The 57671-nt window shown below is 43.3% G+C and carries 42 protein-coding genes and 1 riboswitch (2 of these 43 running past the window's edge); of the genes, 23 read left to right on the top strand and 19 right to left on the bottom strand.

The genetic code is table 11. From position 1 onward, the window contains the following. Positions 1 to 1632 carry the 3' portion of an excinuclease ABC subunit UvrA gene (uvrA, locus tag MHH49_RS30030; protein ID WP_076274980.1) on the top strand. The gene continues 873 nt to the left of window position 1, outside the view, so 1632 of the gene's 2505 nt are visible here — the last part of the coding sequence; the start codon falls outside the window, past its left edge; its stop codon occupies positions 1630 to 1632. A 1063-nt stretch (positions 1633 to 2695) separates the two neighbouring features. Here the strand turns inward: uvrA and MHH49_RS30025 are convergent. The 6 genes from MHH49_RS30025 to MHH49_RS30000 all read right to left on the bottom strand — a co-directional run bounded on the left by MHH49_RS30025 (position 2696) and on the right by MHH49_RS30000 (position 9300). Continuing rightward, on the bottom strand, positions 2696 to 3265 hold the full coding sequence (locus tag MHH49_RS30025) for a YdeI/OmpD-associated family protein (RefSeq protein WP_341138741.1): 570 nt from the start codon (positions 3263 to 3265) through the stop codon (positions 2696 to 2698). 56 nt (positions 3266 to 3321) lie between these two features. After that, the gene (locus MHH49_RS30020) at positions 3322 to 3837 is read right to left on the bottom strand and encodes a DinB family protein (protein WP_326046779.1); all 516 of its coding nucleotides are present in this window, start codon (positions 3835 to 3837) and stop codon (positions 3322 to 3324) included. Positions 3838 to 3919: 82 nt separating this feature from the next. Continuing rightward, complete coding sequence (locus tag MHH49_RS30015) at positions 3920 to 4831, bottom strand: helix-turn-helix transcriptional regulator (RefSeq protein WP_341138740.1); 912 nt, start codon at positions 4829 to 4831, stop codon at positions 3920 to 3922. Between the two features lie 153 nt (positions 4832 to 4984). After that, a complete protein-coding gene (locus tag MHH49_RS30010) occupies positions 4985 to 6145 on the bottom strand; it encodes a KamA family radical SAM protein (protein ID WP_445667561.1) in 1161 nt (386 codons plus the stop codon). Positions 6146 to 6277: 132 nt separating this feature from the next. Beyond that, positions 6278 to 6421: riboswitch (cyclic di-AMP (ydaO/yuaA leader) on the bottom strand. Positions 6422 to 6476: 55 nt separating this feature from the next. Beyond that, positions 6477 to 8135 carry an AraC family transcriptional regulator gene (locus MHH49_RS30005; protein ID WP_341138738.1) on the bottom strand — a complete coding sequence of 553 codons (1659 nt, stop codon included), beginning with the start codon at positions 8133 to 8135 and terminating at the stop codon, positions 6477 to 6479. A gap of 139 nt (positions 8136 to 8274) precedes the next feature. Further along, a complete protein-coding gene (locus tag MHH49_RS30000; RefSeq protein ID WP_341138737.1) occupies positions 8275 to 9300 on the bottom strand; it encodes an ABC transporter substrate-binding protein in 1026 nt (341 codons plus the stop codon). A gap of 526 nt (positions 9301 to 9826) precedes the next feature. Between MHH49_RS30000 and MHH49_RS29995 the strand changes: the two genes are divergently transcribed. Both MHH49_RS29995 and MHH49_RS29990 read left to right on the top strand, forming a co-directional pair. Next, entirely contained in the window at positions 9827 to 10489 is a 663-nt protein-coding gene (locus MHH49_RS29995; RefSeq protein ID WP_036689719.1) for an HAD family hydrolase, read from the top strand. A gap of 42 nt (positions 10490 to 10531) precedes the next feature. After that, on the top strand, positions 10532 to 11737 hold the full coding sequence (locus tag MHH49_RS29990; RefSeq protein ID WP_341138736.1) for a mannitol-1-phosphate 5-dehydrogenase: 1206 nt from the start codon (positions 10532 to 10534) through the stop codon (positions 11735 to 11737). Between the two features lie 93 nt (positions 11738 to 11830). Here the strand turns inward: MHH49_RS29990 and MHH49_RS29985 are convergent, their stop codons facing one another. Continuing rightward, complete coding sequence (locus tag MHH49_RS29985; RefSeq protein WP_076105373.1) at positions 11831 to 13291, bottom strand: alpha-L-fucosidase; 1461 nt, start codon at positions 13289 to 13291, stop codon at positions 11831 to 11833. Positions 13292 to 13411: 120 nt separating this feature from the next. Between MHH49_RS29985 and MHH49_RS29980 the strand changes: the two genes are divergently transcribed. Then, a complete protein-coding gene (locus MHH49_RS29980) occupies positions 13412 to 14242 on the top strand; it encodes an AraC family transcriptional regulator (RefSeq protein WP_038569983.1) in 831 nt (276 codons plus the stop codon). 66 nt (positions 14243 to 14308) lie between these two features. Here the strand turns inward: MHH49_RS29980 and MHH49_RS29975 are convergent, their stop codons facing one another. Continuing rightward, positions 14309 to 17419 (bottom strand): glycoside hydrolase family 2 TIM barrel-domain containing protein, encoded by a 3111-nt coding sequence (locus MHH49_RS29975; RefSeq protein ID WP_076100779.1) that lies wholly within the window; start codon positions 17417 to 17419, stop codon positions 14309 to 14311. A 121-nt stretch (positions 17420 to 17540) separates the two neighbouring features. Between MHH49_RS29975 and MHH49_RS29970 the strand changes: the two genes are divergently transcribed. Both MHH49_RS29970 and MHH49_RS29965 read left to right on the top strand, forming a co-directional pair. Further along, a complete protein-coding gene (locus MHH49_RS29970; RefSeq protein ID WP_036689725.1) occupies positions 17541 to 18365 on the top strand; it encodes an AraC family transcriptional regulator in 825 nt (274 codons plus the stop codon). A gap of 167 nt (positions 18366 to 18532) precedes the next feature. Next, positions 18533 to 19438, top strand: a complete 906-nt coding sequence (locus tag MHH49_RS29965) for a hypothetical protein (protein ID WP_076130585.1) — start codon at positions 18533 to 18535, stop codon at positions 19436 to 19438. Positions 19439 to 19485: 47 nt separating this feature from the next. Here the strand turns inward: MHH49_RS29965 and MHH49_RS29960 are convergent, their stop codons facing one another. Then, positions 19486 to 20355 carry an AraC family transcriptional regulator gene (locus MHH49_RS29960; protein WP_341138735.1) on the bottom strand — a complete coding sequence of 290 codons (870 nt, stop codon included), beginning with the start codon at positions 20353 to 20355 and terminating at the stop codon, positions 19486 to 19488. 136 nt (positions 20356 to 20491) lie between these two features. Here MHH49_RS29960 and MHH49_RS29955 point away from each other — a divergent pair, with 136 nt between their 5' ends. Then, complete coding sequence (locus tag MHH49_RS29955) at positions 20492 to 23158, top strand: family 78 glycoside hydrolase catalytic domain (protein WP_340034320.1); 2667 nt, start codon at positions 20492 to 20494, stop codon at positions 23156 to 23158. Between the two features lie 170 nt (positions 23159 to 23328). Then, the gene (locus MHH49_RS29950; protein WP_341138734.1) at positions 23329 to 25710 is read left to right on the top strand and encodes an alpha-L-arabinofuranosidase C-terminal domain-containing protein; all 2382 of its coding nucleotides are present in this window, start codon (positions 23329 to 23331) and stop codon (positions 25708 to 25710) included. A 72-nt stretch (positions 25711 to 25782) separates the two neighbouring features. On the opposite strand, the gene arfA is transcribed toward MHH49_RS29950, so the two are convergent. Beyond that, entirely contained in the window at positions 25783 to 27288 is a 1506-nt protein-coding gene (gene arfA, locus MHH49_RS29945) for an arabinosylfuranosidase ArfA (RefSeq protein ID WP_339173253.1), read from the bottom strand. Between the two features lie 150 nt (positions 27289 to 27438). On the opposite strand from arfA, the gene MHH49_RS29940 reads away from it, so the two are divergent. From MHH49_RS29940 to MHH49_RS29915, 6 genes are all read left to right on the top strand, one after another. Next, complete coding sequence (locus tag MHH49_RS29940) at positions 27439 to 28341, top strand: ArsR/SmtB family transcription factor (RefSeq protein WP_248547998.1); 903 nt, start codon at positions 27439 to 27441, stop codon at positions 28339 to 28341. 171 nt (positions 28342 to 28512) lie between these two features. Further along, entirely contained in the window at positions 28513 to 29520 is a 1008-nt protein-coding gene (locus MHH49_RS29935; RefSeq protein WP_036689737.1) for a LacI family DNA-binding transcriptional regulator, read from the top strand. 179 nt (positions 29521 to 29699) lie between these two features. Next, positions 29700 to 30641, top strand: a complete 942-nt coding sequence (locus MHH49_RS29930) for an ABC transporter permease (protein ID WP_036689816.1) — start codon at positions 29700 to 29702, stop codon at positions 30639 to 30641. A gap of 14 nt (positions 30642 to 30655) precedes the next feature. Further along, a complete protein-coding gene (locus tag MHH49_RS29925; RefSeq protein WP_036689738.1) occupies positions 30656 to 31543 on the top strand; it encodes a carbohydrate ABC transporter permease in 888 nt (295 codons plus the stop codon). A 55-nt stretch (positions 31544 to 31598) separates the two neighbouring features. Beyond that, positions 31599 to 33236: a sugar ABC transporter substrate-binding protein gene (locus MHH49_RS29920; protein WP_038569996.1), complete on the top strand. Its 1638-nt coding sequence runs from the start codon at positions 31599 to 31601 to the stop codon at positions 33234 to 33236. A gap of 63 nt (positions 33237 to 33299) precedes the next feature. Continuing rightward, a complete protein-coding gene (locus MHH49_RS29915) occupies positions 33300 to 34643 on the top strand; it encodes a glycoside hydrolase family 30 protein (protein ID WP_341138733.1) in 1344 nt (447 codons plus the stop codon). Positions 34644 to 34843: 200 nt separating this feature from the next. Here the strand turns inward: MHH49_RS29915 and thiD are convergent, their stop codons facing one another. Further along, positions 34844 to 35656, bottom strand: a complete 813-nt coding sequence (gene thiD / locus MHH49_RS29910; RefSeq protein ID WP_036689743.1) for a bifunctional hydroxymethylpyrimidine kinase/phosphomethylpyrimidine kinase — start codon at positions 35654 to 35656, stop codon at positions 34844 to 34846. Between the two features lie 131 nt (positions 35657 to 35787). Further along, positions 35788 to 36669, bottom strand: a complete 882-nt coding sequence (locus tag MHH49_RS29905) for a DUF4850 domain-containing protein (protein WP_341138732.1) — start codon at positions 36667 to 36669, stop codon at positions 35788 to 35790. Between the two features lie 181 nt (positions 36670 to 36850). On the opposite strand from MHH49_RS29905, the gene MHH49_RS29900 reads away from it, so the two are divergent. Beyond that, positions 36851 to 37945 (top strand): glycosyltransferase, encoded by a 1095-nt coding sequence (locus MHH49_RS29900; protein ID WP_341138731.1) that lies wholly within the window; start codon positions 36851 to 36853, stop codon positions 37943 to 37945. A gap of 565 nt (positions 37946 to 38510) precedes the next feature. On the opposite strand, the gene MHH49_RS29895 is transcribed toward MHH49_RS29900, so the two are convergent. Both MHH49_RS29895 and MHH49_RS29890 read right to left on the bottom strand, forming a co-directional pair. After that, a complete protein-coding gene (locus MHH49_RS29895; protein WP_036689748.1) occupies positions 38511 to 40121 on the bottom strand; it encodes a response regulator transcription factor in 1611 nt (536 codons plus the stop codon). A 14-nt stretch (positions 40122 to 40135) separates the two neighbouring features. Then, complete coding sequence (locus MHH49_RS29890) at positions 40136 to 41860, bottom strand: cache domain-containing sensor histidine kinase (protein ID WP_076273065.1); 1725 nt, start codon at positions 41858 to 41860, stop codon at positions 40136 to 40138. A gap of 256 nt (positions 41861 to 42116) precedes the next feature. Between MHH49_RS29890 and MHH49_RS29885 the strand changes: the two genes are divergently transcribed. From MHH49_RS29885 to MHH49_RS29865, 5 genes are all read left to right on the top strand, one after another. Next, positions 42117 to 43721 carry an extracellular solute-binding protein gene (locus MHH49_RS29885; protein ID WP_076105382.1) on the top strand — a complete coding sequence of 535 codons (1605 nt, stop codon included), beginning with the start codon at positions 42117 to 42119 and terminating at the stop codon, positions 43719 to 43721. Between the two features lie 82 nt (positions 43722 to 43803). After that, the gene (locus MHH49_RS29880) at positions 43804 to 44727 is read left to right on the top strand and encodes an ABC transporter permease (RefSeq protein WP_036689753.1); all 924 of its coding nucleotides are present in this window, start codon (positions 43804 to 43806) and stop codon (positions 44725 to 44727) included. 17 nt (positions 44728 to 44744) lie between these two features. Further along, on the top strand, positions 44745 to 45668 hold the full coding sequence (locus tag MHH49_RS29875; RefSeq protein ID WP_051491641.1) for a carbohydrate ABC transporter permease: 924 nt from the start codon (positions 44745 to 44747) through the stop codon (positions 45666 to 45668). Positions 45669 to 45713: 45 nt separating this feature from the next. After that, the gene (locus MHH49_RS29870; RefSeq protein WP_076100764.1) at positions 45714 to 47318 is read left to right on the top strand and encodes an extracellular solute-binding protein; all 1605 of its coding nucleotides are present in this window, start codon (positions 45714 to 45716) and stop codon (positions 47316 to 47318) included. 22 nt (positions 47319 to 47340) lie between these two features. After that, positions 47341 to 49758, top strand: a complete 2418-nt coding sequence (locus MHH49_RS29865) for a glycoside hydrolase family 31 protein (protein WP_341138730.1) — start codon at positions 47341 to 47343, stop codon at positions 49756 to 49758. A gap of 88 nt (positions 49759 to 49846) precedes the next feature. Here the strand turns inward: MHH49_RS29865 and MHH49_RS29860 are convergent, their stop codons facing one another. Beyond that, entirely contained in the window at positions 49847 to 51190 is a 1344-nt protein-coding gene (locus tag MHH49_RS29860) for a glycoside hydrolase family 30 protein (protein WP_176462586.1), read from the bottom strand. Between the two features lie 133 nt (positions 51191 to 51323). Here MHH49_RS29860 and MHH49_RS29855 point away from each other — a divergent pair, with 133 nt between their 5' ends. Beyond that, a complete protein-coding gene (locus MHH49_RS29855) occupies positions 51324 to 52118 on the top strand; it encodes an AraC family transcriptional regulator (RefSeq protein WP_036689756.1) in 795 nt (264 codons plus the stop codon). A gap of 72 nt (positions 52119 to 52190) precedes the next feature. On the opposite strand, the gene MHH49_RS29850 is transcribed toward MHH49_RS29855, so the two are convergent. Both MHH49_RS29850 and MHH49_RS29845 read right to left on the bottom strand, forming a co-directional pair. Beyond that, the gene (locus tag MHH49_RS29850; protein WP_036689758.1) at positions 52191 to 53159 is read right to left on the bottom strand and encodes a glycoside hydrolase family 43 protein; all 969 of its coding nucleotides are present in this window, start codon (positions 53157 to 53159) and stop codon (positions 52191 to 52193) included. A 157-nt stretch (positions 53160 to 53316) separates the two neighbouring features. Further along, positions 53317 to 54345: a glycosyltransferase family 4 protein gene (locus MHH49_RS29845; RefSeq protein ID WP_036689759.1), complete on the bottom strand. Its 1029-nt coding sequence runs from the start codon at positions 54343 to 54345 to the stop codon at positions 53317 to 53319. 142 nt (positions 54346 to 54487) lie between these two features. Here MHH49_RS29845 and MHH49_RS29840 point away from each other — a divergent pair, with 142 nt between their 5' ends. Further along, the gene (locus tag MHH49_RS29840; protein ID WP_076100761.1) at positions 54488 to 54997 is read left to right on the top strand and encodes a DinB family protein; all 510 of its coding nucleotides are present in this window, start codon (positions 54488 to 54490) and stop codon (positions 54995 to 54997) included. A gap of 62 nt (positions 54998 to 55059) precedes the next feature. Here the strand turns inward: MHH49_RS29840 and MHH49_RS29835 are convergent, their stop codons facing one another. Continuing rightward, on the bottom strand, positions 55060 to 55818 hold the full coding sequence (locus tag MHH49_RS29835; RefSeq protein ID WP_326046807.1) for a sugar phosphate isomerase/epimerase family protein: 759 nt from the start codon (positions 55816 to 55818) through the stop codon (positions 55060 to 55062). Between the two features lie 137 nt (positions 55819 to 55955). Beyond that, positions 55956 to 56864 carry an alpha/beta fold hydrolase gene (locus MHH49_RS29830; RefSeq protein ID WP_076100760.1) on the bottom strand — a complete coding sequence of 303 codons (909 nt, stop codon included), beginning with the start codon at positions 56862 to 56864 and terminating at the stop codon, positions 55956 to 55958. 495 nt (positions 56865 to 57359) lie between these two features. Between MHH49_RS29830 and MHH49_RS29825 the strand changes: the two genes are divergently transcribed. After that, a protein-coding gene (locus MHH49_RS29825; protein WP_341138729.1) for a GNAT family N-acetyltransferase crosses the window boundary here: on the top strand, positions 57360 to 57671 show its 5' portion. Its footprint extends 189 nt past the window's final position; only the first 312 of its 501 coding nucleotides appear in the window; its start codon is at positions 57360 to 57362; the stop codon falls past the right edge of the window.

Raw genomic sequence — 57671 nt, 5'->3', positions numbered from 1 at the left:
GACGGCGGATTTTTTCATGAGCAGCAATGCCCGGAATGTCTTGGCGCTCGTTTAAAAAACGGAGTTCGTCTCGTACGGGTAGCTGGCGTATCGATTACGGAGGTATCGGATTGGTCATTAAGCGATGTTTACGAGTGGACGAAAGGCTTAGAGGCGGCTTTGCCCGCCGAGGGACTTCATCTGCTTGAACCCATCCTTCACGATATGCCTACCCGACTAAAAAGGATTATCGATGTTGGTCTAGGTTATCTTTCTATGAACCGTCAGACGGTCTCCTTATCTGGTGGAGAGGCACAGCGGCTGCGCCTTGCCTCATTGCTGGGGTCAGGTCTGACTGGAGTGTTATACATTCTAGATGAACCGACGACCGGGCTTCATCCGCGGGATACTGTTGGCCTCATTCGTGTGCTTCAGGAGTTACGCGATTTGGGGAATACGGTGCTCGTTATCGAGCATGATATTGAGATGATGCGCGCTGCCGATCATATTATTGATATGGGTCCGGGTGCTGGTCTGGACGGCGGGCAAGTTGTTGGCGAGGGCAGCATTGAGGACTTGATGGCAAGCGAGACTTCCGTTACGGGAGCCTATCTTAGAGAAGAGCGTCATAAGACTGCTGCATATGTTCGCCGGAAAGGTGACGGAAAACAGATCACCATCCGACAGGCTCAATACCGGAATATTGATATCCCGGAGGTTTCATTTCCTCTAGGTTGTCTAGTTTCTGTAACTGGGGTTTCGGGTTCAGGCAAGTCGACGCTAGTCTTTGATATTCTTGCGCAAGGTAGTGCGAAAGAACATGAGCAAACAGGCCGTGCGGAGATTGCAGGCTTAGATCAGGTTGGAAATATAGTGATTTTTGACCAATCGCCCATGGGTAGGATGTTACGTTCTAATGTAGCGACATATACAGATGTTTTCACACATCTGCGCCAGCTGTTTGCTGCATTGCCGGAGGCGAAAAAAAGAAAACTGACCTCCAAGCATTTTTCCTTTAACACACCGGGTGGACGCTGCGAAACCTGTCAGGGTCTTGGGGTGCTGACTGTAGACATGAATTTCTTACCCGATTTGGAGGTTAAATGCCACGTTTGCAAGGGGAGAAGATTTACGGATGAGGTTCTCCAGGTGAAATATGATGGATATTCCATCTCGGATCTGCTGGACATGTCCGTGCAGGAAAGCTTACCAATTCTTAAGTCGGAAGCCAAAATGGCGGGGATAATCGAGACGTTGTGTGAGGTGGGTCTCGGTTACCTTAAATGGGGACAATCTGTCAAAACCTTATCCGGTGGTGAAGGGCAACGGATTAGACTGGCTAAAGAGTTGAGCAAACCTTCCAAAAACCATACGCTCTATCTGCTCGACGAACCAACAACAGGCCTTCATCCGTCAGACATCAGGCAGCTCCATACCTTATTGAGCAAATTGGTTGATACGGGAAATACGGTCGTGGTTGTGGAGCACAGCTTAGAGTTGATTCGGGAGTCCGACTGGGTGATTGACATTGGCCCTGAAGGTGGCGTTGTGGGCGGTAAGCTTGTAGCTGAAGGTACACCGGAGCAGGTTGCTGAAGTGCGGGAATCCTACACAGGGATGTTCCTGAAACGGATTCTGGCTGAGGGGCTATAATCAAAAAAAGGAGGTGTCCAAAAGCCATGAAAATGGCTAGGACACCTCCTTTTTTGAACTTAAACCAACCACTGCTCTCAACTCTAAACTTCGTCTGAACGTTTGAACCGATCCCATTCACGCGTACTTAACACTTTCGGAATAACAGATGATCATGAGTCGATGGTGTTTGATCCGCAGATGATTAGGATACGGTAGCATTAGACAGCGAAAGACTATGCTTCGGCGTATCGGACTCAGCGGACCTTAAATGCAGGAAAATCCGCCATTTGGAGTATTATCGGACCGCATAGCTCCTATTGGCGAAAAAAACGCCTTATAAGAGCCAGTTTCTAAGAAATAGCTGCACTGGAGTCCGATGGATTGCTGAAAAGGCGATAAATTAGTAAATAGCATCATTGGAGTCCGAAAGCCTCAGCAGGAGATCATGGTGTCAGCAGCAGTAGCAGTAGCAATAGCAATAGCAATAGCAGTTGACCCAGCGAATGACTATGCTTCGGCGGTATCGGACTCAGTAGACCTTAAATGCAGGAAAATCCGCCATTTGGAGTATTATCGGACCGCATAGCCCCTATTGGCGAAAAAAACGCCTTATAAGAGCCAGTTTCTAAGGAATAGCTGCGCTGGAGTCCGATGAGTTGCTGAAAAGGCGATAAATTAGTAAATAGCGTCATTGGGGTCCGAAAGCCTCAGCAGGAGATCATGGTATCAGTAGCAGTAGCAGTAGCAATAGCAGTTGACCCAGCGAATGACCATGCTTCGGCGGTGTCGGACTCAGCAGACCAGTGAATGACCATGCTTCGGCGGTGTCGGACTCAGGAGTCCAGCAAATGATCATTCTTCGGCGTATCGGACTCAGCGGACCTTAAATGCAGGAAAATCCGTCATTTGGAGTATTATCGGACCGCATAGCCCCTATTGGCGAAAAAAAACGCCTTATAAGAGCCTGTTTCTAAGGAATAGCTGCGCTGGAGTCCGATGGATTGCTGAAGAGGCGATAAATTAGTAAATAGCGTCATTGGAGTCCGAAAGCCTCAGCAGGAGATCATGCATCTAGCGCAGCTTAATAATCGAGCAGACGTCCGTTATCATGCCATTGCCCGTACATTTTATTTTCTTTAGTGTTTGTTATGAATTTGTCTAATTTACTCTTAAATAAATCTGGCTGATGTTTATTGCTTTGGATCGTGTCGATCCGAACTCTTTTATAAAGGGGGGGAAAGGCCCGGAAATTCTCATATACTTGCCTGTCCTCTTTTAGCCTTTGCTCTATAATCTTATCTACTATAAAAGAATCAGGGTTCATATCAGGAAGTATCCGTTTTCCTTCAGCACTCATTAACCCCAGCTTTTCGAGGCGGCGGACCCGTTCTTTGTTCAATTCAGTCCAAGAGCTTTTTTTACTTCGGGGAGAGAGTCTTTGCGCCAGCTCTGTTTCCGAAATTTTCTTTTTCACTCCATCGATCCATCCAAAACACAAACATTCCTCAACTACGTCCAAATATAGCAACGTTTCTGGGTTTGGCTTCATACTAACGAGTACCCAACAAGATTTTTCAGTCTTACAATTCTCCTGCAGCCAAACTCTTAAATCTTCTCTCGTTTTTACTGTAATTAGATTTTCAATCTCCATAATTAAAATACAATTTCCTTTCTAGGTATGGAGTGGGGCAGATTGCCCATTAGTGTTTAAATAGCTTCCGCTGTTACCTGATACCAAAAAAGAGAATAGTCATTCATGGTGGAAGCGTGGCCTAACTGCCGTAACATAGTAGATATATTACCTCTATGATAAGTCCCGTGATTGACGACTTGCAACACAATTTCTGATAGGCGTGTTTGGCGGATTCCGGCGAATGGATTGTCAAGCAGAATGGTTTGCTCCAAATCGGATTGGTTGTGTAACCATTCTTTGTATTGTTCTGATAGCTGGGCAAAGATATTTACGTATTCATCCACAGAATCTAGAATGCTCAAATTTAGCGGGATACTTTGTTGAAAAGCCTCAGGCATGGCAGTGCCCGTTAAAACAAGATACCAGATCGTATCAACCGCATAGATATGGCTAAGGGCATGAGCGATGGTGGGAAATGAGCTGTTCACTTCTTGACTTAGCACAGAAGCCGGGAGTTCCTTGATTCTCCCCAGGATAGTTTGGTTTGCCCATGTGTGGTATTTAAACATTTCTACTGGATAATTTGTCATTCGTATTGTCTCCTTTTGAATTGTCATGGATTTGTTTTTGTTACTGTTGTTAATATAAAAGAAGAAGTATGACATCAGACTGTCATACTTCTTCATAAAGTTTGAGTGTGTTTTGAAGCTGCTCTTTTAAAATACCTCGCAATGCAGGGGGTTCGAGGACTTCGGCCCCGCTGCCGAAACTCAGCAGAATGGACCAAAGCCAACGAGCTTCCAATGGCTTATACACAGGAATTCGCATCGTCATGCTTTTATCGGAATGAAATTCCTTATCGACTTGGTGAAACTGATCCAACGCTTCTGCCAAAGCCTCAGGTCCCACCCGTATCACTACTTCCTCGACCTGATCTACCCTGTTTGAACAGCCAGCCTCTTTGGGTACTTCATGTTGTGATTGAAAGGTATCCTGCGTCAGGAACAAATTCAGCATCCGGGAAAGACGAAACTCCCGATAATCCTGCCGTGCCCGGCAATAACCATAGATGTACCAGTTGCTATATTTAAAATGAAGCTTTACTGGTTCCATTTCACGGGTTGTACGTTCATTTTTTACACTGATGTAATCAAAACGGACAACATTTCGTTCCGCTATAGCCGCACGTAAAAGAGGAAGTGCGTCAGGATCCGTACGCCGGGTTTCAAGATCCACCGCGAGACTAGAAGTCTGTGGCTCCGTTCCTATCGTTTGCAGCCGTTCAATGGTTCCTTGCGTATGCTCATCTTCAAACACGGAAGAGAGACTGTTAAGTACAGTAATCAGAGAAGTGACATCATACGAACGGAGCAGGCTTTTATCCATTTTATATCCGTCCATAATGCCATATCCACCTTTAGTACCCTGATACGTTACGACCGGGATGCCAGCGGCACAAATCACATCGATATCCCTATAGATTGTTCGCTGGGAAACCTGAAACTCTTCAGCCAGCTTGGAGGCAGATAAAACTTCGTGGTTCAATAGCTTGTAGATCATAGAAATCAATCGTTCCAATTTCATGTGTGCATTCCCACCCATTAGTTCATTTCGTGTTACAGCGTGATTATATCATAGATTTTTTCGGGCTAATTTTGGGAGGGAGGAGTTTTGTTGTTGGTGATGAAGAAATATCCTATGACAGAGTCTGACAGAGCCGATTAATTTATTTACAGATTAAATCCGCAGGCTCTGATAAATGATTAACAGAAATAATAGCATCGTTTTTTTCACAGGTGGGGTCCAATATTGCTCATTCCCAGGCAGGTCATCGAACCATTCGGCGTCCTTTGGACAATCTAGAATCATGAATTTTCCGTATTCCTGATCTCTGGATTGATGGTATTTGAGATAGGCTTTCCCGTTATCAATGGCGAGAATTTCTATTTTTCCTGAGGTGTGGCTCATGGATAAGCGTACTCTTTTGCCAAGTCCTGAGGTTCTAGCTTTGGCTTCTTCTACAATTTGATAGACTTGCTCGAGCGGTAATACGAAATCCCGGTTTCCGGCAACGGGCCGGTTCACAAAGAAGTAGTAGGGTGTAACGCCAGCCCATGAAAGTCGGTCCAGTAGTTCCCCTAAAATAATGGGATCATCGTTGATGCCTTTGAGGATGGGAGTCTGATTTACGACAATTGCCCCTGCGTTGTGGAGAGCTTTAAATGCTTTTTTGGCTTCAGGTGTGATTTCACGAGGATGATTGATGTGCGCCATAACATAGATTCGTTTGTCTTCGGTAGAGTAAGTACGAATCAGCTCCAGCAGCTCTTCGTCTTCAGAGATCCGCATCGGATTAAATACGGGAATTTTGGAACCTAGTCTAATGATCTTAACATGCTCAATGCTTCTTAGATTTTCAATAATGGATCTTAGCTTCGGTGTGGAGAGAATTAAACTATCCCCACCCGTAAGAAGTACGTTGTTAATCTCCGGATTCTTTGCGATATACTCCAAGCCCGGAGAGACATCAGCCATCGCCTCTTTCACGTCATTTCGGAACAGACGCTTACGGAAACAGTAGCGGCAATAAGCCCCGCAGACCTCGGATACAATCAGTAGTGCAGTGGTTCTATACTTGTACTGACAACCAGGTACCACATAATTCGTGTCCTCATCGGAGGCGTCCCAGCGCCCATACTCCAGCAGTTCACCTTCGTTAGGAATAACCAGCTTACGGATGGGATCATCTGGATCATCCCAGTTAATCAAAGACAGATAGTAGTCATTTACACGAAAAACAAATTTGTCTGTAATTTCTTTCAGATTCTCTTTTTCCAGCTCAGACAACATAGCTATTTTGTTAATATCCGTGAAGTACTTTACCTTTTGCACGTACATCTCTCCTTTGTCTCGTAGTGTGAGAAATGAGGGAGCCTTAGTGTCAAAGGCCAATCTACTGCCAGCAGGGTCCAAAAAAAGCACAAAAAGAGACCCTTAGCAAGGGTCTCTGGTTATGTAAATAACATGAAAAGCAGACCCATCCACTGCTGACGAGGTTAGCTGACGGACTCGGGTAAGATGGTACCCTACATTCTAATGCTCAATGATTCGCCCCAATAAACTGGTTCCCCCGCTTTTCAACTGTAAAAGTTGGAAATTAAGCGTAGATAAAGTATACCCTATCAAGTTTTGATAAGTCAAAAGAGAATCCTAGATTCACCTTCAATTGCTAGCTACTTCCGCCGAGTAGTTTAGGCAACAGCGTTAGCAGCTTCTCCCGGGTTAACGCATCACTAGAGTTCCATTTGCTTCCGTCGAGCAGATAAACATGTCCCTGACGTACTGCCGGAAGAGTGTTCCAAAGTGAACTGTCTAGTAATCGTTCCATCGCAGCTCGCGAGTCTTTGCGTTCCGGAATGAACATGAAGATATGATCTCCGGCGTAGGCAGGCAGTCGTGTTGGATCAACTTCGGCGAACCCTAACTCTTCGTCCAATATGGCTTGGATCTCTTCGGTCGGTTGTAAACCACATGGGGCATAAAGCGCAGTGGAGAATCCGGACATTCCCATAGCATATAGATGATCTCCATGATCATAGACCAAAGCAGAGGCGGTTTCTCCAACTTGGAGAGTTGTCGAGTAAAGCTGCTGCCACATGGCAGCGTTTTTGATTGTGAATGACTCCAGCCATGCTTCGGCTTCGCGCTGTTTACCTAGCCAACTGCCTAATGTCCGCATTCGGTTGTCGAGAGGCGCAAATGAATCAAAGGTGAGTGTCGGAGCGATACCAGAAACTGCTCTGTAGGCTCTTTCATCACTATTTGCCAAAATGATCAAATCTGGGTTTAGGGAAGCGGTCAACTGCGGGTCCAGTGGAAACCCGACGTTGGCGAGCTTCTTAAGCCGATGTTTATAGACGCTGTTCCGGGCGAATGCTTCATCTCCACCGATAGGCTTTACACCTAACGCGAGAAGGTCGCCAAGTGTCTCGCCATGATAGACAATACGTTTCGCTCGTTCAGGAATTTCCACCTCATGACCCGTCCAATCCTTGACGGTAAGCTTACGACCTTGCTGATGTGCATATTGTCCGGGTGTAACTCCGGTTTTTTGCCGAAAGCGGCGGCTGAAATAGTATTCATCCGAGAAGCCGACCAGTCTGGCGATTTCCCGCAGTGGTTCAGTCGATTCCTGCAGGAATCGTTTGGAATGATTAATACGCAGATCCGTCAGGTATTCAAGCGGCTTTTTACCCGTAAGCTGCTGAAAGATCGGTGTATATTGCCAGATTGATATTCCCGCCAGTTCAGCTAACTGCTTCACGGTGATACTCTCTGTATAATGCTCCTGAATGAATGTTATGGTCTTTTCTACGGATTCCGTAGGACTTGGCAGGTGTTTGGAAGGGTAATTATGCTCAAAAAGTAACAGCAGCAATTCTTGGAATTTTAATTGTCGCTTGAATTGTTGTACATCATCGGTGTTATTCCTGTTCATGAGCAGGTCTTCGACTAGTCGGATTACCTTGGTGAACGGGTGCACAATTAACTCCCGTCTGCCGGAAAGCAGCTCTCCAGAATATCGTTTAGGAAGCTTGGTTGTATAAATTGCTGTAAAGGTGATGAGGTAATAATACAACGTCAGCTCCTGGTTGTTCGTACTATAGGAGATTCCAGGAGATAGTAGATAACATTTATCCGTACTTAGTATCACGCTTTGATCATCGAGGTTCAATTGTCCGTTCCCTCCAGTAAATATGAGAAGGGTATAGTCCTGGGTTGTACGCGTTATAGAGCTTGAATCGGCAGCTTGAATCATCAGTTCGGCCTCGTTTAGCTGAAATAGCAGAGAGTGGAGTGGGGGGCAGGACGATGATGTATGCAGCATGGGTTCAGCCTCCGTTCATTTGGTGAGAATGATTATCAATGAATTCATTGTATATAAAAAAAAGAAGCATATCAACAGCTGTTGACATGCTTCTTGCAGTTTTTTATCAGCCTTGTGTTAAACTCTTCATCACAGAAGGTTATTTCATATTCAATAGCTGTGGAATTTCGCCAAGCAGCCATTCTCTTGTTGTTGCATCACTTGAAGTCTTCATGATGTCTTGTGTATAGACATATCCGTTCTTGACGGCAGGAAGGCTCTTCCAGATAGGGCTCTTTAATAGATTCTCTGTGGATTGTTTTGCTTCTTCTGCCACTGGAGTCAAGATGAATATCCGGTCTCCGGCATATTCTTTCAGGACTTCCATGGATACTTCCTGGAACCCTTTACCTTCATCAAGTATCTTCTGAATAGCTGGAGTTGCCTTGAAGCCATTCTCCCCATAGAGTACCTGTGAAAGTCCGGTTGCTGCCATTATAAATAGTCTGTCTCCTGGATAATAAGTGAAGACCGCAGCCGTTTCGCCCTCTTTCATGCCTGCGGATTTCAATTGCTTCCACATGTTCTCTTCAGCGGTTTTATACTGGGCAAGCCATGCTTCTGCTTCAGTCGTTTTACCAACAATTCCACCAATGTCCAGCATACGTTCCTGGAGTGGGGCAAAGGTATTAAATATTATCGTTGGTGCAATTTTGGAGAGCTGCTCGAAATCAGCTTCATCTGTGCCCGCATAGATGATCAAGTCAGGCTGAAGCTCCAATGTTTTTTCCAGATTGATAGGGAAGCCTACATCCTCCACACCTTGCAATTGTTCTTCAAAAATCTGGCCTTCCCCCATAGAAAGAGGATAACCTACCGCCTGCACACCAAGTGCGAGCAAATCGCCATAAGTTTCTCCAGAATAGATAATTCGCTGCGGATTCACTGGAATCTCTACAGTATGTCCTATGTAATCTGTATAGGAGCGGGTAGTCGCTGCAGCTTCATCTGTACTGCTATCTGAGGGTTCTGCTGAAGGTGCCGCGGTTGCAGCGGAAGAGTTCCCGGTTGCGTTTGCCGTACTATTGGCAGAGGATTGTTCCTTTGAGTTTCCGCACGCCAGTAGCAATGTACTCATCAAAAATAGTACACATACCACAGCGAAGGACTGTCGTGCCTTGTTCATATCTTATTGCCTCCCTATTATATGTAACGACCACCAATAATGATAATCATTATCGATTAAATATATCATAAATTAAAGCCTCTTTTTACTCAATGGACAAAAAATAACCCCGTAATTTGATTTGTACAATCAAGTAAAAAGGATGTGGTTGAAATTATTTTAAATTATTTTTAGCTGCTTGGAAAAATACTCTAAATAACAGCAATGGAGAGAAAGAGAGGGAGCTTGCCTTCATAACAAACTTGGCAGAAGGAATCCCTTGAAGCACATAGGATTGTGGTGTTTTTTTGAATCTGATTATTGTTATGTATTAAGATGTTCAGGTGATGCAAAAATTCAGAGTTGTCCGCATTGATTGTAATCGTTATCATTACGTGGCATGTTATCTACCGTGCTTGACGTCAGTAGAAGGGCTTTGTTATGGTTTTTATAGTCAAACGCAAGCCGAAATAGCTTTTTGTAGAATATGCAGAAGGTTTTGCGTAAGATATTCTAACCAAACATAATACGAGGGAGATGGTTGATTGTGATCAAAGGAATTATTTTTGATTTTGACGGAACGATTATCGACACGGAGACTGCTTGGTACACCGCATTTAACGAGGCTTATGCAGAATATGGAGTGGACCTGACGCTTGAACAATATTCCACCTGCATCGGCACGAGCTTGAACAGTTTTAATCCTTATGAATATTTGATGACTGATCTTAAGCTCGCAATTGACAAAGAAGAGTTCAGCAAGGCTGTTAAACAGAGACACAGCAAACTTATGGAGCTTGAAACAATAAGACCAGGTATTCAGCATTATCTTGATTCTGCCAAGGCAGCTGGACTGCGCATAGGGCTGGCCTCAAGTTCTTCCCTGGAATGGGTGGAAAAATATCTGAATCAATTGGGTATTCGCGAGTATTTCGAATGTGTTCGGACTGCCGACCATGTGGCAAAAGTGAAACCAGATCCGGAGCTATATAACCAAACGTTAGCTTGTCTTGGAATCACAGCTGATGAGGCGGTTGCTATCGAGGATTCACCGAATGGATCTAAGGCAGCGGCAGCAGCTGGCATCCGTTGCATTGTGACGCCTAACGAAATTACTAATTTTCTTGAATTCGATAAGCAGCACCATAAAATTGATAATCTAAGTCTTCTTGAATTTGATCATGTAGTTACTCAACGTTGCTTCGTATAGAGAAACCGAGAAACTGAGTTCAAATTAAAGGGGGATACCAAATTGAGAGCCGTACATTTTGGAGCGGGCAATATTGGCAGAGGATTTATTGGGCCTATGTTGTCGGACTCCGGTTACAACGTTTGTTTCGTCGGAAGAAATAAGAGTAAAATTGCCCAATTGCAAAAACGTGGCCAATATCCTGTCACCCTAGCTAACAAGAACCGGGACAGCTTTATCGTTGATAATGTTACAGCGATCAATCTGAATGATACTGAGGACGTTACTAGAGCTATAGCAGAAGCTGAAATTGTGACAACTGCAGTCGGAATATCCGCTTTACAAGATATTGCTGAGACCATTGCGCAGGGCATCGAACGAAGGCTTGAAAACAACAGAAATCTCACCCCTCTTCATATCATCGCCTGTGAGAATGGGATTGGAAGCAGTCAGAAGTTGAAAAAATCTGTTTATCGATATATGAAGCAATCCTTCAAGGAGCTTGCTGACCGCAATGTCGCTTTTCCCAATGCGATGGTGGACCGGATTGTACCTATGCAGAAAAATACAGATTCACTTGAAATCCTCGTTGAACCCTTCAGTGAGTGGGTTATTCCCCGCAGTGGAATGATTGGTAACTACAATGAAATTAAAGGCGTCCATTATGTAGATTCGCTGGCGCCATACCTCGAACGGAAGCTATATACTGTGAATACAGGTCATTGCAGTGCAGCCTATTTTGGATACCTGGAAGGTTATACTAGCATTCAAGAAGCGATGTCTGATCCCGAAATCAGAGCTCGTGTTCACGGGGTGCTTAAGGAAACAGGGACCTTATTGGTGCATTTATATGGCTTCAAGTCCATAGAACATGACCGGTATATAGAAAAGATGATGGAACGATTCACTAACCCCAACTTTAACGATAAAATTACACGTGTCGCCCGCTCCCCGCTTCGCAAGCTTTCACCTAATGATCGACTCGTAAAACCGGCAATGCTTGCTCATGAACTTGGTTTTGAGACCTCACATTTAGTCTCAGCTATTGTTTCTGCACTTTATTTTGATTATGAAAAAGATCCAGAAGCCTTACAGCTTCAAGCGGACATCCGAAACCACGGGCTAAGTGAAGTCATTGCTACACAACTAAAAATCCCTACGGAGCATCCGCTTCATGGTCGCATTATTTTGGAGTCCAACAAATTACGCGCGAGATATCCTCATAGGACTAGAATGAAGACAGTAAACGTCAGGGGACCCTACTTTTAATATAAATTGATGGTTATAAAACTATAAAAGAGTGTTCTCTGCTGGATGGGCAAGAACACTCTTTTTATAGGTTATGAAGTTCTGTAAGTGTCCCTAATCCAATTCAATCCGCAGAACAACCGGAGTCTCACTGCGAACCGAGGTTGTTTTTATAATCAGGGCTTCATCGGTTCTTTCCCATGCAGGTTGTTCCTCAAAACCTAAGATTTTGATCTGTTTAATCATCCCATGGAAGTGAGCAGAGTTTTCTTTAAGGGATTTGATTTGCACTATACCGTTGTTTGGATAGACAAGAACAGTAGCGTAAAGATAACTGCCTTTTACCGTAAAGCGGATATCTTCATTGGTGAAAATCTTCGTGATCCCATCTGTAAACTGACCTTCAACGATCTCTGTAGGGCCTTCCCCGAAGGTGCGCCAGTAGGTCGTATCATAGATTGCTTCACCATTCACCTTTAGCCATTCTCCGATGCCAAGCAGAATTTCCTGATCCTGAGCTGGAATGCTGCCGTCCGCTTTAGGGCCTATATTCAGCAGCAAGTTGCCGTTTTTGCTTACGATATCTACTAAATCTCTGATAATTTCTACGGCAGATTTATAATCATTTTCCGGTGTAAAACACCATGAATTTTTAGCTACTGCTGTATCCGTTTGCCAGAAATAAGGTTTAAGCTCGGAGAAATGACCTCTCTCAATATCTGGGATCGCTGAGCCAAACATGAAGGCATCATGCTTATAATTGATTGCAACCGGAGTTCCCCATTCCTCTCCCTTGTTGTAATAGTAAGCAGCGAACTTTTTGAGATAGGGTTTGAAGGCGGCTGTGTGAATCCACCAGTCAAAGTAAAAGATTTTCGGCTGATAATTGTCTACCAGCTCGCAGCAGCGAATCAACCAATCCTCCAGAAATTCTTGATTGGGTGGGGAGCCGAATAAATCCTGATGATCGGGTTCGGGCATGGATGGCCAATAGAGATCTCCACATACAAGCGGTTCATGGATATCGGAATCAAATTCCTTGCCATGAGACAGGAAGAACCAGTGCTCAGCTCTATGGGAAGATACACAAAACTCTAATCCCTGCTGCTCAAAAGCGTCTTTCATTTCCCCGACTAAATCCCGCTTGGGACCCATCTCATATGTGTTATAGTGGGAGTAAGCGCTCTTATACATTTGAAAGCCGTCATGGTGCTCTGCAACAGGCATCACGTATTTGGCTCCAGATAATTTAAAGAGATTGGCCCATTCCTCAGCATTGAAATGCTCAGCCTTGAACAAGGGGATGAAATCCTTATAGCCAAAGGTTTTATGCTCGCCATAGGTAGCAAGATGATGTTCATATTCCCGTGAACCCTGGATATACATATTTCGGGGATACCACTCATTGGCGAAAGCCGGAATAGAATAAAGACCCCAATGAATGAAAATACCAAACTTAGCGTTCTCATACCACGTAGGCACTTGAAATTGACTTAGTGAATCCCAATCGGCTTTGAATCTTCCAGTTACGATCGTATCTTCGATTACTTTTAAATATTTGCTTTTATCCACCATTTTGCAATCATCCTTTCAAACGTTTATTTCTTCTTCATTGTAGTGAATGGATGTGGGAATCAAAATGTAGGACATTAACTTTTAGATGTACAAAACTAACCTGATAAGGCGGAGTAAGGGATGGATAACCATGTTTTGCTTACTAATTATTTATCCAATTTAAAGGTTGATTTATTTATGGCTGATTACAATCTTTGTGGCCGTGACTGGAGAGATCTCGACTATACACCTGACTATAGCAAGTTTTATTTTATTTGCGATGGGGAGGGTTGGTTAAAGATCGGGGATCGAGAATATTATCCGAAGCCTGGTCAGCTTTTTTTGATGCCTGAGGGAGTTAAGCAATCTTATTCTTGCATAAGTGATCAACCCTTTGAGAAGTATTGGTGCCATTTCAGCGCAAAAGTCGGAGACATTAATCTATTCAAAATGTTAGAGTTAAGTCATGTATGCAGAGAAGTAGATCCTCATGTAATCCAAGAGATTTTCAGCAGCCTAACGAGTCATATGAAATCTGATGCGGTGTATGCTCATTTATTAGCCAAAAGTAAGTTAATGGAGTTATTTTCTTATTTTATTATGAACATAGATGTAGACGAAATCACTTTTAAGAATCTAAGCTCGATCGAAAAATTAACGAAAATATTAACGTACATAGACGCCCATATCGAGCGTAATATCACCATACAGGAGCTTGCCGAGATTGCGTACATGCATCCCAACTATTTTATCCGGCTATTTAAACAGCAAATCGGAGTTCCACCCATTCAGTATATCACCAGAAAAAAGATAACTAAGGCCAAGGAGCTATTGAGGGGGACGCAAAGTTCTGTCGGTGAGATTGCCCATGATCTTGGTTTTAGCGATCTCTATTATTTCTCCAAACAGTTCAAAAAAAATGTGGGTTTAAGCCCTTCGGAATTCAGACAAGGAACAGTAGCAGTGAAATAAATAAAAGAAGACCGTCCTGTGTGGTAGAAACCAACCAGAGACGGCCTTTTTTATAAGTGGAAGAGATTAGAGCAGTGAGACAGTGAAACGGAAGATGTACGGGCGATTAGCCGGCAGAGTGAACTCTTCGTGGGTTGGTGCGCCCCAGCTGTCGTCCCCGCCAACACCCATTTGCTTGTAGTTAACTCTTAGTACGCTTTTGTTCGAGACTGGCAATTTATAGACGTGATCATGGGCTTCCAATTCCTCAGGTTTCCAAGGCAGGGCATTAATCTCTATAGGCGTTGCACTTTCAAAATAGAGCCCTGATCCATCCTTGCTCTCTGTAATTGAAGCAAATCTGACATCTGTCTTGTTGCCGCACTCCTGAGGTTTGAGATAAGGCGTGAATTGTTCACTGACCTTGCCTGTATAACGTCCGAGTGGTGCCCCTGTTTGTCTATCCCAATAATTCTCATGAGGCCCGCGGCCGTACCATGATAGGGTATCAAGACTTCCATCTAGAACGAACATCATTCCGAACTCAGGGATTTCTGGCAGAACGCTGCTGCCCGGACTCAGTTCTTGCGTGATCTCTAAAGTCCCGTCAGCGCGAATCACATACTGAACCCGAAGCGTGGAATCCGGACTTGTAGCCAGAAGGTAGCTGGCAGAGACGAGACAGAGAGAGCCTTCGGTTCTAAATGTAAAGCTGATTAAGTGTTGTTTGTGCGATGCCTGCTTCCATACTGCACACCGCTGTGGCAATTTATTACCGCAATCATTATCTGTGACTGCTCTCCAGAAGTTAGGTCTTACAGGTTCTAGCAGACGTTCTTTGCCTGAGGAACGATAAGAGTTCAGAGCACCCGTAGTGGTACTAAAGCTCAGTTCGAAATTATCACCTTGTACGTTCAAAACATTCTCAAGCTCGCTGACACGCAGTGTTTCTGTGGTCCTCTTTGAGGTATTGGTTACGAAACGAGGTGACAGAATGAACTGTTCCCAAGCGATTTCGTGATTGGCTTCTACCCATATAGTTGCTGAAGGCTGAATAAAGGAAAGATTCAGAACTGCCTCATGATTGCCACGCAGTGAATCCAGCTCGTAAGGAACTTTGCATGAAGTGCTCTCACCTGGTGCACATGAGATCTTCAGTAAGCCTTCTTGCGCAGTTACTCCGTCTAAACGAACTTCCCATTTGAGATCGTATTCCTTTAAGTTGGTAAATAAGAAGGAATTGCGAATCTGGAAGAGTCCTTCTAGAATATTTTCAGCCGTTACTTTAATATTCTGATAACATTTTTTGACCTCAAAGAGCTTAGGAGTAACCGTACGATCAGCAAAAAGCAATCCGTTGCCACTAAAATTGCCGTCATGAGGCGATTCACCAAAGTCCCCGCCATAAGCGAGATATTCAATTCCCTCGGAGGTGTGGGTCCGAATGGCTTGATCTACCCAATCCCAAATGAATGCACCTTGAACAATGTCATATTTGTCGAACAAGTCACAGTATAAGTGCAGCCCACCGCATGAATTGCCCATGGCATGACTGTATTCGCAGAGGATATAAGGCTTCTTCGGATTATTAAGCGCATATTTTTCAACATCCTGCGGTTTAATGTACATAGTAGATTCTATGTCACTTGCTGCTTCCGATTCTCTACAGTGAAAGATCCCCTCATAATGAACTGGCCGCGAAGGATCGGTTTCTCTCAGGTAGTCGTGCATAGCGATAAAATTGTCGCCTCCGAAAGATTCATTGCCGAGAGACCAAATGATGACAGAAGGGTGGTTTTTGTCCCTTTGCATCATGGAGTTGCAGCGGTCAATGACATTGGCCCGCCATTCCGGTTTGCTTCCAGGAACATTCCCGTCATTCAATCCTTCTTGGCTGTATGCCCAAGTGCCGTGCGTTTCCAGATTGGTTTCGTCAATTACATATAATCCGTATTCATCACATAACTCGTACCAGACAGACTGATTCGGGTAATGGGAGGTTCGAACGGCATTAATATTATGTGTTTTCATTAATTGGATGTCGCGCAGCATATCTTCTTTGGCTAAAGCACGACCTGTGTCACAAGAGAACTCGTGGCGATTGACGCCCTTAAGCACGATTCTTTTGCCGTTGATCTTCATAAGTCCGTCTCTAATCTCAAACTTGCGGAATCCAACCTTACAGCTGACCGTTTCTTGTGTATGCCCGTTGTCGTCATTTATAGACAGGACTAAGGTATAAAGATAAGGGGTTTCAGCACTCCATTTAAATGGCTGCTCAACCGGGGCAGAAAGCTTGAGTTGCTGGACGCCTTCTTGCTCAAAGGAACCAGTAGTGGAGATAGGAGTCTCCCAAACAGGCTGGCCCTCTTTATTGTAAAGCTGCATTTGCAGTGTATATGGGCTTTGCTCGTTAAAGTAATTTTCCACCTTGATATCTACATTTAAATCCGCATGTACGAAGTTTTCATCCAGGTCGGTGTGGACGAAGTAATCAGCAATATGAACGGAAGGCGCCGAATAAAGATAGACTTCCCGAAAAATACCGCTAAGGCGCCAGAAATCCTGATCCTCTAGCCAGCTGGCATCACACCAACGATAAACCTCGACAGCTAGTTTGTTGTCCCCTGCAACTAAATATGGGGTGATATCGAACTCTGATGGAGTAAATGTATCTTCACAGTACCCGACAAGTGCACCGTTTACCCAGACATAGAAAGCGGATTCAACACCCTGAAAGCTTAGGTACACCGGTTGACCGTTCCAAGACTCAGGTACAGTAAAGGTTCGCAGATAAGAGCCTACTGGATTATATTTTGTTGGGGCAAAGGGGGCTTTAAGCTCTGGCTCGGATTCCGCCCAAGGATATCGGAGATTTGTATATTGTGGATAGTCGTAACCTTGGAACTGCCAGTGGGACGGTACAGGAATTGTATCCCAATTACTGCAATCGAAATCGGCTTTATAGAAATCCACAATTCGTTGATCCGGTGTTTCGGAAAAAGCGAATTTCCAAAGCCCATTGAGGGTTTGGTAGAAAGGTGAGGTTTCTTTATCGTTAGTTAGCGCTTGGGATAAACTACGGTAAGGGATCATGGAGGCATGTGCATCCAATCGATTCAATTCAAAAGTCTCTGGGTTGTTATTCCATTCCGGATAACCGTTAGCAGGTGGCTGGTAGACAAACTTTGCTCGCATGAGTTGATCTCCTTTATAATCATTGTAATGTTATTATATTCATATTATAAGTTGAAGTAATGTTAGGATAAATAAAAGAATTTTAGTCCCAGATAACAAAATATGAAACGAGGACTTTTTTATGGAGAGCAAAATTATTTTTTGCCAAACAGAAGATGTAAGCATGCTGCCGCTTTATGCTACAACCCTTGGATTTTGGGAGCATCAGCCAGAAACTATACGTCCTGCAGGCTTTCCAGACTATCAAATACATCAGATTCACGAAGGTAAGGGTGAGCTTATCATTCATGAGAGCCGATATCTCGTGGGGCCAGGTGATGTGTTCTTTTTGTTCCCGGATATTCCTCATTCGTATGCCCCTATCAGTGGGAAGGAGTGGAAGGTATCATGGGTCTCGTTCAATGGCAGAGAGGTTGGTCAAATGCTGCTCTATGCGGGCATCCGCGAGTCTGGTCCTGCTAGATTAAAAGAAGATCAATGGCTCAATCCTCTAAAGCAAATCCTTATGCTGCCAGATAGCAATGAGCTGGAAACCAATTTAGCACGATCAAAACATCTTTACGCATTGCTTCTGGATTTAAAAAGAAAGCTAGTATCGCCTCTAAATGAGGCACATGAATTGGAGCGAATCAAACCGGTGCTGCGTTATATAGAGAGCAATCTGCATAGGACGCTTCCTTTAAAGGAGCTGGCGGAGATTATTTCTGTATCGCCACAGTATTTATGCAGGCTTTTTCAAAAAACAATTCATGATCGACCTGTAACCTATATCAATAAGCAACGTATCAATTTGAGTAAACAGCTTATGTTTAATGGACGCGATAAAAAAATGTATGAAATTGCCCAGCTAGTGGGCTTTGATAATGCTAGTTACTTTTGTTTGGTGTTTAAAAGATTGACAGGGATGAGTCCTGAGCAATTTAAGCAGCTGCATGGTTTGGATTAGATAAACGCTTACTTGTTACCGTCTAGCACAACATGATATAGTTTACTTGAGTTCCTGCGATGTTTTTTTTGCGGCTTAGCCCATACTTTTACTGCCACAAGAATTCAATACATAGAACCAAATTAACGATCTGAAATGACGAAAAGCATCAGGAAGGAGACATCATTTTGAATGAGAAGCTAAAGCAAGCCTATGAGCGTTTGAACTTGCCTGAAGACGTTACCCGGGAGGAATTGAACAAAAGGTTAGATATGCATTTGAAACGCCGTCGATCGAATTCGACTGAAGATGAGGTTGCAGCTTATGAAGAGGAATTCCGCGCTTACAAAACCATTCTAGATGGCTTGGATCAGAAGGAGATTCAGGAAGCAGAGGACAAGCGGCTGGAGAAGTGGGGAGCCATGTCCGGCGTAGCACGTAAATCGGAGAATTTCTTTCGACTCTACAAAACGCACACTATTATTTCTATTATCGTGCTGCTGGTAGTTATCTTTGGAGGGAAAGCGCTCTATGATCAATGGCAGGAAAGAAAATATGAAGCTACGCTTCCACCGGTAGATGTTCGAATCATGTTCCTAGGCAACTATGAATCTCAGGACTCATCAGGTAAGAATGAAGAGCTAAAACAAGAAATCATCAAACGTTACCCGGCTTGGAAGAGAGTGGAGGCAGAAATCGTTTATCTACCCTCAACAGGTGGGACGGACGGTGGAGCCTTGGATATGAGCTATATGCAGCGGGCTATGGCGATGCTGGCAGCCGATCATCCGGATATCCTGATTATGGATGATGCTACTTTTGAATGGATTGGCCAGCAGTCGGGACTGCAAAATCTGGAGTCGTTTATTAAATCCGCAGGACTTCCTCTTGATGATAACCGTTTGAAACGTATGACTAACCCGGAGAGTGGTCAAGAGCTGATTACTGGCATAGATATCACAGATACGGATTTTGCTACAGAACTCCCTATCCATTCAAATCAGATGATCGTCGGAACGTTAGGACAAGATGACAGTAAGACTAAATCAACTGATTTTGTTGAGTTTTTACTTAAACAGATCACTAATCAATAAATTAATAGGGCCGATGTTGTATGGATGTTCATACGATATCGGCTTTTTTATGATCTGTAGAGTTTGCGGTACGCGATGGGTGTCTGGCCGACTATTTTTTTGAATACAGCGTTAAAGGAGTCGATGTCACGGTAACCCACTAGCTCGGCAATCATATTAATTTTATGTCCAGAAGTACGCAGCAATTCACAGCTTTTATGCATTCGCAGATTCTTCAAGTAGGTCCCAAAGGACTGGCCAGTATGCTTGTGGAACATGCGCTGAAGATGCCTGCTGCTCCACTGTGAAATACGGGCTAATTCGGCAAGTGTAATCTTTTCCGACAGATTATGCTCTAGGTATTGAATGACTTGCGTGAAGTCTGCCATATCCATCGTAGATTTGTCATCTTCTCCGTATTTTTGCCTGTACACTGCTATGATTAATTGACTTAAGAGGGTGTAAAGCATTGTTTTGGAGCCCATACCGGATACCGACATTTCATGATATAAATTCAGCATTAAGCGCTCAATAGAGCCATCTCGATCTGAGACGGAAAAGTAAGATGAGCTGCTACTCCCAAAAGTGGCTAGGTGCTCCCGGATAGATGGCTCTTGAAGGACGATATTTAATTGCTCCACCATTTGCATATCAAAAAGGCAGTTATAGACGATCAGGCGATTCCCTAAAGTATCAGAAGATGCTGGACGGAACACATGGGGGGCACCTACAGGAATCACGAACAGCATTCCTTTTCTAACGGGAAAGATCTCATTTTCAAGGTGATGAAAACCTCTTCCTTCAGCTACATAGCAATACTCAATAAATTCATGAGCATGAAAAGGGGCGTGGAAGTTCTCTGAATAGCGGTTAACGAGCAGATGCAGATCGTTTTGAAAAAAGATTTCATTTTTGAACAACTCGGTGGTTCGTTGCATATTGAATTGCCCCTTCCAGATTCATGGCATGATTGCAGGGATATGATGTCCTTTTTACCGGGTGATGAAAGCGGTAACCCAGCTATAATTATAGGGCAAAGACTAATTTGTCGCTATAGAAGGAGGTTTTATCTATATGTTCGCAATCACTAAGCTTCGTTGTGAGTACAAAGAAAATCCGCTAGGAATTGATGTGATCAGACCCAGAATCAGTTGGCAGTTAGTTTCAGATGACAGGGACTGCATGCAGTCTGCTTATCAAATTCAAGTGGCGGAGAATATGCTTTTTCAAGGCAAGCTATGGGATACAGAGGAAGTAAAGTCTTCTCAATCGATCCATGTTGAGCTTGAAGGTCTGCTGCTGGAAGCTCGCACGCGTTATTATTATCGGGTTCGGGCATGGAATCAGAATGCAATAGACTCGGGTTGGTCTGAGGTTGCATTTTTTGAAACCGGACTATTAGATGCAGGGAATTGGCAGGCGGAGTGGATCAGCGCTCCTACAGCCTCTTTTTCACAAGATTCTGAGATTTGCCCACAGCTTCGTACATTCGTGGATGTAAAAGGTCCAGTGGAAAGTGCAAGGATTTATGCTACTGCTTTGGGCTTGTATGAACTGCAGCTGAACGGAAGTCGGGTGGGAGATCATTATTTTACTCCAGGCTGGACCAGTTACAGTAAGCGGCTGCAATATCAAACTTATGATGTCACAAAGCTTCTGCATGAAGGTGCGAATGCGTTAGGCGCACTGTTGGGCAATGGCTGGTACAGAGGGTATTTGGGCTGGGATAATCAAAAGGAGATTTATGGATCAAAGACTTCACTTCTGCTGGAGCTTCATATCCGGTACGCAGACGGTTCAAATGAGCTTATTAGCTCAGATCAGAATTGGCAGGCTGCAAAAAGCGCAATTATGATGTCTGAAATTTATAATGGTGAAACTTATGATGCTCGGCTGGAGCTGGATATCACCGATCCTTCATCAGAAGGTTGGCATCCAGTGGAGATTATTAATTATTCCAAAGCGATCATCGTTGCCCAGGAAAATGTGCCAGTGACACAAGTTGAAACCTTGAAGCCGATTGCATTGCTGACTACCCCGCAGGGAGATAGAGTGCTGGACATGGGCCAGAACATGGTAGGGTGGTTAAAATTTAATGTAAAAGGTCAATCTGGTCAGATGGTAGAACTTCAGCATGCTGAAATATTAGACCGGGACGGAAATTTCTACACGGAGAATATGCGTAAAGCGAAACAGTGCATCCGCTATACTCTGAAAGGTGGGGAGCAAGAGACGTATGAACCGCATTTCACCTTCCAAGGCTTTCGGTATGTGAAGCTTAGTGGGTTCTCAGCAGATCTTCAACTAGAGGATTTCACAGGAATAGTGATGCACTCTAATATGGAACGTACGGGTGATTTTCAGTGCTCAGATCCACTTGTGAATCAACTGCATCACAATATCCTGTGGGGGCAAAAAGGGAATTTCCTCGATGTGCCCACTGATTGTCCACAGCGTGATGAGCGGCTCGGCTGGACGGGGGATGCTCAGATGTTTGTCCGAACAGCCTCTTATTTGATGAATACGGCACCATTCTTTACGAAATGGCTGCGGGATTTGAAGGCAGACCAAACCCCTGAGGGCGGCATTCCGTTTTTTATTCCAGAGCTGAGAGCAGCGCCTCCTGGCGACGGAGATACTAACCATTCTTCTGCAGCCTGGGGGGATGCAGCTACGATCTGTCCATGGACAATCTATGAAATGTACGGCGACAAAAGGCTGCTTGCAGAGCAATACGAGAGCATGAAGCAATGGATTTCATATATCTATGCACAGGGAAGTAACCCTTATCTGTGGAATACTGGCTTTCATTTCGGCGATTGGCTAGCGCTTGATTCCAAGCCAGACAGCTATGTGGGAGCTACAGATCGGGATTATGTCGCCACCACTTTTTATGCCTATTCCGTTTCTCTTACTTTAAAAGCGGCAATAGCCTTAGAAAAATCGGAGGACGTGGACTATTATAGTGAGCTGCACGCCAATATTATAAAAGCATTCAGTGATGAGTTCATAACACCTGCGGGAAGGTTGTCCGTCTCTACCCAGACTGCACAGATATTAGCCCTACGTTTCGATCTTATAGAAGGGGTCGCCAAAGAACGTGCAATTCAGAAGCTCACTGAGCTGATTGCTGAAGCTAAGGATCATCTGACTACTGGATTCGTGGGCACACCATATCTGAATCCTGTGCTCAGCGAGATTGGAAATAATGAACTCGCGTATAAGCTTCTTTTTCAAAAGGATTATCCATCCTGGCTGTATCAGGTGACGAAAGGTGCGACTACGATTTGGGAACATTGGGATGGGATTAAGGATGACGGCAGCTTCTGGAGTGCAGATATGAATTCCTTCAATCATTATGCCTATGGCGCAATAGGTGAATGGTTGTATCGTTACGTTGCAGGAATCGGAACAGATGAGTTGGAGCCTGGTTTCAAAATCGTTCATATCAAGCCACAGCCAGGCCCCGGTCTGGATTACGTAGAAGCTAGTCTTGAAACCATGTACGGAAAAGTAGAGTCAGCGTGGCGGCGATCAGAGGATAATGGAATGATGATTCACGTTACGATTCCTGCCAATACCAACGGTATTGTCGTTCTGCCTGGAGCCAATCAACTAGGGTTATTAGAAAATGAAGTTCCTGTGGAGCAGTCCAGAGGCGTGCACAGCATCAGCTTGGTCGATAACGGAGTGAGACTTCAATTAGGTTCGGGCAGCTATCAATTTACGTTTTCTTTATAACCTTTACTAGGGCTTTCTAGTGTGAACTGACATCGAGGGATATTCGGTGTCAGTTTTTCGTTTTTGAATTGACGAATATAGAGAGGAGTTATTATAATGATTTATATTGATATGAACTAAGTAATATAAATATAAATCAAATTGGAATTCACAAGGAGGAAGACAAAAGAATGAAGACAGAAGGAAAATTGACGATACATACGCAGCAGCGGGGGGCGGAGTTAGGCGATCTATTCGGTATTTTCTTCGAGGATTTGAATCATGCGGCCGATGGTGGGCTTTACGCTGAGCTAGTTCAGAACCGATCTTTTGAATTCGACCCGATTGACCGGGCAGATTATCATGCGCTGATGGCTTGGGAGCCTGTAGAACGTGGAGATGGAAAGGTAAATATCTCTGTAGAAGACAGCAAGCCCTTAAATGATCGTAACCAACATTATGTTGCCATCGATATTGTGGCTGAAGGTGACGGCGTTGGCCTGATGAATCTAGGCTTTAACAGTGGTATTCCGGTAAAAGAAGGCGAGAATTATAACTTCTCAGTGTATGCCCGCCGGGAGACAAGCTTTGATGTGCCGCTTACCGTAAACATCGAAAGCACAGACGGCATCATTCTTGGTGAAGTGGAGATCGCCGTAAGCAGCTCTGAATGGACCCGATATGAAGCCGTTATTACAGCTAATAGCACTGACACAAGCAGTCGTCTTGTAATCGTTACCAAAGGTAACGGGAAGGTATATCTGGATATGGTTTCCCTGTTTCCTGAGAAGACCTTTAAGAATAGACCCGGAGGCATGCGTGAAGATATTTCGCTGCTGCTCGCTGATTTAAAACCTAAATTTATGCGGTTCCCAGGAGGATGTCTGGTGCATGACGGTTCCTTGGATCCAGATGACAGAGACTCCATGTACAGATGGAAGAATACGATTGGGGATGTTGCACAAAGACCGGCAAGACGCAATAACTGGTCATATAATCAGACGCTTGGGTTAGGTTATTATGAATATTTTCAGTTCTGTGAGGATATTGGAGCTAAGCCGATCCCCGTTCTTCCGGGCGGCTATGACCCGCATCATAAACGGATGGTACCGCTGGATGAATTAACGCCTTGGATTGAGGATGCTTTGGATTTAATTGAATTCGCCAAGGGGGATTCTTCCACGAAGTGGGGAGGCATTCGTGCAGAACTGGGGCACCCCGAGCCTTTTGGGCTGGAGTATGTCGGCATTGGGAATGAAGAGGTAGGTGCACCCTTTTTCGAGAGATATCCTTACTTTCATCAAGCCATCAAAGCAAAATATCCGGAAATCAAGGTCATTAATTCTAGCGGCCCGTTCTCTGCCGGTCAGGAATATGAACGGGGCTGGACGTCGGCAAAAGAAAACAAGTCGGACCTTGTAGACGAGCATTATTACTGTACACCTGAATGGTTCCTGGCTAATCATCATCGTTATGATGACTTCAAAGCGGATGAACCAAAGGTATTCCTCGGTGAATATGCTTCATGGGGCAATACCTATTACAATGCATTGGTGGAAGCAGCATTTATGACAGGTCTGCAAAATAATGCGCATGCCGTTGGCTTAGCTTGTTATGCTCCAATGCTCTGCAATGTGGATTATATCAACTGGAAGCCGGACCTGATCTGGTTCAATAATCATGAAGTGTACGGAACGGCAAACTATTATGTGCAAAAGCTATTCATGAACCATCAGGGAGATCATTTGCTGAAGATGGAAGCAGATGGCTTCACGACACCGAAGGAAAGCAGAAAGGAAGCGATCACTGGAGCCGTCAGTTTCGGTGTGGATGCTTCCGCTGCTCGTTTCTCCGAGATCACATTAGTCAACAATCTTACGGGAGAAGTGAAGACGTATTCTGACTTATCAGAGGAGGTTTCAAATCTGCCTGACCCTGCTCAGAACAGAACGGCTAATCGGACACTAGAGCTTGGTGAGACAGAGTGGGAAAACTATACTTTGCATTTTAAGGCTACACGATCTGCAGGAAATAAAGGGTTTATCTTCTATTTTGGTAAAGCGGATGATCAGAATCATTTGTACTGGGAGCTGGGTGGCTGGCAGAATCAGGATTCGATTGTGGCCTCAATTATCAACGGAAGAAATTCTGTTCTGACGCATGCTATGTTTACGGTTGAAACAGATGTAGAATACGATCTTAAGTTAGAAGTAGTGGGCAGACAGATCCGTACTTTTATTAACGGAGAACTGGTGAATGAGACAGAAGATAAACTTCCGGTCATCGAACCGCTGTATTACACGGCAAGTGTGGAAGACTTAACGGGGGATATTATCCTCAAGACAGTAAACGTACAAGAGAATAGTGTTTCTGCTGAGGTTGCACTGGAATCTTTGGCAAAAGAAGCACTGACCATCGAAGTCTATGAAATGTCGGGATACCAGCTTGAGGACGAAAATAACTTCGAGAATAAGCAGCAGGTCTCTCCCAAACAAACCAGCTTTAAGACAGAAGGAAGCAGCTTTAGTTATGAGTTTCCGAAGCAATCCGTGACAATTTTCAGAATAAAATAACGAAGACGCCCCCATGAATCTATGGCTTATTAAAGATTCATGGGGGCATTTCTATGACTATTACAAGTTAACTTAGCCGTTCACCCGCAGACGAATCACATTCCAGGAAGCTTTTGCGAGAAGGGCTTTTACATGTCCACTCTCAACAACGGCTTTGCCTTGGCTAGGCATCACGTTATGAGGAATGGATTTGGTATTTACAGCTTTTATATCTTCATGTTCCAGTACAATATGTTCAATAATGTTTACGGAACTGAAGCTGCGCAGATCCACGTCGAGCTCTAGTCCTTCGGATAAATGGCGGTTTACAGCAAAGACGGTTACTTCATTCAGCTCTTCGTTGTATACACTAATGGCTTCCAAGTAAGGCACATCAGTGAAATCTTTGGAATCGTATTTAGGGCTGGAAATCAGTGGGTGAAGTACGGTTCCACGACCATAAAGGGAAGCATGCAGGTACGGATAATAAGTAGTCTGCAGCCAAAGCGGTCCGCCATTTTCAGTCATAATTGGGGCGATTACATTGATCAGCTGCGCTAAGCAGGCCATTTTCACACGATCAGCATGCTTCAATAATGAAATAAGACAGCAGCCCACAACAAGTGCATCTTCAAGTGTGTACACATCTTCGAATTCTGGCGGTGCGATCTGCCAATTTTGTTCGGCACGGCTGCTGCCTTGTGATTTCCATACATTCCATTCATCGAGCGACAGATTAATTTTCTTCTTGCTCTTTTTCTTCGCTTGAACATAATCACAGGTGGCAGCCACACTGCTGATGAAATGATCCAAATCCATAGAGCGGGCTAGGAAATTAGGTGTGTCGTCATTGTTGTTATTGTAGTACGTATGCAGTGATAAATAATCTACATTATCATAAGAAAGATCAAGCACAGTAGCTTCCCACTCGGCAAAAGTGTCCATGCTGCTGCCGGAGCTGCCACAAGCCACAAGCTCAAGCGTTGGATCGACCCAGCGCATAGCTTTTGCAGTTTCGTTCGCTAACCGGCCATATTCGACCGCGGTTTTAGCGCCAATCTGCCACGGACCATCCATTTCATTTCCGAGACACCAGGTCTTAAAAGCATGAGGCTCTTTATACCCATGAGAGATCCGCAGGTCACTGTAGTAGGAGCCGGAAGGATGATTGCAGTACTCTACTAGATTTCTAGCTGCATCGATGCCGCGTGTTCCAAGGTTAACTGCCATCATGACTTCGCTGCCTACGAGCTTAGCCCAATCTGCAAATTCGTTGGTACCCACTTGATTGGTTTCTGTGGTCCACCAAGCTAGTTCAAGAGATTGCTTGCGTTCATGCTTGGGTCCAACCCCATCCTCCCAATTGTAACCGGATACAAAGTTTCCTCCAGGATAACGGATGATAGGAACGTTTAAGGCACGAATAGCTTCGATGGCATCGTTCCGAAAACCATTCTGATCCGCAGTAGGGTGACCCGGGTCATAAATCCCACCGTATACTGCTCTTCCTAAATGTTCGATAAATGAGCCGTAGATCCGCGGGTCTACTTCAGCTAGTCTGAAATCTTTGTCAATAATCATTGTCGATTTAATTGGCATGAGTGTACAGCTCCCTCTAGTTGAATTAATGATTTCACTAATTAAGTAATTGTTTTATGATTACATGATACTGATTTTCGCTTATAATAAGCAATGAATTAATTTAGGATTCGTTAAAATGCTAATTCAATAAGCATAGGAGACGTTGGAATGTACTTAACCACAGATTCTGAATCCTTGCAGGTGTATGAAGCGCTGGCAAGTGAAGTTAGGCTGCGAATTATTGAACTTCTGGACCGCAGAGAGATGCACATCAAAGAGCTGGCAGCGGAGCTCTATCTTAGTAGTGCAATTGTTAGTACTCATGTAGCAAAGCTGCAAAAAGCAGGCCTGATCAGTTCTAAAATGAGACGAGTAAATGGAGGAACCTATAAATATTGTTCTTTGTCTGCGAATTACCTGCAGATTAAATTATCGGGCTCCCGTGGAGTTGCCAGAAAGGTGGTTGAGGTGTCTATCCCTGTAGGGCAATATACCGATATTCAGGCTTTACCTACCTGCGGGATTGCTACTACTGAGAAGCTGATCGGCTATTATGATGATCCGCGTTATTTTCTGGACCCGGAACGGGTGAATGCCGGCATAGTATGGTTTGCGAAAGGTTCTATCGAGTACAAGATTCCAAATTATCTATTTCAAGATCAAGTGGTGCAGGAGATTGAGATTTCGCTGGAAATAGGTTCCGAAGCTCCACATGTAAATGAGAAGTGGCCGTCGGATATTGGCTTTATGATGAATGGACAGGATTTAGGGAAATGGACTAGTCCGGGCGACTTTGGCCTTACTAGAGGACGATTAAATCCCATTTGGTGGCGTTCAGATGTTAACCAATATGGTTTGCTGAAGGTTCTGCGGATTAATGCAGGTGGAACCTTTGTGGATGGGCAGCAAATTTCAGATATTACCCTGAAAGATGTACGAGTAGAGCAGGATCAGTGGACCTTTCGTTTAACAGCAGAGAATAGCGGACGGAGAAGAGGCGGACTAACCATATATGGCCGTGGGTTTGGGAATTACGAGCAAGACATTATGTTTAGAGTGTATTACGAATGATTTCGAGTTTGCAGGTAAGGAGTTTTATAAGATTCTGTAGAAAATTTAAGCTTGTGTACCAATTATTACCTCTGATAAAATAAAAATAAAAAATATATTGTAATGAAAACGTTTTTATGTTAATTTAAATCTATAAAAACGTTTTTATTCGTAAAGGAAGATTGAATCATTATGGAAAAGGTAACGATCAAAGATGTTGCCAGAGAGGCTGGAGTCTCCATTTCTACGGTTTCCAACGCGTTAAATGACGTAGATGTATTGAACCCGGAGACGAAATCACATGTTCTTAAGGTTGCGAAGCGATTAAATTATGTTCCTAACCTGAACGGTAAGCTCCTTAGGAACGGGAAAACCAAAATGCTGGGTTTTTTCACAACAAGTGTGTCGGGTCCATACTTCTATAAGCTGGTTGAGTCCATGTCGCGTGAATGTGATCGGCTAGGTTACGGGCTGAATGTATTTGTTACCAAGGATAAACAAGTGATTATGAGCAATATTCTAGGCCGGCGAGTGGATGGTGTCATTATCTACGAAGAGCTGAGAATAGACGAAGAAGAAATTGCCGCAATGGTGAAAGACAAGATCAAGGCTGTATTTCTGGATCGGCCGCTTAAGAACGACACGATGGGAAGCGTGATTTTTGATTCCTTTGAAGCGGGGTTTGAAGCGACCAAATATTTAATCAGTCTAGGGCATAAAAAGATTGCTTACATATCTGGTGTAGATGAGATGTACGACAGTGTTCAGCGGAGAGAAGGATACTTAGCTGCTTTGCGTCAGTATCAGCTACCCACGCATGAAGAGTATATTATACAAGGATATTTTGAAGAAGAAAGCACTTACAACGCTATAAAATCTTTCCTTCACTATAGTCCTGATAAAATACCTGATGCCTTCTTAGCAGGGAACGACTTGAGTGCAATTGGATGTATTCAAGCTTTGAAATCGCATGGATACGAAGTTCCGCTAGATGTTAGCGTTATGGGGTTTGATGATATTGATATTGCGCAGTATTTCTCACCGCCTTTAACTACTGTAAGAAATCAAATTGCTAGACAGGGTATTTTGGCTATTAATCACCTAGTTCGCATGATCCAGAAGAAGGAACAGGGCGAGATGATGAAATTGGCGGGTGAATTAGTCGTAAGAGGTTCTAGTCAAGTAAAGATTGGTCGGTAAGAACACATATATGTAATGGGTTCAAGATTTCACCCGATCATTTTTTAAAATTTTGTTGTTTTGGGAGGGTTTTTTTTTCAAAAAAATAAAAACGTTTTTATTGTTTGGGGATCATGATTTGGAGGGGAGAAGAAAAAGTGGATAAATTAGCCGTAGTGCCAACAAACGGAAAGAATCCAATGAGCGGGAAAAAGCCTATGGGGCAGAGGGTCAAAGAATTTGTAATTGATTATAAGAGACAATGGGAAATTCAATCCATGGTCATCCCGGGAATTATTTTTATGATTATCTTTTGTTTTATTCCGATTTACGGATTGACGATTGCTTTTAAAAGCTACACCGTAATTGATACACTCGATTCTGCACCTTGGGTAGGGCTCGATAATTTCAGAATTATTTTATCTGATAAATATTTTTGGGACGCTGTAGTCAATACATTAGGGATCAGCTTTCTGAAATTAGCCATAGGGTTTGTTATTCCTATTATTTTATCCGTTATGATTTACGAATTAAGTGGTGGACGCTTTAAAAAGATAGTGCAAACCATCTCTTATTTACCACACTTTTTGTCCTGGATCGTTCTCGGCGGGATGCTGATTGCCTGGTTTTCCTCATCCGGTATGTTTAATGAGATTATGCTCAGTTTGGGACTGATTTCGAAACCGGTAAATATTTTGCTTGATGCGAATAAATACTGGTGGATTGCAACGTTATCCGATATTTGGAAAGAGGCTGGTTGGGGAACGATTCTCTACTTAGCCATTATGTCGAAAATTGATCCTACTTATTATGAGGCTGCCAAAATAGATGGCGCAAGCCGTATGAGACAAATTTGGAATATCACGCTTCCTAACATGAAACCGATTATCAGTTTAAATCTGATTCTCACTGTAAGCGGTTTATTAGGATCAAATCTGGATCAAACCCTGGTATTGATGAATTCTCAGAACCGCGTTAAGGCGGAGGTCATTAATTCTTATGTGTATCGTATGGGTATGACGCAAGGTGACTTCTCTTATGCTACTGCTGTTGGTTTAGGTGTCTCCATCGTTTCAGTCATCCTACTGATTAGCGCCAACAAAGTATCCAGTAAATTAAATGATAATCAATCAGTTCTGTAGAAGGAGGCATTTCTGTGAATCGTACGGTGGCTAAAGAAGATCTCGATAGTCGAATCTTTAATACCTTAAATATTATCCTGCTCTGTATTTGTACAATCATTATTGTCGTTCCTTTATGGAATGTAGTCATATCCTCTTTAAGCTCGGGCAAGGCGCTTGCGGAAGGCGGATTCATATTTTGGTCTCCAGAGTTCTCCTTGGAAAATTATCGTGCTGTATTTCAAGATGAGACCATTGGTTTAGCATTCGTAGTATCGCTTGCCAAAACATTTATTGGTGTCATTACCCACGTATTCTTTTGTGCCATGATCGGTTATGGCTTGAGTAAGAAATACATACGTGGACGTAAGCTGTATGTTGCCATGGGTGTAATCACTATGTTTTTCTCTGGTGGAATGATCCCTACGTATTTATTGATTAAATCATTAGGCCTCTTAAACAGCTTCTGGGTTTATATTATCCCGGCCTTGTTCAGTTATTATGATGTAGTTATTCTAATGAACTTCTTCAGAAATGTACCGGATTCACTTGAAGAGTCAGCCAAAATTGATGGTGCAGGTGACTGGCGCATTTTCCTGAAAATCTTTATCCCTCTTTCCATGCCGGCTATGGCCACCATTGCGTTATTTAACGGGGTTGGGCAGTGGAACGACTTTATGACTACCAAGTTATATATTACCGATCAATCGCTGTACCCGCTGCAGATGAAGCTCTATGAAATCATTGTTCAGTCGCAAACACAATCCATGCAAAATGTTGGTGGATCTGCGATTATCGAAACTACGACTAAAGGGGTTCAACTAGCAACAATTGTCATTACAACTTTGCCGATTGTTGTGATGTATCCAATATTACAGAGGTACTTTATCTCAGGCATGATGATGGGGGCGGTGAAGGAATAGTAAGTAAATCTCCAAGTAGTGAATGCTTACAAAACATTTTAGGGGGAAATAAAAGATGAACAAAGCATTTGGGAAAAAAGGACTCAAACTTTGTACGGCACTTATGGCTGTTGTATTAGTATTTACAGGTTGTGGATCGAAAGGTAATTCTGACAGCTCCAGTAAAGAGTTAAGCTCCATTGAAGGCCGTTATACTATAGATCCGGAAACACCGGCATGGAAGCTGGATACAAAAAAAGAAACAACAGATCTGACTTGGTACGTGAATGCAGACTGGTGGAATACTGATTTCGGGAAAGACCTTGTCACCAAGAAAATTAAAGAGGATTTAAACATCAACATTAAATTCATTACAGGCGATGACACTAAGCTGAATACGATTTTTGCCGGCGGTGAAATGCCAGACCTGTTGACTATTTTTGATTCCAACTCTCCAGTCGTACAAAAAGCTGCTACATGGGCATTGCCTTTGAATGATCTGGCAGATAAATATGATCCTTATTTCAATAAAGTTGCAGAAAAAGATACGATGAACTGGTTCCAGTTAGCTGATGGCAAGACCTATGGATACCCTAACTATTCCAATACGCAAAACGATTATGATAGCGGTAACATCCCTGCTAAAACAGCCTTTGTCATCCGTAAGGATGTTTACGAGGCCATTGGAAAACCAAGCTTTGGAACTCCTGAAGAATTCAAGAGCGTTATGCAACAAATCAAAAAACAATTCCCGGACATGATTCCTTTTGGTTTTAACTCCATTGGTTCAGGCACTGGTTCTTTGGGAGATGTATTGGAGGACTTCATCGGAGTGCCGATGGAAACTGAAAATGGCGAATTCTACAACCGTAACCTGGATGAGGATTACTTGACGTGGTTGAAAACGTTAAATGAAGTCTACAGAAATGGTGACATCAGTGATGACAGCTTTGCTGATGACGGTACTGCCTTTGAAGAAAAAGTGAAATCCGGTAAATATGCAACAATACTTTTGGATGGAACACCGCAACAAAGTGGTAACCTGCAAATCTTCATGACAGAAAATCCAGGCAAGGAATATATCGCTATTGATGGCCCACAAAGTACTGTTGGACATGAACCAACGTTGAATCAATCTGGAATTACAGGTTGGATGATTAGCTATGTTACTAAAAAGGCTAAGGACCCTGCCAAAGCGATTCAAATTTATACTTATTTGCTCAGCGACGAAGGACAAAAGCTCATGAACTACGGTATTGAAGGAGAAACCTATAAAGTTAATGACAGTGGTAAAATTGAATTCTTGCCTGAAATCAAAGACCTGCAATTAAATAATGCCGATAAATTCAAAAAAGATTACCGGATGGGCGAATTTATGTTCTTTGGACATGACCGTGATAAAGCGCTGAGTAATGACGCATTCGCAGATTCCATTAAACAAATGCAAGAGTGGGGCAAAGGAAAGCTAAAACCACACTTTATTCTTGAAAACATTAACCCGGCTCAAGGAACGCCTGAAGCTCGCAGTCTTACTGCAATTGATACTACTTGGAACACTACGCTTGTAAGTATGATCCGCGCTAAAGACGATGCTACATTCGACAGCACCTTAGCTGCTTACAAAACATTTTTAAATGATAACAACTGGGATAAGATTGTAGAAGTTCGTTCTGAAAAAATGAAAAACAACAAAGAAAAATTAGGCCTTAAATAAGTTAGAAAATAGAATGTGGCCCCTTCACTGGGGCCTCTTCATAGAAAGATGGAGGGAAACAACATGCCAGAGCTTAAAATTTATCAATCCACCGGGGAGAATACATTGTTTGTAGAGCAAAGTCTGCAACAATTAACTCCAATTGCTGACGCAGAGGCGACCACTACTGTAACTATTGACGAGAATCAAACCTTTCAGGAAATGGATGGCTTTGGAGCATCTTTTACGGATTCATCCGCTTATTTGATTAATCAAGTCCTGGACAACGAACAGAAAAAGGAAGTCATGAGCAAGCTTTTTGACGCACAAGATGGAATTGGTTTGTCCGTATTAAGAAATCCAATGGGGGCATCGGATTATGCTAGAGATATTTATAGCTATGATGATAGACCTGCACAGGAAACGGATACGGAATTAACCCACTTCTCTATCGCACATGATGAAGCAGACATTATCCCTTTGTTGCAACAAGCTCTGGAAATTAACCCTGAGATCAAACTGATGGCTTCTCCATGGAGTGCACCAGGTTGGATGAAGACTAGCGGATCGATGATTGCTGGAGAACTTAAACAAGAATATTATCAGGCTTATGCCGATTATTTTGTTCGATATATTCAAGCTTTTGAAGGGCACGGATTGCCAACTTATGCTGTAACACCACAGAACGAGCCTTTATTTGAACCAAAACACTACCCTAGTATGTTAATGTTGCCTGAGGCGCAAAAAGATTTCATTAAAAACTACTTGAAGCCTAGCTTTGTTAAACACAACATCGCTACAAAAATTCTCTGCTACGACCACAACTGGGATCGTCCAGATTATCCGTTAACCGTGCTCGATTATGCAAAAGATGAAGTAGATGGTGTAGCTTGGCACTGGTATGGTGGCAATGCATCAGCGCAATCAGAGGTTCTGAAAGCTTTTGCTGATAAAGAAGTGCATTTTACAGAAGGTTCTGGTGGAGAATGGATTCCTCCGTTTGAACAAGCCTTCTCCAATGTAATGAGAACAGGGATTGATATTCTTAGAAATCATAGTAAATCCTTTGTGTTATGGAATATGGCCTTAGATGAAAAGAACGGCCCAACCGTACCGGGTTTTGGCAAAAGTACTTGTCGTGGTGTTGTGACAGTCAACCAAGAGACCAAGGAGCTTACGTATACGCTCGACTATTATGCGCTGGCCCATTTCAGTAAATTTATTCGTCCGAAGGCTGTGCGCATTGACGCCTCCACCAATCAAGAAGTGATTCGTTCCGTAGCTTTTAAGAATACAGATAACTCTATTGCAGTTGTTCTGTTCAACGATAGTGAAAAGGCTGAGAATGTGGCTTTGAACTTGCCGGGAGCGGATGAATTATCTTTCCGTTTGGCGTCAAAAAGTGCTTTAACCATTTTGATAAAATAATTAGAGGACGTAGCTCAGAAGCACTCGAATCTTGATTCGGGTGCTTTTTTTATGAAAATAATCGTATAAAAAATCTATGTTCGGTAAGCAAAGTTTTGAATTTACGGATTTTCAATAATAGTAAATAAAAATGGCAGTCCAGAGCTGATGTTCAGCGTCTGGACTGCCATTTATTTTTTTGTGTAATTGGATTGCGAGTTCTAACGTTCTAAACGGTAACCACCGTGAAATACAGGACCCACATATTCATTAAACGCAAATCCATTACGAATGGCTGCGGAGACAAAATCTTTAGCCTTTGCAACAGCTTCATGAACCGTTAAGCCATTAGCTAGACCGCCTGTAATTGCTGCGGCAAAAGTACATCCAGCTCCATGATTGTGAGCGGGTTCGATTTTGGCTGTTTGGAATACAGTGTACTCAGAACCGTCGTAGAAGATATCAATCGCTTGATCACCGCCGAGTGCTTTGCCGCCTTTAACCACGACATTACGTGCACCGAGCTTATGAATCAGACGGGCAGCTTCTTTCATTTCCTCAAGGGTAGTAAGTTTGCCAAGACCTGAAAGAACACCTGCTTCAAACAAGTTTGGGGTGACCACAGTTGCTAGTGGTAGCAATAAGTCACGAATAGCCTCAGCGCTGTCAGGGTTCAAGACTTCATCTTCACCCTTGCACACCATAACTGGATCAATAACTACATTAGTCTGAAGATTTTCTTTGATCGCTTGCTCAGCAACGCGCACAATTTCAACACTTCCAAGCATACCTGTCTTCATGGCATTAACCGGGCCACCAGCGAAAATAGTTTTTAACTGCTCAGCAACAATGGAGGCATCAATTGGATAAACATTATGGTGCCAGCCGTTGTCCGGGTCCATAGTAACGATAGTGGTCAAGGCACTAAAGCCGTAGGTACCATACTCTTCAAATGTTTTTAGATCCGCTTGGATGCCTGCGCCACCACTGGAGTCGCTGCCTGCAATAGTTAGAGTTTTAATAATTTGAGTCATGGTTACGTCCCCTTTATATATGTCTGAATTCATAAACAACGCATTGCATTGATTATAACAAAAAATAGCACCTACGTCTTTCTAAAAGCAAGAGCAAGGTTGAAAATACCTTCCTCTAAAAATTCCCACCCTTAGTCCAGCTTCTCTGCGTTTGGGTCAGCAATGAAGAGCGGTCCATGATTATCTGTAAAGAACTTCATGAGGGTCTCCACTACTTCCGGCTGTGGGGATGTTTGAGCTTGATGTATTCCGATACTGCGGAATAAATAACCCCATTCTCCCTTATCGTAATAGGCAGCACCCTCGTCCTGATAGCCATTCGCGTCTGCTTGAAGCGTATATCTGACCGTTCTGGCTTCAGCTCCTGCAGTACCTAAAATATGCTGTTCGCTAAACTTAAGCGGATTATTAATGGTAAATCCCAACGCGTCAGCCCATTCGGCTTTTTCCGGGAAATAGGCTCCGATTGCAGTGATAGCACAGCCTATACAAGTCCAAGCCGTATCTGAATAGTTCATGTTTTGTTCCGGATGGTTCGGATCCTGAAAGGTAACTCCATAAGAACCGTTAGCGCCGACAACCGCGGTAGCCTGCCATCCGGCAGGAGCGAGTAGAAGATAACCTCCACCGATATCAGGGCGGTAGACCAGCGTTGCTTCTACTTGGTTTTTCATGTCTTGAGATAAAGCAAAGGTCATTTCAGGTATGGGGGGGATTTCTGTGTTTACATATTCGCTGCCACTATCAATATTTAGCTGCGCGAGCGTGGTATGCAGTGGAATGATGACCTGCCCATTATCGGGATCACTGCTAGGAAATTCGAGCATTTTTTGAGTGGAGCTGGGTTCGTTATCTGCTTCCTTATTAGTTTGTGCGTTGGTGGACGGGGGTGGAGTGGTGGGCGTTCCCCAGTCAAGCCCTTTATATCCAATCAGCAGTACTAGTACAATCACGACGCACGATATTGAAGTTAAGATCCAGCCATTTCTAACGCTTTTTCGTTTGGATTTCATATATGCTGTACCTCCTTTGATCTTACTTATATAGACCTAAGAATGGAGTGGAAAGTTTCTTACATAATCTTTATATTTCTGAAGTTCTTCATGATATGGCGGGATAGAGCGGGAGTCCGTTTCTTAAACCCTGCATATCAATATAGAAAGAATTTCAAACAAAGCGTGTAGGAGGGCGAGTATGGTTACGATTAGTTTATGTATGATAGTACGAAATGAAGAAAAAAGCTTGCACCGATGTTTATCTACCATTGCAAGTCTCGTAGATGAAATTGTTATCGTGGATACAGGCTCGACGGATAAAACGAAAGAGATTGCGTTGTCCTTCGGAGCTGTAATTTATGATTTCGAATGGATTGATAATTTTAGTGCCGCACGTAATTTTGCCTTTAGCAAAGCTACTCAGGAGTACATTTTGTGGCTGGATGCGGATGATTATATAAAGGAAGAGGATCAGATTCTTTTTAAAAAACTAAAAGAAATCCTGCCGGGACATATTCACAGTGTGAACATGCAATATAATCTGGCTTTTGACGAAGCGGGAAATGTCACAGCTAGTTTACGCCGCAACAGGCTGGTTCGGCGCAGCTGCAACTTTCAGTGGATCGGGCCTGTTCATGAGTATTTAGAGGTAAGTGGTCCTTCTTTTAGTAGTGATGTCTGCATCACACATGAGAAGGATAAGGAATACACAGATCGTAATTTGCAGATTTATCAAAAACGAGTTGCACAGGGTGAAGTGTTTTCGCCGAGAGACCAGTATTATTATGCAAATGAATTAAGAGATCATGCTATAAATGAGGAGGCTTGCAAATACTATGAGATTTTCTTAGCGGGTGGGCAGGGCTGGATTGAAGATAATTTCCAGGCTTGCCTAAAGCTTGCCGAATGCCGGGAACGGCTGGGGGATAAAGAAGGTGCTTTTGAAGCGTTATGTAAAACCTTGCAGTATGATAAACCACGTTCAGAGTTTTGTTGCCGACTGGGGGCACTTCTGCTGGAAAAAGGCCAGTTGCAACCAGCCGCATACTGGTATGAGCTAGCGATTCAGCTACCGCGGGATAACGATTCGATGGGGATGAAGAATGGAATCTTTTATACCTGGCTGCCGCATCTTCAATTGGCACTTTGTTATGATCGTCTCGGCCAACACGAGAAAGCGAATCATCACAATGAAACGGCGTTGAGTTTTTATCCATCCCATCCTAGTATGTTATATAATCGCACCTATTTCAAAAATCTGCTTGGCGATAAGTATGTAACGCTTCAGGCTTAATTTAGTAAAAGAGATGCCCCAGCCGTTCTGATTATGACTGCTGGGGCATTTATGTGTTTTTTGGAGCTTGCAAGATTACTGGCGGTGGGGAACCTTCCCGTGATCCCCGGCAAGCTTCGCAGATTCGATTAGATTTCCGCGTACGAAGTAGCTATCGGACTCAGCTGACCTTAAACGCTGCTTTATGCCACATTTGGAATTCTAACGGACCGCATAGTCGCTATTGACCTGAAACACACTCGATTTGGAGCAATATCACAGTAATAGTTGCACTGGAGTCCGAAACTGTGCTCAAAAGGCGATAAATGAGCAAATAGCGTCATCTGGGTCCGGAAGCAGGGGGACATGGTGGATGGTTACTGGATGTAAGAGTAAAGTCAGGGGTGTAAGATTCCCGGCAGAGTAGGCGTAAAGGTGTGGCGGATGATTACTGTGTGTAAGAGTAAGCTCGTAGGTGGATCATTATCAGCAGCGTAGGAGTAAAGGTAGACAGTAATTAATATGCAGAAGATATCCCAAAGAGGGTAACCCAGCATCCATGAACTAGATGCTGGGTTACCCTCTTTTAGTAAGCTGGATTGTATTGTTGTTCCTTTTTATAATCGTTTGGAGGGAGACCTACCTCTTGTTTGAAAAGCTTGGAGAAATAGGAGTAGTTGCTATAGCCAACTTTGTTCGCGACGGTATATACAGACATATTTGTGGTTTCCAATAGATGTTTTGCAGCCGCGATTCGGACGTGGATGACATAACTGCCTAATGAAACCCCAGTTTCTCGTTTGAATATCCTTGCCAGGTAATCAGGATTGAGATAGACAATTTCAGCCAAATCATTTCGGGTCAGGTCATCGCCGTAATGTGAATGAATGTATTGTTTGATTTCTTCTGCGACGGACTTAGGCTGGGCAGCAAAGTCACGATATTTCATGGCTGTAGTGACAAGGTATTTAAGATATTCTTCCATATCCTCGATTGAATCCAAAGAGTGCATAGATAATTTATCATTAGTTTTGCCAGAGTATAATTTGTGTGATCTTATCCCTTTCAGGTTGAGAAATGAATAGACTAGCTGTACTACATCTAAACGGAACAAGCTAAGGACAGAGGTCTCAAGTGTTCTATTGTTAAGCATGACCTTTAAATATTGTGTAACTTCTTCAAGAAAAGCAGTGAATTTATTCTGATTCAGCAGTTCTTCCAAATAGGCAAGATCCGGTGGTGTATAGCCCGGTTTATTTTGATGCAGATAAGCCTCCACCAAAAAGGTCTGATTTCTGCATCTCGTAATTTCTTCATCCATAGTCAGGGATTGTTTTAGAACATTCCCCACATTACTCAGTTTATCGTTTAAACCAATATTGCAGCAGACATCACATTTTAAATAAGGATTCGCCTTTTGAATAAAAGAAGCACATAATGCTTCAAGCAGTTGCGTATCTGGAGCCTGGTTCCATTTTAATATGGCGATCCAGTTATAATCTTTGTATTCCAGAATGCTTTCGATGGTAAAACAAGGGTGCTGAAACAATTCGTACAATACATTTAGCAGGGCAAAATCAAACAGATCCTTTTCTTCTTTTCCCATACTGCCATTGTAAGGGAATAAGTTAAATATCAAAGGCTGTAGGGTATCACTCATTTGATAGGAGAGGTTTTGTTCTTCAATGGCATGTGTGATGTCTGACAATTTAATCGGAAATGATGTACTGCCACTAACTAGCTTCCGCCAAAAATGCTCAAGAATCTTCGCCTGATTTTTTTGCCAAAAGTAACCGCCCTGAATGGCTTTTTCGTTTTTTTGCTGCTCTTTTGCTTGGGTAACCGCCTTATGGATGATCAACATCAGCTTGTCAAATTCAATGGGCTTAAGGAAATATTCAAAGCTCTGCAATTCGATTGCTTTCTGCGCATAGTTAAAATCTGCATAATTGGTAAGAAGAATAGTCTGAATACTATAATTTCCCTCGCGAATCCATGCTAGTAATTCCAGTCCGCTGCCCTGCGGCATTTCAATATCTGAAATCAGAATTTGAACAGAATGCTTTTCTATTATTTCACGTGCTTGAGCGACATTATTAGCCGTATAAACAGTATCAATGTGTAGTGATTCCCAATCAATTTTCTTTTGCAATGCGGCAATAACATAAAAGTCATCATCAACAAGCAGTACATTCATAGTTTGCTCTCCATTCATTTAGATTTATTAGGAAGCTTCGGAAGATATAAGATTACACTAGCGCCGCCGCCCTCCAAATTGGAGAAGGTAACGGTTGCTCTTTTTAAATATAGGTACTCTAGTCTTTTAAGCGTATTCATAATGCCGATTTGTGTACCTTTACTTTGATCCAAAGGCTCTCCAAGATTAAGTTTCTCTAACACCTGAGATGGAAAACCGGGACCGGTGTCGGTGAGCTGGATAACGAGCATTTCTTCTTCCTGATCCATCTGTAATCGTTGTACTGTAAGCCTGATCTCGGCTTCATGTTCGCGTGAAATCGCATATTTAATTGAATTTTCGATAAAGGTTTGCAGCACTAACGGTGGAATTTCCACACTGCCTGCCTGATCCTCTTGTTCGATGTAATAAATAAATGCGTCCTGATAACGTTGCTTTTGAATCTCCAAGTAGGTTCGGACATGCTCGATTTCATCCTCCAACCGGACAAAATTCTCGCCATTCTGAAAAATGTAACGGAAATACTTAGAGGTAGACAACGTCATATTTTCAATTTCTTTATACATATGAATTTGCGCCATGCTATAGATGCTAGTCAGACAGTTTAAGAAAAAGTGTGGTTTAATCTGTAGCTTCATATAGTCCAGCTGTATTCTTTGTTTCTCCAGTTCCTGCTCGTACATAGCGATTTTAAAGGTTTTGATTTGTTCAACCAAGCCTTTAAACTGAGTGTTTGCCTGTTCCAGCTCTATAATCTCACTGCTTCTGAAATCTGCGGGTTGCCCAGACTCATTAATGAAAGCAAGGTTATCGGAGAAGCTTTGAATCGGACCTAACACTCTTTTTTTGAAAAAGAGCAGAACAATGCATAACGTGGAGGTCACAATGAAGAACAATAACATAATAAGCAGCTGGGCAATCATGATTTTTTCGAATATGCCATATTTAATGACCATTTTGGTGCTGAAGGTGGTGTCTGAGAATGCACTGTTGATTGTTGTACGCGATTGCAAAAGATTAGAGAATCCCCCATTTTCCGTTATTAGCTTTCCGCTATTGGAGATCGGACTAGTTAAAGGCTGTTCATTCTCATCTACTAGAGAAACATAACCATTGGCGCCAAGATTAATTTGGCGTAGCGGCCGGATCAGATTATCTGCGGAGATCAGTCCAATTAAATAGCGATTGTAATAGGGCACGATATTAATCACATAATAATGGTTGTTTACTAGAATAGGCGTCCATTTGGAATAAAACTTCTCGTACATCTCCTTATCATCAATATAAGAAATAATCTTTTTTTTCAGCTCCCTGTAATCCGTATAGGTTACGCTGATCGGTGCGCAATTCAAAAAATAGGTCTCATTTTTCAAATAGTAGAAGAAGTTATACTCATGCCCGTAGTTTTTTTGCAGCTCGGTAAAGCGTTTGAACAGATTATCATTTGCCTTTAAGAACTCGATACTGTTGACCCCGTAAGTATTCATCGTTAGTAAGCTCTCATCGTTCCCAAGCGTCCAGCCCATATAGTGATTAATGTAGGCAAAATCATGATTAATACGATTGATGTAAAGCGCCGCAGTATCCTGCAAATTTCGAGTGGACTGCTGCTTAACGATGGAAATGGAAGCGATGCTGATTCCTAAATCCAGAATAAGGACTGTGAATGAAACCAACATCATGACTTTTATATAATGGCGAATGGGGTAGGTTTTGTGTTTCGCTGTTTTTTTGATCATAAAATCATTATAAAACCTCTGCGTGAAAAAAACATAAGAACTCGCTAGCGATTTCCCTCAAAGTCCGGATAGCACATACAGAAGTCGGGATACTGTTATTAAATCTCCCCAAGTAGAGCATTTAGCTTTTGCATTTTTTGTAAGCGAATTCAAAGGTCTGGATAACCGTCTTAATGTGTCCGGAATACGAAAAAATAAGAAGTTATTATAAAGCTATTCAGATGCATTTTGATAAATTGAAATGGGGGATTAAGAGATGAGTCAACACAGTAAGAAAAAAACTGCAAAGAAATGGACTGTGGGTCTGCTGGCGGCTGCGATGGTATTTGGAATTGCTGGCTGCGGCGGTAACAACGGGAATAATGCAGCGACAAATGAAACGAGCAGCTATAACAAAGAAGGTCTGCCGATTGTGAATGAGCCTGTAACACTTAAAGTGCTGACTGTCCGTTGGGGGAGTATGGGGGACACCTTTACGCAAAACCAATGGCTGAAGGATCTGGAGAAAAATACGAATGTCAAAATCGATTGGCAAGTGATGTCCTCCAATGATTGGGGTGAGCAGAAGTCGATTATGCTGGCGAGTGGCACGCTTCCGGATATCGTCTTGGGAAATCAAACCTTTGGGGATGCCGATATCGTAAATAATCTAAGCTTTTTCCGGCCGCTTGATGATTATATTGAGCAAAATATGCCTAATCTCAAAGCAGCTATGGAAGAAACCCCAGAAATGAAAAAAATCAGCACATTTCCTGACGGGAAAATCTACTCACTGCCAACAAGACTTCCTGCACGTCCAAAAAGCTCACGTCAGCCTGTGATTAACAAGACCTGGCTGGACAAATTGGGCTTGAAGGTGCCTGAAACGATTGATGAGCTTTATAACGTGCTCAAAGCTTTTAAAGAACAAGATCCGAATGGTAATGGAAAACAAGATGAGATTCCTTTTATTGAAATTGGTAATGACTTGATCAGTCCTTTCGGAATTGCCGATTTGAATAACAATAATATGATCATCAAGGACGGAAAAGCGATATATTTCCCTGTTTCAGAGGAGTTCAAAGAAGGTCTCAAATGGGAAAATAAATTGTATGCGGAAGGCTTGCTAGATAAAGAGGTATTCACTCAGGACGATACGATGAGATCGGCTAAGTTCCAGAATCCGGATGCTCCAATTGTAGGCTTTACGTACCAGTGGACTCCAGACGCCGTGTTTGGAAAATGGAGCGATCAATATGTGACGATTCCACCGATTGCCGGACCAGATGGTAAACGTTATACGATCGGAAATCCGATTGGGATGAATCTTAACCGTAATGAGCTGCTGATTACCACATCTTGCAAATATCCTGAGGTTGCTGCACGTTGGGCAGATCAGTTCTACACTGACGAAGCGAGCATTCAGAATTTCTGGGGTGCGATTGGAACGGTTATTAAGAAAAACGATGATAGCACTTATACATTGATGGATCCACCAGCTGGAACCAGCGCAGATGCTTGGTATTGGGATCAATCTCTACGTGATTTTGGACCGAAATATGTGAGCCCATCCTTTGAATCGAAAATCGTCCTGAACCCTGAAAGTGGAGATGGACTGAAGCTGCAACTGGATAAGCTGGGCAGTGAATATGTAACAACACCTTTCCCTAACGTAATGTACACTTCTGAGGAGTTCGAGGAGCTGCCAACCTTGACTACGGATATCGACAGCTATGTGAATACTATGCGGGCGCAATTTATTAGCAAAGGCGGAATTGACGAGGGCTGGGATGCTTATGTGAGCAAGCTTAATAAAATGGGACTTGAAAAGTTAGTTAAGATTCGCACGGATGCTTACACCCGTTATATGAACGTGAAATAACCTATTCGTCTTTCGAAAAAGGTGCTGCCCTACAGGATAGCTGTGGGGTAGCATTCTCTATTTTAAATAAGGAGGGGATGTCATGAAATCTGGTCCACTTCATTTCGGGCGGAAATTCGGACAAATCAAACAAAATTGGGGTCTCTATCTATTGCTTTTTCCTGCTGTAGTTCTGACGTTATTATTCGCGTACAAGCCAATGTACGGGGTGCTGATTGCCTTCAAGGATTATAGCCCTGCGTTGGGAATAGGGGGCAGCCCATGGGCTGGATTCAAATACTTCGAGAAATTCTTTCATTCCTATCAATTTTCATCAACGATTAAAAACACATTGATCATCAGTGTGTACAGTCTGATTACCTTTCCGATTCCAATTATACTGGCGTTGATGGTTAACCAGATGAGACCTAACCGGTTTAGACGTTTTTTCCAGACGGTGTCCTATATGCCGCACTTTATCTCCACGGTAGTAATGGTGGGTTTAATGATGATTTTGTTCTCACCTAGCACCGGACTGCTGGGCAATATATATAGTCTTTTTGGAAAAGAGGCTCCTGATCTGATTGGCTCCGCTGGATTATTCAGCAGTGTATATGTTTGGTCGGATGTGTGGCAGCATGTCGGCTGGGACAGCATTATCTTTATCGCTGCGCTCTCCGCAGTTGATCCTAGCTTGTACGAGGCGGCAACCGTAGACGGAGCAAGCCGGATGCATAAAATTCGTTATATCGATATTCCGATGCTGATGCCAACCGCGATAACCTTGCTTATTTTGCGGGTCGGTGGATTGCTTGGGGTTGGTTTTGAAAAAGTGTACCTAATGCAAAATGACTTGAACATCACTTCAAGTGAAATTCTTTCTACTTATGTCTACAAAATTGGCTTGCTCAGCAGTCAATACAGCTTTTCCTCGGCGATCAACCTATTCAACACCGTTATTAATTTTATTTTATTGATCATGGTCAATCAGATATCTAAAAAACTAAGCGAAAATAGCTTGTGGTAGAAGGGAGGAGAATTGAAATGGGAGGTTTAGAGACAGTTACTAAAGGGAATGTGGGGAAAATAAAGAAGAATCGTTCTTCGGATACTATAATGGAAATAGTGATGTATGTTATATCAGCACTTTTTCTAATTATCCTGATCTATCCGCTGTATTTTATCGTCATTGCTTCGTTCAGTGATCCTTCCGCGGTGGCGGGGGGGCAGGTTTGGTTATTTCCTAAAGGGTTCACCTTCGATGGTTACAAAGAGCTGCTGCGTCATGAAAATATTTGGATCGGTTACTGGAATACCATCATGTATACGGTGGTAGGGACGGCAATCGGTTTAATTGTAAATATTTCTGCGGCCTATGCGTTGTCCAGAAAGGATCTTGTGGGACGAAAATATCTTTCCCTGTTTTTCATCTTTACGATGTTTTTTAATGGGGGGTTAATTCCGACTTTTCTAACGATCCGTGATTTCCATCTGTACGATACATTTCTGGTGATGGTACTGCCTTTCTCCGTTGGTGTGTTTAACATAATCGTTGCCCGCACCTTTTTTCAGTCGAGTATTCCGGGAGATTTATGGGAAGCTGCACAGATCGATGGTTGTGGAAATCTTCGTTATTTTCTACAGATCGTTTTACCACTGTCGAAGGCGATTATTGCCGTGCTGGGTCTATGGATCGCCGTTGGTTACTGGAATTCATATTTTAATGCCTTGATCTATCTGAAAAATCCTAATATGTATCCTTTGCAGCTGATCCTGCGAAATATTTTGATTACCAATCAGATGCAGTCGGGGATGGGAACCGGGGAAGCTGCGCAAATCGCACTACGACTCGCCAATATGATGCGGTATTCTGTTATTATCGTGGCAACGGTTCCGATCATGTGCGTGTACCCTTTTGTACAAAAATACTTTAACCAAGGGGTAATGATCGGCGCAGTGAAGGAATAGTACATTCAGCTATTCTACTAACATTCGTAAGGGAGCAAGAACGTTATGAAAAAGCAACAAAAAAACAGGATATATAGAACAATCACCGTCATTCTTTTAGTGACAACGTTGCTTGCTAGCCTTACAGCTTGTAAAGGGGACAGTGGGATTAATTCTGTTGAACCTGAACCGGGTGAATTTAACAAAGAAGGATTGCCGATAGTGGATAAGCCGGTGACGCTGAAAGTACTCACTGTCCGGTGGGTAAGCATGGGAGATTCTTTTACCGAGAATCAATGGCTCAAGGACTTGGAGAAGAACACGAATGTCAAAATCGAGTGGCAGGTGATGTCCTCCAATGATTGGAGTGAACGGAAGTCTATTATGCTGGCCAGCGGCACACTTCCAGATATCATTTTAGGGAGTCAGACCTTCGGAGATGCGGATATCGTCAATAATTTAAGCTTATTTCGGCCGTTAGATGACTATATTGAGCACAACATGCCTAATCTCAAAGCAGCTATGGAAGAAACACCGGAAATGAAAAAAATCAGCACCTTTCCTGACGGGAAAATCTACTCGCTGCCTGCAAGATTACCCTCACGTCCTAAAAGCTCTCGTCAGCCTGTGATTAACAAAACCTGGCTGGACAAATTGGGTTTGAAGGTACCGGATACGATAGACGATCTTTATAACGTGCTAAAAGCATTCAAAGAACAAGATCCGAATGGAAACGGAAAACAGGATGAGATTCCTTTTATCGAATTAAGTAATGATCTAATCAGTCCCTTCGGAATCGCAGATTTGAATAATAACTTCATGGTGGTCAAGGACGGAAATGCGGTTTATTACCCGATTTCAGAGGAGTACAAAGAAGGGCTCAAATGGGAGAGCAAATTGTTTAAAGACGGATTACTTGATAAAGAGGTATTCACTCAAGACGAAACGATGAGATCGGCAAAGTTTCTAAATCCGGATGCCCCAATCGTAGGCTTCTCTTATCAGTGGACGCCAGACGCTATGTTTGGCAAATGGAGTGATCAATATGTGACCATTCCGCCAATTGCTGGACCAGACGGGAAGCGCTACACCGTTGGGAACCCGTATGGGATGAATCTGGAACGCAACGAGCTGTTGATCACCACATCCTGCAAGTATCCAGAAATTGCTGCACGCTGGGCGGATCAGTTCTATACCAATGAAGCCAGCATTCAGAATTTCTGGGGTGCCATTGGAACGGTGATTAAGAAAAATGACAACGGTACGTATACATTGATGGACCCTCCAACCGGCACCAGTGCGGATGCTTGGTATTGGGAACAGTCACTCCGGGATTTCGGGCCGAAATATGTGAGCCCAGCTTTTGAAAAGACCATCTTTCTAAATCCTAAAACCGGAGATGGACTGAAGCTACAACTCGATAAGCTGGGAAGTGACTACACAACACCACCTTTCCCTAACGTAATGTACACTGCAGAAGAGTTTCAGGAGCTGCCGACCTTGACCACCGATATTGACAGTTACGTCAATACAATGCGTGCTCAATTTATAATCTCAGGTGATATTGACGAGCAGTGGGATGATTATGTGAAGCAGCTGCGGGGGATGGGCCTCGAAAAGATGGTGAAAATTCGGACAGATGCTTTCAGCCGTTATATGGGTGTTGAATAAAAAGAAATGAGGTTTTTACTTGATGGGAAATACGATGAAAGAGCCAACCCCTTTGGCGACCCAATTAAAGCTGCGTTCTGAACCAGGCAGTAATGCTGATGCGATTATTCAGGGGGAGTGCTATCGGTTCACTGTCTTAACTCCGGAGCTTATCCGGATGGAATATAGTGAGGAAGGTTATTTCGAAGATCGGGCGTCACAGACCGTTGTGAATCGCAATTTTCCGGTTCCAGAGTTCCGCGTAATGGATCTGGGGAATAAACTTGAGTTGATTACGAAGCGCCTGCATTTAACTTATGACAAACAGCCTTTCTCCCGGCATGGTCTCAGTATTCGGGTGAGAAACGAAGCGGGTCATTTAATGAGTGTCTGGAATTATGGAGATACAGTCCAAGATTTGGGAGGGACAGCACGTACACTGGATAATGCAGATGGTGCCATTCCGCTGGAGCACGGACTACTCTCACGTGCCGGGTATACGTTAGTTGATGATAGCACCTCCCTAGTACTGGAAGAGGATGGACGGGTAGAGCTACGGGCGTTGGCTGGCCTCGATGTTTATTTTTTTGGATACGGTCATGATTATTTGCACTGCTTGAAGGATTTCTATCACCTTTGCGGTCGTACGCCCCTATTGCCACGTTATGCCCTTGGCAACTGGTGGAGCCGTTATTACCGATATTCAGAAGAAGAATACAAAGCGCTAATGGAGCGGTTTGAGCTCGAGCGAATTCCGTTTTCCGTCGCTGTTATAGATATGGATTGGCATCTCGTCGATATTGATCCGCAGTACGGCAGTGGTTGGACGGGTTATACCTGGAACCGGGAACTGTTTCCGGAGCCTCAAAGATTTTTGGCATGGCTGCATGAAAAAGGACTTCGAGTAACGCTCAACGTACATCCAGCAGACGGTGTACGGGCGTTTGAAGATCCTTATCTAGCCATTGCTGCGGAGATGGGTATGGACCCGGAAAAGGGTGATGCTGTAGAATTTGATATTACGGATCCGAATTTTTTGCGAGCATACTTTAAGTTTCTGCATCATCCGCTAGAGAATGAAGGTGTGGACTTCTGGTGGATTGATTGGCAGCAGGGTGGAGTGACTAAAGTACCGGGACTAGATCCGCTTTGGATGCTGAACCATTATCACTATCTGGATAGCGGCCGGCGAGGCAACCGGCAGATTACTTTCTCACGTTATGCAGGTCTTGGCAGCCATCGTTATCCTGTGGGCTTCTCTGGAGATACCATTGTCACTTGGGAGTCGCTGGATTTCCAGCCATACTTCACAGCCAACGCCGCTAACGTGGGATATGGTTGGTGGAGCCATGATATCGGGGGCCATATGAATGGTTATTTAGACGATGAGTTGGCAATGCGCTGGGTGCAATTCGGTGTGTTTTCGCCTATTCTGCGGTTACATAGTTCTGCTAGTGCCTTTAACAGCAAGGAGCCATGGCGATTCAATAAGATTGCGGAAGATGTGATGAAGGATTGCCTGCGTTTGCGGCATAGTTTACTTCCCTATCTGTACACGATGAATCGCTATGCCAGCCGCGATAGTCTTCCGCTAATCCGACCGATGTATTATCATCATGCGTTGTCGAATGAAGCCTATGAAGTGCCCAATGAATATTATTTCGGAACGGAACTTATTGCCTGTCCGATTACACAGCCGGTCAATCCAAAGGTAGGCGTTGCCGAATTTAAGGCTTGGTTACCAGAAGGGGTTTGGATAGATTTTTTTAACGGAAGAGTGTACGACGGTGGCAGAAAGCTTTCTCTCTATCGCAATCTAGAAAATATCCCTGTATTAGCTAAAGCAGGTGCTATTGTGCCCATGGCAGATCTGACGCAATATACGTCTTCAGTGGATAATCCGAGGCATATGGAGGTCCGTGTGTTTGCGGGAGAAAGGGGTCATTTTCATCTCTGGGAGGATGAGGGGGATACTGCGGAGGATCAGGATGATCAATGGTGCGATACAGAAATGATCCTGGAAATGGGGGATAAAGCCAGCTTCAAGATTCTCTCTGCTCAGGGAAATACAAAGGTTGTGCCTGAGCGGCGATCATGGAAGTTGTCCTTTGTCGGTTTTGCTGATACGAAGGTACAGGTATTCGCTGGCGGCACAGAAATCGAAGCAAACATAGACTATGATGAGGCAACACATACGCTTACGATCATGATCTCGGATCAAGCGGTAGAGCATTCCTTGGAGGTAACGTTCACAGATGCCCGGATTGCGGTGAATTCTGTAGATGATGAGGTGTTCAGCCTTCTGAACCGTGCGCAAATTCTTTTCCAATTGAAAGAACAAATTTACCATGTAGTCAAAGCAGCAGTAACGCCGATGGCGGCCCTGGCTTCTCTTGCCTCGTTGGATCTTGAACATACACTGTATGGAGCGTTATGCGAAATACTATCAGCAAGGCTTTAAGCACTATTTCTTTTAATTTAATAAAAAAGGAGGTTCTCTCTGTGCGCTGGCATAAAGAGAACCTCTTTTTATTAGAAATGAACAGCTGCTACTTAATTAGCAGGGTTTGAATGGCATGAGCCGGAATCATGTTCTCAGCCAGTTCGTCATGGAAGCGCAAGGTGAATGGAAGCTCTTGCTCTGTGCGGTTCATAACGATAACAGCAATAGTGCCATCAGGGTTGCGGAAAGCTGTTGTTTCAAGCTTATCTGTATATTTAGAGAAACCAATACGTTTAGCACCCGGACGAATATATTTACTGAAGTGCCCGATGTAATAGAAAGAGCTCTCAAAAGTAATTTCATCGTTTTTGGTATCTCCGATAATTGGAGCGTCGCAGTAATTTCCTACATGGTTAGGTCCACCTTGCTCATCCAAGACAATGTTCCAGTCTGTCCAGCTCGACATCCAGTTGTTCAGATTGCCGATGATATCATGTCCGTAACGTTCACCGGTGTTCCATGAGCCGAGATGAACGCCACCTTCTTGGCAGCCTTCGCTGAAGAACAGCTTTTTATCTGGGAAACGATCATGAACGGCAGAGAGGGCTTCGAAGTGATCACCGGAATACCAGTGGAAGCAGATTCCCCATATGTATTTGGATGCAACTTGATCTTCAAAAGCAACCTTAGCACGGTCATACACCCGTTCTTTATTATGATCCCAGATCATAACCTTTACATGGCCCAAGCCCGCTTGTTCCAGAGCAGGTCCCAAGTAGTCACGCACAAAATCCTTTTCTTCTTCGGCGGTATACAGGCAGGAATCCCATCTTTGTACAGCTTTGGCTTCATTCTGAACACTGACAGCCCAGATATCAATCCCTTCTGCAGCGTACGCCTCAATATATTTAACGAACATGTTAGCCCAAGCCTTACGATATTCAGGCTTAAGAGCTCCGCCTCCGTTCATTTGCCCGTTAGTCTTCATGAACGCTGGAGGACTCCATGGGGAAGAGAACAGACGGAAATCTTCACCTACTGCTGCGGCAGCATTTTTTATGAGGGGGATAACCGACTCGTGATCTCTGGAAATATCGAACGAACGTAGCTCCGCATCGCCTTCCTCTACATAAGCATAGTTGCCCAGTGAGAAGTCGCAGCTTTGGATATGTGAGCGGCAAAGGGTATATCCAATGCCGTGCTCAGGATGAAAATAAGCGTCGATGATTTCTTTTTGTTTAGCTGCACTAAGCTTAGCGATAGTAACGGCAGAGGACTCCGTAAGAGCTCCACCAAAGCCTTCAATTTCTTGATACTCCAGATCATCATAGATATTGATTAGCTCTGATTCGACTCCTGACGTATCGGGAAGGAAAATCAGAGGGTCCTTTTCTGTTAAACGATCCGTGGTTTCTTTAGCGGTTTGAATGACGCGAATAGTTTTACTCATAATGGTTGATAACCTCCTACATATGAATTCTGTCTTTATTATAGAAGGAGATTCACTGCACTTTGAAGAAACTATATGGCTAAGAACCTCAACAATCTGGTCATCGACTACTATAGAATGAGGAGCATATGCGATGGAAACAAACAGCGTTCAAATTAGTCTGTGTGGATTTATCCGCCATACTCAGCCTTTTCGGCAACTATATCGCAGTGGGTTGGATACCTATATCATCAGGCTGCAAGCAGAAGGGGAATGTGAAGTCCTTATCGATGGAGAAATGACTGCCGTAGTGCCGGGGGATCTATTGTTATTTAAGCCCTACGATATATATGATCTGAGAATCGGTGAAAAGAAAAGTCCTTTGGGACATAGTGTGGACTATTTTGTAATGTGTACAGGGGAATGGGTGGACCACTGGTGGAACCTGCGTGAGCGACCCAAAAAGGTTAGAATTGCGGATGATGGTAAGCTGCAAAGTATATGGCAACAGCTTGATCTGGAGAATAGAAGACTAGACGGGGGTAGCCCTGAAATACTTGAAGCACTATTTAAAGCTTTATGTTTGTTGTTAGATCGGGCTATGGAAGAGGCACCTGCATCATCTTCGGCTTCGCTTCTACACGGACTTAAAATGAAGAGTTATGTGGAGGAGCATGCTACTTCAGAGATCAGACTAAAGGACGTAGCTGCTCATGCTGGAATTAGTGTGACAAGGGCCGTACATTTATTCAAGATCCAATTCGGTTATTCTATTATGCAATATGCGGGGCAAATCCGGCTTGCGATGGCACTGAGATTAATGGACAATACCAATTACACCTTAGAGCGTATAGCAGAGGAGACGGGGTTTGGAAGTTACACCTATTTTCACAGGGTGTTTCGGGAGCGTTATGGTGTCTCGCCAGGTATCTATCGAAAGAGAGAGTAGAAGGTTTATCAGTAAAAAGAAGCTGCCCCATAAATCACAGAGTAGGACTTCGGGGCAACTCTCGATTAGACGTTAATTATAGTAAGGCCAGCCAGCAGAATCCCATTCGAGATCACTGATTAACAATTTGGGTGCGCCATTCTCAGCGACACTGTAAGCATGGCGGACGATAACGTTGGTTCCGTATATATCCTGTCCACCAGGACCCGCCCAAAAACTGTTGCCGCTATCGATGACCGTAGCCCCGCCATTTTTCATATCGGTACCGTCCTTCGCATAGAAAGGCCCCAGTACGCTGGTTGAGCGTCCCACTGCAATTTTATAGGTGCTGTTTACGCCTGAGCAGCATTGGCCAATGGATACGAATAGATAATAATATCCGGTGTTTGGATTGTAAACCATGCTGGAGCCTTCGATCCCCCCGGATTTAGTCGCAATGCGATACGAGTTGCCCGTTGGCTTCATGGTTGTTTTGTTGATGGAGGTAATGTAAATCCCGTTGCTCCAGGAACCGAAGGTCATCCATAGGTTTCCGTTAGCATCTGCCGTAATGTTAGGATCAATGGCGTTATAATTGGAGGCGTCATTAGACGAGATAACGACACCTTGGTCCGTCCATTTTCCCCCGGAGATCGATTTAGTAGTTACTAAACCAATAGCAGACACTCTTGAGCCGAATGTGGAGATAGAATAATAGAGGTAATAGGTACCGTTATAGTAGAAAATTTCTGGGGCCCATACATCTAGCCCTTCTTGATTGGGAACGTAAGAGCTCCACCAGGAGGGTTTCGAGGTATAAATCGGGAGGGAGCGAATATAGTTAGTTCCATCGTTTGAGAACATCACTTGGAGACCTGATCCCGTGCTGAATACCCAATGTGTGTTCCCCTCTTTGATATATGAAGGGTCGTGTACGTTGGTATCTCCAGTCAGATTCCAGGTTGCTGCATAAGCTTGCGATCCTCCTGAGAAAACAGTTGTAAAAAGCATTAAAAAAGACAACAATAACAACCGATAACCTTGCCTACCTTTTTTCGCCATATTCCTTCTCCTTTTAGTTTAGATTTCCCTAAAGTGTTTCATTATTTTGCAATTGATAACGCTTACATAATATCTTGTATTATTTCTCTAGTCAATGATTCTTTTGGATCAATAAAAAAGCAAATCTCAGCCATTGGAGACTTGCTTTTTTATATTTTTATAATAAATCTGTGATCGCTTGTTCAAATAATCTGACACTATTTTCCCAAGTCCATTTGCGCGAATATCTTTCCCCCTGCTCCGCTAATTTAGTTCTTAAGTTGGGATCACGTATTAAGCGGATGACATCTTCACCGAGCCGGTTCTCATATCGATAAGAGAGCAAACAGTTTTTCTTGTGATGGGCGTATTCCATATTCCCACCCGAATATACACAGACTAACGCTGCTCCACAACGCATGGCCTCAAGTCCCGGTAAAGAACCTGTATCAAAAATACTTGAGCTAACAAAAATATCCGCACCGTTATAGTGATAGCAGAGCTCCTCATCATTTGCTGGCGTAAAGAACCGATATTTGCCAGTAGCTTTCATTCTTTGGAGAATTTCTGAGGTGTTGAACTCGTCAGGCGGACTGATGAAGTTAATATTTACATCGGGATATTGGCTTTTTACGTAATCCAGCTGTTCTATAAGGTAATCTTGCTCGCGGTGCCAGGAGAAACCGCGTTCTGTTTTTCTTAATATAGCTGTTATGTTTAAAGGCTCTTGAAGACTGTGACGGATATTCATATTTTTAAAAGAGGAGCTAATGCCAATGGGCACGATACTGCCGGTGATGCCATGATTTAAAAAGATCAGCTCCTGCTGCCAACGTGATAAAACGATTAGATGCTCAGTGATGTGATAGGAGGGGAAGGAGCGTCCGTTATCCGGTAAAAAAGGAGGCTCATAACATAAAGATAAACGTACATGAACCCCTTTTCCTTGTTTGCTTGCTGCTTGGGCGATGGGGACAGTTGTATAATAATTAGAAACTATGACGTCTCCGGGAGGAAAGTCATGCTCGTGAATATTCATATGTGAGGAGCGGATTACGTTTGCGCGCACATCATAAGAAATAGCGCCATCCACAGGCAAGAGGAGGTTGACCTGATGGCCCAAATCTGTCAGCCCATTGGTGAGCTCTACCAGCATACGTTGTGCTCCGCCATGAGATAAGGTCAGAATAGGGAATGTGAATCTCATTGATAATCCCGTCCCTTCCAAGTTAGAGCTGTAATAGTGAAACAATATGATTCAATCGTTATGTTTCTTATTTTATTCAGCTCCTATAGAAAAGTACCATTTAACAAGTTTACAAACAAAAGCAGAAGGAAGAGGGATTAGTATGAGTGAAATCATTATCGAATGTATGAGAAGGCTCGATCAATCCTTGGGGTATGTGGAGCAAGCTGTAAATAAGCTATCGATCGAAGAGATATGGTTTCGTCCAAAGTCAAAAATGAATGCCATTGGTAACCTATGCCTGCATATTGCGGGCAGCGAATATCAGCATCTGGTCAGCGGAATCGGCAATAAGCCAATAGAAAGAGATAGACCTAATGAATTTTTGACCAGAGGCGGTTATTCATCACAGGAATTATTGCAGTATATGCTGAAGGTCAGGGAAGAAAGCCGTGCGGTGGTGGGCAATTTGACGAAGGCTGATCTAGAACGGGAGGTCACCATTAGTTTCCCTGAGGGGGCTGGAATGGAGAATTATACTTGGAGTATTCAAAAGATTATGATCGGAGCGGTAGAACATTATTCCTATCATACAGGTCAAATCGTATATGCCTCCAAATTGCTGCAGGCAGAGGATGATCATCTGCTCAATAACTGGAAACACTATTTTTGAGCATAGATAAAGCTGGGATAGATGCGCAGCTGCTGCTAACACCTATCCTCAGAAGTGGGTTTTTATTGTGTTATAGGAGCAAGCTTCTTCAGTAAAGCAACGGTATCATTAACCTCCAGATCCTTGATATCTTCTAATGACACATCGATCATTGGCTTATATTCTTGGAGTTTGCGCAGGAAAGCTTCGGTATGGAATAATCCGCTGCCTGCTTTTCCGTGGTATGCTTTTTCACCATCTTGATAGATATCTTTTAAATGCGCCAGAATGATACGGTCGCCGAATAATCTGAAGGAATCATCGACAATTTGATCCTGCAAATGCGCAGCCGTGCCAATAAAATTACAAGGGTCCAATACAACACCTATACAGCTTGATGGGACTTCATCTAAGATGCGGCGCATCTTGTCTGGTGTAGAAAGTGTATGTGTGCAGACCCCCTCTAGTCCTAGAAAAACGCCCCATTTTTCAGCTTCCTCTGCAAGTTCTTCTATAGTTGCCCTTAACGTATCCCAGCCGATAGCTTCGTAATGGACCGGATCTTGTGCTTGAAAAGTAGTCAGCGCACCGGTCTCTGTTGCCACCATAGGTGCGCCGAATTGGCGGGCATAACGAAGATGCTCTTTAAAACGATTGATCTCAGCTCTCCGGATGACAGGATCCGGATGAACAGGGTTGATGTAACAGCCCAAAACACCGATACGTATTCCTGCTTTATCAAATTGTTCGCCAATATAGCTGGCAAGACCTGGACTTAGTTTACCGGTAGAAGTGTCGATGTCCTGAATGGCTTTGGATAATGCAAGCTGAACAAAATCGATATCATAATTCTGAAGGGTTGCAGTTAACGACTTGAGCGGCAGGCAGCCAAATGTGTGGGCTAGAGTTCCGTATCTGATGGGTAACCTCTCCTTTAATAGAGTAAGTATGAGTAATAACCTTCATAATAGTAACGCTTTCATAAGGATGCAAGTGATTTATCATTATCGCCGGTCAGGAAATTGATGATTTCAGTGTTGACTCTATCCGGTTGCTCATGATTAATGCCGTGTCCCGCACGGGGGATGACTTGGTAATGAAACTTTCCGTCCTCTAAAATATCTATGAAATCCTTTGATTGTTTTAATGCGTGTTCTCCTACTAAAAAATAGAGCTTATCTCTGACGGCAACTGCGGCGTTTCTATCGTATTTTTGAAGCTTATGAACAAACATAGCTTGTTGATTATGAGTGCGCATTAAAAGGATTAGATGAGCAGCTACTTCTGGGTGATTGTCAAATAAAGGGGAGTCAGGCGCACTTAACTTCTTCAGCACTTTCAGTAAATTGCGATCCGTGGGAACCAGAATCTCTGGGAACATCATCATTAGCGTTTGCAGCATGGCTTTGATTGGTGTGGTGACCATTCCGCCTTCCAAACAAATCACACGGTTCACTTTGTCCGGTTGCTTGGTCGCATAATTAAAAGCAATATAGGCGCCATTTGACACCCCTGCAATATTAAAGACGTCTATGCTCAGATGTTTGGCTATTTCATTAATCCATTCCACCTGCTCAAACTTTTGTTTATTAAAGTACGCATTAGGAATGCTTTTTCCGGGTCCGCCCAGAGTATCAATAGCGATGCAGTAAAAATGCCGCGATAATTCCTCGATGTTAAGGAGCCACATGACCGCCGAGTTATCACCAACGCCATGAAATAGAAATAAGGGGGGATTACTCTTTTGCCCGGTAAGGATACAATGCGTCAGCCCATATGTGGTTGGGAGATCGAGTTCTTCAAGAGGAATAGGCCACTGATCAACTAGCTGTTGGTAGGACTGCCACACTTGTTCTTTCGCCTTGGCATTCTTAAAGCTATTTACCATCACAAACCTCCTTAGTGAAAAATACAACATCTGTATCTTTTTCCAATAAGTATACTACGAGAGTGCGGAAGGAGGGGCGAGAAATAGAAACATTCCTGTGAAAAGAGGGGGAGCAGAAGGTGATTAGAGGGCGAGTAGATGGTGATTAGATTAGATTAGATTAGATTAGATAGATTAGATAGATTAGTTTAGATACCTGTTGCTTGATCACCTAGTAGTCACAAGGAGCCAGATAAGTGTATTTGGTACAACTAAATTGCTACTTTACTCTCACTTCGGTGATATAGATGTACTTTGTACAACTATATCTCTCGTAATTAGCTGATTTAGCTAAATTGGGCGAATTTAATTGCACAAAGTACACTTAATACATTAGGCGTGAGCATTGAAGTACATTTTAGTTGTAGATTGTGCAATTAAATAATGCATGCCGGTCTTGTTTGCGGTAAATTTTTGATAGGGAAGTTATTAATAACGTTCTAGGGGGGGATTATTATGCTTGTTGAGCTAAAGGAAGCTAGCATTTCAGATGGACGCGATATTTTTGAGATGATTGTGGAGATAGGTCCGGGGGAAAATGGATTCGTCAACAATGGATTTGATCTGGCTTTCAGTCAATTTCCTGATTTCATCCGGGAGAGGATAGCACTTTCACAAGGTGATAATCTTCCACCACAGTATGTAGCACAGACCAACTACTGGCTACTGATTGACTCCTATCCCGTTGGTGTCGGAAAATTAAGACATTCCTTAAATGATCAATTGAGGAAGTCAGGTGGACACATTGGCTATAGTATCAGACCCAGT

Origin of the sequence: Paenibacillus sp. FSL F4-0122, from assembly GCF_038002845.1 — a bacterium.
Classification (GTDB): domain Bacteria; phylum Bacillota; class Bacilli; order Paenibacillales; family Paenibacillaceae; genus Paenibacillus_AQ; species Paenibacillus_AQ odorifer.
Note: the sequence above shows the minus strand (reverse complement) of the source record. Positions and strands in the feature narration are given on the sequence as shown.

Bases quoted from the DNA above. Each gene is read 5' to 3' on its own strand.
- MHH49_RS30025 (WP_341138741.1), bottom strand. From the start codon at position 3,265: ATGGAGATTGAAAATCTAATTACAGTAAAAACGAGAGAAGATTTAAGA.
- MHH49_RS30020 (WP_326046779.1), bottom strand. From the start codon at position 3,837: ATGACAAATTATCCAGTAGAAATGTTTAAATACCACACATGGGCAAAC.
- MHH49_RS30015 (WP_341138740.1), bottom strand. From the start codon at position 4,831: ATGAAATTGGAACGATTGATTTCTATGATCTACAAGCTATTGAACCAC.
- MHH49_RS30010 (WP_445667561.1), bottom strand. From the start codon at position 6,145: ATGTACGTGCAAAAGGTAAAGTACTTCACGGATATTAACAAAATAGCT.
- MHH49_RS30005 (WP_341138738.1), bottom strand. From the start codon at position 8,135: ATGCTGCATACATCATCGTCCTGCCCCCCACTCCACTCTCTGCTATTT.
- MHH49_RS30000 (WP_341138737.1), bottom strand. From the start codon at position 9,300: ATGAACAAGGCACGACAGTCCTTCGCTGTGGTATGTGTACTATTTTTG.
- MHH49_RS29985 (WP_076105373.1), bottom strand. From the start codon at position 13,291: ATGGTGGATAAAAGCAAATATTTAAAAGTAATCGAAGATACGATCGTA.
- MHH49_RS29980 (WP_038569983.1), top strand. From the start codon at position 13,412: ATGGATAACCATGTTTTGCTTACTAATTATTTATCCAATTTAAAGGTT.
- MHH49_RS29975 (WP_076100779.1), bottom strand. From the start codon at position 17,419: ATGCGAGCAAAGTTTGTCTACCAGCCACCTGCTAACGGTTATCCGGAA.
- MHH49_RS29970 (WP_036689725.1), top strand. From the start codon at position 17,541: ATGGAGAGCAAAATTATTTTTTGCCAAACAGAAGATGTAAGCATGCTG.
- MHH49_RS29960 (WP_341138735.1), bottom strand. From the start codon at position 20,355: ATGCAACGAACCACCGAGTTGTTCAAAAATGAAATCTTTTTTCAAAAC.
- MHH49_RS29955 (WP_340034320.1), top strand. From the start codon at position 20,492: ATGTTCGCAATCACTAAGCTTCGTTGTGAGTACAAAGAAAATCCGCTA.
- MHH49_RS29950 (WP_341138734.1), top strand. From the start codon at position 23,329: ATGAAGACAGAAGGAAAATTGACGATACATACGCAGCAGCGGGGGGCG.
- arfA (WP_339173253.1), bottom strand. From the start codon at position 27,288: ATGCCAATTAAATCGACAATGATTATTGACAAAGATTTCAGACTAGCT.
- MHH49_RS29940 (WP_248547998.1), top strand. From the start codon at position 27,439: ATGTACTTAACCACAGATTCTGAATCCTTGCAGGTGTATGAAGCGCTG.
- MHH49_RS29935 (WP_036689737.1), top strand. From the start codon at position 28,513: ATGGAAAAGGTAACGATCAAAGATGTTGCCAGAGAGGCTGGAGTCTCC.
- MHH49_RS29930 (WP_036689816.1), top strand. From the start codon at position 29,700: ATGAGCGGGAAAAAGCCTATGGGGCAGAGGGTCAAAGAATTTGTAATT.
- MHH49_RS29920 (WP_038569996.1), top strand. From the start codon at position 31,599: ATGAACAAAGCATTTGGGAAAAAAGGACTCAAACTTTGTACGGCACTT.
- MHH49_RS29915 (WP_341138733.1), top strand. From the start codon at position 33,300: ATGCCAGAGCTTAAAATTTATCAATCCACCGGGGAGAATACATTGTTT.
- thiD (WP_036689743.1), bottom strand. From the start codon at position 35,656: ATGACTCAAATTATTAAAACTCTAACTATTGCAGGCAGCGACTCCAGT.
- MHH49_RS29905 (WP_341138732.1), bottom strand. From the start codon at position 36,669: ATGAAATCCAAACGAAAAAGCGTTAGAAATGGCTGGATCTTAACTTCA.
- MHH49_RS29900 (WP_341138731.1), top strand. From the start codon at position 36,851: ATGGTTACGATTAGTTTATGTATGATAGTACGAAATGAAGAAAAAAGC.
- MHH49_RS29895 (WP_036689748.1), bottom strand. From the start codon at position 40,121: ATGAATGTACTGCTTGTTGATGATGACTTTTATGTTATTGCCGCATTG.
- MHH49_RS29890 (WP_076273065.1), bottom strand. From the start codon at position 41,860: ATGATCAAAAAAACAGCGAAACACAAAACCTACCCCATTCGCCATTAT.
- MHH49_RS29885 (WP_076105382.1), top strand. From the start codon at position 42,117: ATGAGTCAACACAGTAAGAAAAAAACTGCAAAGAAATGGACTGTGGGT.
- MHH49_RS29880 (WP_036689753.1), top strand. From the start codon at position 43,804: ATGAAATCTGGTCCACTTCATTTCGGGCGGAAATTCGGACAAATCAAA.
- MHH49_RS29875 (WP_051491641.1), top strand. From the start codon at position 44,745: ATGGGAGGTTTAGAGACAGTTACTAAAGGGAATGTGGGGAAAATAAAG.
- MHH49_RS29870 (WP_076100764.1), top strand. From the start codon at position 45,714: ATGAAAAAGCAACAAAAAAACAGGATATATAGAACAATCACCGTCATT.
- MHH49_RS29865 (WP_341138730.1), top strand. From the start codon at position 47,341: ATGGGAAATACGATGAAAGAGCCAACCCCTTTGGCGACCCAATTAAAG.
- MHH49_RS29860 (WP_176462586.1), bottom strand. From the start codon at position 51,190: ATGAGTAAAACTATTCGCGTCATTCAAACCGCTAAAGAAACCACGGAT.
- MHH49_RS29855 (WP_036689756.1), top strand. From the start codon at position 51,324: ATGGAAACAAACAGCGTTCAAATTAGTCTGTGTGGATTTATCCGCCAT.
- MHH49_RS29850 (WP_036689758.1), bottom strand. From the start codon at position 53,159: ATGGCGAAAAAAGGTAGGCAAGGTTATCGGTTGTTATTGTTGTCTTTT.
- MHH49_RS29845 (WP_036689759.1), bottom strand. From the start codon at position 54,345: ATGAGATTCACATTCCCTATTCTGACCTTATCTCATGGCGGAGCACAA.
- MHH49_RS29840 (WP_076100761.1), top strand. From the start codon at position 54,488: ATGAGTGAAATCATTATCGAATGTATGAGAAGGCTCGATCAATCCTTG.
- MHH49_RS29830 (WP_076100760.1), bottom strand. From the start codon at position 56,864: ATGGTAAATAGCTTTAAGAATGCCAAGGCGAAAGAACAAGTGTGGCAG.